This is a genomic window from Skermania sp. ID1734 (assembly GCF_007489285.1).
Taxonomy (GTDB): domain Bacteria; phylum Actinomycetota; class Actinomycetes; order Mycobacteriales; family Mycobacteriaceae; genus ID1734.
The window spans coordinates 1-57,671 of the sequence record NZ_VLIY01000021.1; the positions used below are offsets into that span (position 1 = coordinate 1).

Below are 57,671 nucleotides of genomic sequence, written 5' to 3' on the forward strand. Positions count from 1 at the left end.
AAGCAGCTTGATCCGCTTGTGTGCCTCCCGCAGTTGCGCGGCTACGTCGTCAGCGGGCGGTGACGCACCTGGCCGGCTACGGTCGTCCTCCCGCTCGGCGATCTTGAGCCAGCGATGCAGGCAAGCCTCCGAGATCCCGAAATCCTTCGCGATCTGGCGCAACGGAGCCTCACCCTTGCGGGCCACGGCGATGACATCGGCACGGAACTCGGCAGGAAACGGTTTCGGCACGAGAATGATCCTTCCAGCAAGGACGAATCCTCACAGGTCAGGAGTCAACCAAACCGGGGGCAGTCCCGGTCGAGAGTTTCGTTGGAAGTTTGTGTGGTCATGAGGTCTCCCTTTTCACCGTCGTCCTGACCATCCGTCGACATCAATGGTTGTGACGGTCGACACCGTCGCGGTGTATCAAGGTGAGACATCGGCGCAGGAGGCGGCCGAACCGCACGGAACGGTTCAAAACGCCTGGTCAGCACGGGTTAAGGAGGCATCCGCAGAGCGACTCACACGTCGTCGGACATCACGTATCGCGCTCCGAGCGTCTCAAACTGAGCCACTGCGATACTTTCCAAATCTGTGCAGGACACGGCCGTGTCGACACACGGCACTTGAGGCAGCCGTCACCGGGCGTTACCTCATTCGTACTCGTCATGATCACCCCAGAGCTAGATCTAGAGGGTCACGCTCCTTGGCGGTAGCGCCGCACACCTACGCGATCCTCTGAAACAAACAGCCCGACGTTGCTTCGCTGCACTCGCACGCGACGACAAAGGCAGAGACCGATCCATCCGAGAGGGAATTGCTTCAAGTCGAGCACCGAAAATTGTGGGTAATTGCTGCTGCCGCAACTATTTTAACGCCGCAGCAGGTCAACGATGTTCTGTTACAACTGAATCCGTAAAGGTTTAGGGCGCAAGTCCCGTCGGACGCCCCTACTCACCTGCGCCCGCTCGCGGTGTCGACGAGACCGTCGATCACGACCTCGCCCGGCACGGGGCTGCACGAGTAATGCCGCCGTCGCCTGAGTCAGGATGATCCGGATTCGTTTGCTTCGATGTAGCTGCGATACACCGAGATAAGTGCGCGCTTCTGTGTCGGGGTCAATCTTTTGTCAGCATTCAGAGCATTCTCGGTGGCGTTGCCGTCGTCTGCGGCAGAGTCGGCCGCCGGTCCGGTCTCTTCGAGGAGCCCAGCTTGTTCGAGCATTGCTTCAGCCGAAAGGTTGAGCGCGGAGGCGATCGATTTGAGAACTCGTACGGACGGTTGGTGCATGCCGCGTTCGATCTGGCTGAGGTACGGATTTGAGACCGCGGTCATAGCAGAGAGCTGGCGCAGCGACAGATTAGCCATCTGCCGCTGCGCCCTGATGAATTCTCCCAAGAGTTTGGCGTGTTGATCTGGTTCGTTCAGCATGTCGTCCCCTAAATACTCGAGGCGGCGGATGCCTTCGAACCTACTTGCTCAGGCAGGATCGGCCGGTTTGACAGCTGCGGCAACGTTGACGGAGAAGTCGCGCTGGAGTGTCAGCAGTTCGATGGCGACGTCGTACCCTTTGATCCAGACAGCCTGGATGTCGGCCAGCGCCGGCACGCCCGGGATGAGTTCATTGCCGGACTGGACGGAATTGGTCGCTTCCGCAAGGGAAGTCGCCAGATCGAGGGTGACTTTCTGTCCCTGCCTCACCGCGGATACAAGTTGATCGCCAGCTTTGGTGACCGCGTCTGTCAGCGGGGTAGGGGTGGTCGTCGTCGTGGCGGTGGCGGCCATGATGGGCTCCTTAGGATAGCGGTTGAAACTTGCACGCTAAGTATGGCGAGCGTGCGCTTGGTATTTCAAGCAGTACTGAAGTGAGCCACGTCACTCTTGTCTCGCGGACATGTCCGTTCCACAGCGCCCAGTTTTCGGAGCACACCGCCAGGTGTTGGTTCGGCTAGTCAACGCAACGACAATTGATTGCCGTGCAGCGCTCCAGCTGAACTGCGCGAAAGTCGTTCGAGTCTGCTCGACCAATGACCTGGGGACGATGACCACCCGTTCGGGTGGACCGGAGCCGACGTCTGCGCCATATCGTCCTAGCCGTTACCAACGACCGCTCGGACACAGCAGCGGTAGACGCTCAGCCAGCTACCGGAAAGGATCACCATGAAGGCGTTGAAGCTCGTTGCGCCCGGGAAGATCGAACTGCGGGACGTTCCAGTTCCAAAGATCTCGGATAACGAAGTCCTGGTTCGGATCGCAGCTGCCGGACTGTGCCACTCCGACTTACACATCCTTCACCAGGACGACAGCTGGCCGTTCTTCGGAACGACCATGGGTCATGAAACCGCCGGTTTCGTTGAAAGTGCTGGTGCCGGTGTGAACGGGATCAAGCCCGGAGATGCCGTGCTGGTTCGGGCGGTCTGGTCGTGCGGAACATGCCGGTCTTGTCGCAACGGCCGGGGCAATGCCTGCTCGATCAATGGCAGCCGCACCCAGTTTCCGCTGACGCCGGGGCTCGCGGTCGACGGCGGAATGGCCGAATTCATCAAGGTCGACGCTCGTCACTTGAACGGGATCGGCGCACTCGATCCGGTCGCGGCGGCCCCGTTGGCAGATGCCGGGCTGACCCCGATGCACGTGATCAACACCGTCCGGGCGAGGTTGGCCGACGACGCGACGGTAGTGGTGATCGGGATCGGCGGACTCGGCCACGTCGCACTACAAATCCTTGCCGCGGTGTCGAATTCACAAATTATCGCGATCGACGCGGACGCTACCCGGGTAAATCACGCTACGTCGTACGGAGCCGATCTCGCGCTGCTCGCGGGTGAGGATGCGGCCACTCGAATTCTCGCCGAGACAGACGGGTTCGGTGCCGACATCGTCATCGACTTCGTCGGAGTGCAGCCGACCATCGACCTCGCACGCCAGATCGTGGCGCCGGAGGGAGCAATCCGGATCGTCGGCCTGGGTGGCGGGTCCTTCCCGTTCAACGCCAGCCTCGAAGGCGAGGTGCTGCCGTGGGGAGTCAACGTGCAACGTCCCTACGGCGGAACCGAAGTCGATCAAACCGAGGTCCTCCAACTTGCCGACGACGGTAAGGTCGCGGTGCAGACGGATACCTACCCGCTGGCCGACGCGCAACGTGCATTTGACGACCTCGCCAACGGCAAGTTGAAGGGTCGCGCAGTTCTGATACCGGGCTGAGACGTCCGCCGCGAGGAATCTCAGAGTTCGTCACTCGTTCGTGTCGGGACGTTCTGGTCGAAGCCTGCGACGACGCGCGCTGCGCGACGTCGATCCCACGGACCTTCTTATCAACCAGTCAGTCAATTCGTAGGAGATTCTCAATGAAGATGTCAAGCCGCGAGAGCGGTAGGTGAGTGGTCGTGGGGCGTGTAGGTCGCGCCGTCGCGCAGCATCGCCCACAGGACGTTGACTCGTCGCCTCGCCAGGGCCAGCACGGCTTGGGTGTGGGCTTTGCCCTCGGCTCGTTTTCTGTCGTAGTAGATGCGAGAAGTGGGGTCGAGGCGTACAGCGATCATCGCTGCCAGGTAGCAGGCGCGCAGCAGGCCACGCCTGTCGTAACGACGGGGCCGCTTGAGATTTCCGCTGATCCTTCCCGAATCGCGCGGTACGGGTGCGAGCCCGGCGACCCCGGCGAGGCGGTCGGCACTGGTAAAAGACTTCATGTCACCACCAGTGGCGGCGATGAACTCGGCCGCGAGCATGATTCCGAAGCCGGGCATGCTCAGGATGATCTCGGCGTGGCGATGGCGACGAAATCGTTCCTCGATCAGCGCTTCGGTCTCACCGATCTCGCTGTCGAGGGCCATCACCTCCTTGGCCAGGCGCGCGACCATGGCAGCGGCGATCTGCTGACCGGGCACGGTCGCGTGCTGAGCTTTGGCGGCAGTGATAGCGGTGGCAGCGATGCGGGATGCGTTGCGGGCCTTGTGGTTACGCAGCCAGGTCTCCAGGCGTGCGGCTCCGAGGCGGCGCAGTGCGTCCGGAGTTTGGTAGCCGGTGAGCAAGATCAGCGCGGCTTTGCTGTTGCTGTAGTCGAAGGCGCGTTCCAGTGCCGGGAAGTATTCCAGCAGCTGGGCGCGCAGACGGTTGATCACACGGGTGCGGTCGGCCACGAGATCGGTGCGGCGCGCGGTGAGGATGCGCAGGTCGACGGCGATGTCATCACCTACCCGCAACGGTTGCAGGTCGCGGCGCATGCGGGCTTGGTCGGCGATGATCGCAGCGTCTTTGGCGTCGGTTTTTCCGTCACCGCGGTAGCTGCCCGAGGCGTGGTAAACGGTGCGTCCGGGGATGTAGAGCAGTCGCTGATCGCGGGCGAGCAGCAGTGTGATCAGCAAAGCAGCGCCACCATGGTTGAGGTCGATCGCCCAAGTGACGGGTCCGCCGTCAGCGAGAGCGGTCACCGCGCTGATCAATTCGAGCAGCACGGTTTCATCGTTGGCGATTCGCTGCGACAGCAGGCGCTGCCCGTCAGTGTCGATGACCACGCAATGATGGTCGGCTTTGCCGGCGTCAACGCCGGCCCACAGTTGTCGTGCCATCAACGCCGCCTCCGTGCTCGTCTGGCTACTTCCGTTAGACGACCACGCCGACGTGTCCTTACACAGCGATCCAATCGCGTCTCTCAATTAGCGGTCGAGTCGTCTCGGAACGACGGGCGGCCAATCTCCTACGGCCATGAACACCAGCAAAAGCATGAAAGCCATACCCGTCGTCCCTAGGTGAATCGAACCCTACGGCCGACGGCCCGACCACCCTACGAAAGAAAGTAAGGAAAAGCCTTGATCATTGGGGTCTTCAAAGAAGCGCGCCCCGGTGAGACTCGGGTCGCGGCTACACCCGATACCGTCCAGCAACTCCGCAAGCTCGGCTACGACGTCATAGTGGAGCCGGGAGCCGGAGAATTGGCATCCTTCTCCGACGCTGCATACGCCGCTGCGGGAGCTGCGATCGGTGACCCCTCACGCGCGCACATCCTGTTCGGCGTCAATCCACCCTCGTCCGACCAGCTCGACGGCGTGAATGCGGGCGCAACGTTGGTGAGCCAAATGGCACCCGCGTTAAATGCGGCGCTCATCGAAGACCTCGCGCGCCGAAGCACCACGGCGCTGGCGATGGATGCGGTGCCGCGGATCTCTCGGGCGCAGTCGTTGGATGTGTTGTCGTCGATGGCCAATATCGCGGGCTATCGCGCGGTGGTGGAGGCGGCGCACGCGTTCGGCCGGTTCTTCACCGGTCAGGTGACCGCGGCAGGGAAGGTTCCGCCGGCGAAGGTGTTGGTCGTGGGTGCCGGTGTCGCCGGACTGGCGGCGATCGGTGCGGCGGGGTCGCTGGGCGCGATCGTGCGGGCGACCGACCCGCGGCCCGAGGTGGCTGATCAGGTCGAATCACTGGGTGGCGAGTACCTTTCCATCGCCGACTCCGACGCGGAGGTGTCGTCCACCGGCTACGCCAAGGAGATGGGCGCCGATTACAAGGCTCGCGAAGCGGCTTTGTACGCCGACCAGTGCGCCGACGTCGACATCATCATCACCACCGCCTTGATCCCGGGCCGCCCCGCTCCCCGCATCATCAACGCCGGCATGGTGGCCTCGATGAAACCCGGCAGTGTGATAGTCGACATGGCCGCCGCCAACGGCGGCAACGTCGAAGGCACCGTCGCGGGACAGGTTGTGGTGACCGACAAGGGCGTCACCATCATCGGTTACACCGATCTCTCTGGACGCCTTCCCGGGCAGGCTTCGCAGCTGTATGGCACCAATCTCGTCAACCTGCTCAAGCTCGTCACCCCGGGCGAGGACGGCGAGTTCGTCCTCGACTGGGACGACGTGGTGCAGCGCTCTATGACCGTCGTCCGCGACGGCGAGATCACCTGGCCACCACCACCCGTGGCAGTATCGGCGGCACCCGCGGTCAAGGCCCCGGAACCCGTTGTCAAGCCCGTGAAGGAACCGCTCTCGGCCGGACGACGGCTCGGGATAGTGTTCGCAGCCGCGGCTGTGCTATTCGGGTTGATCGCGATCTCCCCCGCCGCATTGCAGGTGCACTTGACGGTGTTCACGTTGGCGATAGTGATCGGCTACTACGTCATCGGGCACGTCCACCACGCTCTGCACACCCCACTCATGAGTGTGACGAACGCGATCTCCGGGATCGTCGTCGTCGGCGCACTGCTACAGATCGGGCACCACAATGTCGCGATCACTGCCGTGTCCGCGCTGGCGATCCTGCTGGCCAGCATCAACGTCTTCGGTGGCTTCGCGGTGACCCGCCGCATGCTGGCCATGTTCTCCCGAAGCTGACGATCCGGAAAGAGACCACTTCTATGTTCTCGGTGGAGACCACCGCGACGTCGGCCTACGTCGTCGCGGCCCTGCTGTTCATCCTTGCCCTCGCCGGTCTGTCCAAGCACGAGACCGCCAAGACCGGCAACTCGTTCGGGATCGCCGGTATGGCCATCGCGCTGCTCGCCACGGTCGCAAAGGCCATCGACGGAGACATCGAACACCTCGGACTCGGGCTACTCCTGATCGCGAGCCTGATCGGTGCCGCGATCGGCCTGTGGCGTGCCCGTGTGGTCGAGATGACCGGCATGCCCGAACTGATAGCACTGCTGCACTCGTTCGTCGGTTTGGCCGCGGTGCTGGTCGGCTGGAACGGGTATTTGCACATCGAACGTCACCCCGACGGTGTCGACGCCCAACTGTTGGGTGCCCACCGACTCCTCGGCATTCATTCGGCCGAAGTCGTGATCGGCGTGTTCATCGGTGCGGTCACCTTCACCGGCTCGATCGTCGCCAACCTGAAACTCTCCGCGCGCATCACATCGACCCCGCTGATGCTGCCCGGCAAGAACTTCCTAAATCTCGGCGCGCTCGTCGGGTTCTCCGCCCTCACCGTGTGGTTCGTCATCTCACCGTCGATCTGGCTGCTCGCCATCGTCACCGCGCTCGCCCTGCTGCTCGGCTGGCACCTGGTCGCCTCGATCGGTGGCGGCGACATGCCCGTCGTCGTCTCGATGCTCAACAGCTACTCCGGATGGGCCGCCGCCGCCTCCGGGTTCCTGCTGTCCAACGACCTGCTGATCATCACCGGCGCACTCGTCGGATCCTCCGGTGCGTACCTGTCCTACATCATGTGCAAGGCCATGAACCGGTCGTTCATCTCCGTCATCGCCGGCGGCTTCGGCATCGAGGCCGGACCGGCCGACGACAAAGACTACGGCGTTCACCGCGAAATCACCGCCGCCGCCGTCGCCGAACTCCTCACCTCCGCCGACTCCGTCATCATCACCCCCGGCTACGGCATGGCCGTCGCCCAAGCCCAGTACGGAGTCGCCGACCTAACCCGCACGCTCCGCGAACGCGGCATCGACGTCCGCTTCGGCATCCACCCCGTCGCTGGCCGGCTCCCCGGCCACATGAACGTCCTGCTCGCCGAAGCGAAGGTCCCTTACGACATCGTGTTGGAAATGGACGAGATCAACGACGACTTCGCCGACACGTCGGTGGTACTGGTGATCGGCGCCAACGACACCGTCAACCCGGCCGCCGCCGAAGACCCCGGTAGTCCCATCGCCGGTATGCCCGTCCTCACCGTCTGGGAAGCCGACAACGTCATCGTTTTCAAACGCTCCATGGCATCCGGCTACGCCGGCGTCCAGAACCCTTTGTTCTTCCGCACGAACAGCGCCATGCTCTTCGGCGACGCAAAAGAGCGTGTCGACGACATCCTCCGCGCCCTCTGAACGCAAATCGTTTGGGCGCTGGCCGTTCAGCTGTAGTAGCGGAAGACAAGATCGGCAACGCAGCACGGTTTCGGTTCGTTTTCAACCTCGTAAGTGAGGTGGTAGACCGCTTCCGCACCGCCGGCCAACTCGGTGACGGCCGCGAGTTCGGCATGAACACGTACACGCGCGCCAACCTTCAGGGGCGCGGGAAACCGAACCTTGTTCAGCCCGTAGTTGAGGACGACCTCGAATCCGGAGACCGTGCAGATCGACCACAGCAGGCCGGTCGACATGCCCAACGTCAGGAACCCATGTTGGACCGTCGTCCCGAAGGGCCCGTTTCGGGCACGCGCCGGGTCGACGTGAATCCACTGCTCGTCGCCGGTCAGCCGCGCGAACGTGTTCACGTCGTCCTGCGCAACGTCGATCCACTCACTGACACCGAGCACGGTGCCTTCCCGTTCGCGCAATCCGTCGAGACCCTCGAGAACAACCGAAGTCATTGCAGCCTCACATATTCGCCCGGGCCCTCGCCGAGCACTCGGTGTTCAGCGCCACCGACCGGCGGCGGGTCGACCATCTGACCACCCCGCTCGGCGGACCACACTGCCCAGTCGTCCCACCACGAGCCTGGGTGTTTCTCAGCGCCCGCGCGCCACTCCTCGGGGGCGGCCGGGGTCTCGTCGGACGTCATGTACCACGCCTTGGGGTTGGGCGGGTTCACGACGCCGGCGATATGGCCACCGCTGGAGAGTACGAACCGAACCGGACCACCGACGTAATCCGTTGTGGCATAAGAGGATTTCCATGGAACTATATGGTCGTTCACGGCGGCGACGATGTAGAGCGGCTGCGATAGGTCGCCCAGGTGCAGGCGCCGGCCAGCCAACTCCAATTCGCCAGCGACGAATCGGTTCTCGACATAGCACGCTCGAAGGTAGAAGGCGTGCATCCGTGCGGGCATCCGGGTCGAGTCGGCGTTCCAGGCCAGCAGATCGAACGCCGGTGGCGACTGCCCCATCAACCAGTTGGACACGACATAGTTGAAGATCAGATCGTTGGGCCGGAGCATGTCGAAGGTGCCCGACATTTCGGTGCCGTCGAGATAACCCTTGCGGGCCATCTTCTTCTCCAGTATGGCCACTGTCGACGGATCCGTGAACGTCCCCAGCGGACCCGGTTCAGCGAAGTCGACCATCGCGTTCAACAGGGTGATCGCTCCGATCCGGTCGTCTCCTGCGCTGGCGAGGTACGCCGCCGTCATCATGGTCATCGCGCCACCGAGGCAGAGCCCGACGACGTGAACCTTCGCCGAGCCGGTGATGTCGCACACGACATCTAGCGCGGTGCCGAGTCCCTGGATCAGATAGTCGTCCATCGTGGTGTCGGCCATCGTCCGGTCGGGGTTGCGATAGCTGATCGCGAAAACGGTGTGCCCGTGCTGGACCGCCCATTCGATGAAGCTCCGGCCCGGCGCGAGATCCATGATGTAGTACTTGTTGATCCAGGGCGGGCTACACAGGATCGGGATCTGATGCACCTGCTCGGTCTGCGGCAGGTACTGCAGGACTTCGATGAGATCGTTGCGGTGGACGACCCGGCTCGGGGTTGCCGCGAGGTTCCGGCCGACCTCGAACGGTGTCCGATCCACCTGCTGTGGACGGCCGTTGTTGTGGAGGACGTCGTCGGCGAAGTTCCAGAGACCGGACACGACGCTACGGCCACCGGTTTCAAAGGCCCGTTTGAGCGCGGCGGGATTGGTCAGCAGAAAGTTCGTCGGCGCCAGCGCGTCCGCCAGGAACTCGAGCGCTACGTGCGCCTTGCGCGCTGCGACCGGGTCGAGTTGGGCCGCCTCGGCCGATCCCAGCGCGTACTGACGTAACGCCAGATAGGCCTGCCTGATCGCGTAGTAGGCAGGGTTGTCCTCCCAGGTAGGGTCGGTGAACCGCCTGTCCTTGGGATCGATCGCCATCGGCCCGGGCGTGGACAGGCCGAGTGAGCGGTTGACCGTCACCAACGCTGTACCGATCAGCTCGCTGCCGACTCGATAGGTGAGTTCGGTGCCCTTGAACGGATGGCGCGCCACACCGAGGACTGCCGAAGCAACTGCGCGTCCGAACAACGCGGTATCCGGATCGTCGATGAAGCCGACGGCCTCGGCAGCCTGGACAGCTTTTTCGAACATCGTCTCAGCCCTGAATCCGTACGACTGCGTGACCCCATTCGGCATCGCGCAGTTCCTTCTTGCGGACCTTGCCTGTAGACGTTTTTGGTAACTCGTCGAGGAACTCGACGGACCGTGGCGCCTTGTACGACGCGATCTGGGCCTTCGTGTGCGTGGTGAGCTCGTCGGGAGTTGTCGTCGTGCCGGGCACGAGGACAACGAACGCCTTCGGGCGCTCGCCCCACTTGTCATCGGGCACGCCGATGACGGCGACCTCGCGGACGGCAGGATGGCTCGCCAGCGCCTGCTCGACTTCGACCGTCGAGATGTTCTCGCCGCCGGAGATGATGATGTCCTTTGCCCGATCCAGTAGTTGGACATATCCGTCGGGATGCATCACCCCCAGGTCGCCAGAGTGGAACCACCCGCCCGCGAACGCTTCGGCGGTGCGCTCGGGATCGTTGAAATACCCCTTCATCACCATGTTTCCGCGCATAACGATCTCGCCCATCTCGACGCCGTCGGGTTGCACGTCGATCAGGGAACCGTCGGCTGCGCGCTCGGTGCGGACGACCCGCATCCTGTCCGCAGTGAGCATGCCGACGCCCTGGCGAGCGAGCTTGCGGGAGAGCTCGTCACCGGGGAGTGTGTCCCAATCCGTGCCGGGTTCGCAGACCGAGTACGGCCCGTAAGTCTCGGTGAGCCCGTACACGTGGTTCAGCGTGAATCCGAGTCCGCGCACCGCGGCGATGACCGTAGGACTCGGCGGTGCGCCGGCGGTGGTGGCGGTCAGCGAGCGCTTCAGCGGGTGGGCCCTGGCGGACGTGGCCAACGTCACGAGAACCGTTGGGGCACCGTTGAGATGGTCGATCCCCTCGTTGTCGATCAGCTCCCACATCACGTCGTCGCGTACAGCACGCAGGCAGACGTGGGTTCCGGCCACGGCGGTGACCGCCCATGTGGTGCACCATCCGTTGCAGTGGAACATCGGCAGCGTCCATAGGTATCTGGTCTCGATGTCGAAACCTTCGTGGTGGATCGCCCCCAGAGAGGCCAGGTAAGCGCCGCGGTGGGTGTACATCACCCCCTTCGGGCGGCCCGTGGTCCCGGAGGTGTAGTTGATCGAGATCACGGCATCTTCATCGTCGACCGACCACGGAATCGGGGCATCCGATCCGCGAGCCACGAGTTCGGCGTACGGCAGGGCGATCCCCGCGTAATCGCCGTCGACGCCAGGGGTTTCGACGAATTCGCGGATCGTCGCGAACGTAGCCGCGCGAACGGGTTCGAGAAGTGCTGCGTCGCCTACGAGCAATACCGCCCCTGAGTGGTCGCAGATGTAGGTCACCTCCTCGACCGACAACCGAGTATTGATGGCGACGAGCACCCCACCCGCCAGGGGAACGGCGAAGTGCGCAACCAACATCTCGAACGAATTCGAAGTCAGATAGGCGATCCGATCCCCCACCTCGACACCCGAAGCGCCCAGCGCGTGCGCGAGTCGGGTCACGTGGGCGGCCAACTCCGCGTAGGTGATACGCCGGTCACCGTCGACGACCGCGGTCTTATCAGGGTGCACCTCCGCCGCGCGTTCCAGGAAACGCAGCGGTGTCAGCGATGTGTTCAGACCGGGCACCGGCTTCTCCTTTCTCCTCGTGGATTCCGCGGGGTCATTCCCACAACCGAGGCGTCCAGCCGAGGCGGTAGAGCTTTCGAAGGTGCGCGCCGACGGCCTCGAGCGCGGCCCTTCCCTGGTCCATCACGCCGGCGAGATTGGCTGCGAAGGCGTGGATCTGGCCGTCGTAGCGGTGGATCTCTACGTCGACGCCGGCGTCGCGCAGCCGTTCGCCGTACGCTTCGCCCTCGTCGCGCAGCGGATCGAACTCAGCGGTGATGATGTAGGCGGACGGCAGTCCCGATACGTCTGCGGCCAGCAGCGGCGACGCCCGCCAGTCGGTGGGATCGGCCTGGTAGTGCTCCTGGAACCAGGCGATCAGTTCAGTGGTGAGGAAGTAGCCTTGGCCGTTCTCCCGCGACGAGACCGTGTCGCGAGTGAAATCTGTTGCGGGGTAGAGCAATACCTGACCGATAAGGGCAGGGCCGCCGTTGTCCCGCGCGTTCAGGGCGACGACCGCGGCGAGATTACCCCCCGCGCTGTCGCCCGCGACGGCGATGCGTTCGGGATCGATGTTCAATTCGGCCGCGTGATCGGCGACCCACTGGGTCGCCGCGATGGCGTCATCCACCGCTGCCGGGAACGGGTGCTCGGGCCCCATCCGGTAATCGACGGACACCACCACCGCGTGTGCCCGGTTGGCCAACAGGGTGCACGGCCCGTGCACGACCTCGCGGTCGCCGATGACCCAGCCGCCGCCGTGGAAGTAGATCAGGACGCCGAACGCGCCGCTGCCCTTCGGTGTGTAGATGCGGACCGGGATCTCGCCGTGCGGTCCTTCGGCGGTCCGATCCGCGATGTCGACGACCTCTTCGGCCGGCAGTCCGCACTGCGCGACGACCGCGAGATATGTGGCCCGCGCGTCGGCTACGGGCATCTCGTTCAACGGGGGAACACCGGCGTCGGCGATGCTCTGCAGCCAGCCCGCGGCCTGCGGATCCAGTTGGCCTGTCGTTGTCAGTGTCATGGTCTTCCTCGATTCCTTCGGAAATTGAATTTGGTTTATGCGAACGAGAATGGGGCGTAGTCGGCGACGGCCTCGTCGCACAACCGGCGGTATTCAGGGAAGCCGCCGCACCACGACAGCAGGCCGCTCGGCTTGCCGTTCACATTCGTGCCGGTCCACCACGAGGCGGTGCCAGGAATCAGCGTCGCGTTGGCGATCGTGTTGTGCATCTCCATGAACCCCTCCTCCGCGGACGGGCTGGCATCGACGTAGGTGTATCCGTTGTCGCGCATATGGGCGAGGAAGTCGCTGATCCACTTGCCCTGCTGCTCGATGAGCGTCGGCCCGTTGGTCAGGATCGCCGGGTTCTGCGGACCGCAGTAGTGCAAGAACATGTTCGGGAAACCTGGAACCGTCATGCCCAGGAAGGTGCTTGGACCGTCAGCCCACCGCTGGGCCAGACTGACACCGTCGATGCCGCGGATGTTCATGTCGAACAGGGCACCGGTGTAGGCGTCGAAGCCGGTGGCGAACAAGATGATGTCGACGTCGTGCTGGGTGCCGTCGGCCATCCGAATGCCAGTCTCGTTCACCTCGGCGATCGGGTTCTCCTTCATGTCGACGATGCTCACGTTGTCCCGGTTGAACGCTGCGTAGTAACCGTGCTCGATGGGCGGGCGCTTGCTGACGAAGGGGGAAGTCGCGGTCAGTCGCGCCGCCCGCTCGGGGTCGCGGACGACCGCCGCGATCTTCTCGCGAAGAAAGTCCACGACGACGTCGTTGGTCGCCTTGTCGAGCGCGACGTCGCTGAAGGTGGAGAAGGCGAGCGTGAGGCCACCCTTGCGCCAGATGCGCTCGAGGACAAGGCGCTTCTCGTCGTCGGTCATGGCCGCGCCCTCCCCCGCCATGTCCGGGTAGGGGAAGCCGCCGAAGTTGTTGCGGGCCTGCTCGAAGATCTCGAGGTGGCTGGAGTGAATCACCTTCCAGTCGTCTTCGTCGAGTTCGTGATTGCGGCCTGGCAGGCAATGGTAGGGATTGCGGGAGAATTCCTGGACATGCGCGGCGGTGCGCGCCACGACTGGAATTATCTGCACGGCGGTCGCACCGTTGCCGATGACCGCGACGCGCTTGCCGCTGTAGTCCACCTCGTCTTCGGGCATCCGCGAGGTGTGGAACCATTGGCCACCGAAGGTTTCGAGGCCAGCGATATCCGGCATGTTCGGCTTGCTCAGCACGCCGACAGCGGGGATGAAGTAGCGGGCGGATACGGTTTCCCCGCCGTCGGTGGTGATGGTCCAGCGGTTCGTCGTCGCGTCGAACTCTGCGCCGACCACCTTGGTCGAGAAGGTTATGTATTTGCGCAGGTCCTCGCGGTCGGCCACCCAACCCAGGTAGCCGCGGATCTCCGGCTGCGACGGGTAGCGCTCACTCCAGGTCCACTCGTACAGCAGGTCGGAGTTGAAGTAGTCGGAGAAGCTGTACACCGTGCTGTCAGAGTCCGACCTAGCCCCCGGGTATCGATTCCAGTACCAGGTTCCGCCGACATCGGATCCCGCCTCGAATGCGCGGGCCGACAGGCCCAACTCGCGCAGCTGCCGCAAGGTGTACAAACCGGAAAAGCCGGCACCGACGACGACGGCGTCGACCTCGTGCGAATTCGTCATTGAAAATCTCCCTACTCGAAAGGTGTGCCGTGGTGTGGGTCACAACGTATGTCGGGGATGCAGGCCCACCCCCACCCGAACGGGTGGCTTCTCGACATGGAGGCGGGTAGTAGAACTGTTGCTATGAGGTGCCCATGACATCGCCACCGGACCCGCACCTGAGGCGGCGCACTCCGCCACCGCCCATGCCGCAGACACGATTCCGGCCACCGGTGGCGTCCAAGACCCTCGTCCCGCGGACACGCCTGCTCGCGGACCTCCGCGCCGGCGGACGAGCGCGGCTGACCGTGATCCACGCCCCCGCCGGCTACGGCAAGAGCACGCTGGCCGCTCAGTGGTGCGAGGCGCTCGCCCAAGAGGACGCGGCGATCGCGTGGCTGTCGGTGGACACCGACGACAACGCGGTCGTGTGGTTCCTCATGCATCTGATCGAGGCGATCCGCCGGGTCCAACCCGCACTCGCCGCGGAGCTGGGGCAGGTCCTCGAGGACCACGGTGGCGATGCCGAGCGATACGTGCTCACCACGCTGATCAATGACATCGACGAGCACGGCCGCCGGTTCGCCCTCATCATCGACGATTGGCATCGCGTGACCTCGCCGGAAACAATTGCTGCGCTGGGCTTTCTGATAGAGAACAGCTCGCACAACTTGCAGATCGTCGTGACCAGCCGGACGCAAGCCGGTTTACCGTTGAGCGCCTTGCGCATCCGCGGCGACCTGATCGAGATCGATGCCGCCGCACTACGTTTCGACACGAGCGAATCCCGGTCCCTGCTCGTCGACCTGGGCGGTCTGTCCCTCGAATCCGATTCCGTCGCAGAACTCACCGACACCACCGACGGGTGGGTCGCAGCCTTGCAACTCGCCGCGCTGTCACTGCGCGGTCGCCGCGATCCCGCCGAATTCGTCAGGACGATGTCGGGGCGCCACCATACGATTGCTGAGTTCCTCGCCGAGAACGTTCTCGACACGCTGGAACCGGACATCCTCGACTTCCTGCTCGCCACCTGCGTGCCCGAACGCCTCAACGGCGATCTCGCGGCCAGTCTCGCCGGAAACCGGCGCGGCCAACTGATGCTCGAACGGGTCGAAGAACGCGACCTATTTCTGCTGCGGCTCGACGAGGACGGAGAGTGGTTCCGCTACCACCATCTCTTCGCCGACTACCTCCGCCGACGCCTCGAGCGAGATGATCCCGATCGGATACAGCGGCTCAACACCGTTGCCGCACAATGGTTCGCCCGCCACGGGATGATCAAGGAAGCGGTTGTCCATTACTGCGCAGCTGGGGACGTCGAGCACGCTGTCGACCTGGTGGAGCGGGAGGCCATGGTGCTCGTCGAGCACAGCCGGATGGTCGACCTTCTCGGCCTCGTCGGACTGCTCCCCGTCGAATCGGTGGGCGATCAACCGACCCTGCTGACAGCGATCGCGTGGGCGAACTGCCTGCTGCAACGGCCAAATCCCGCGCAACACAGTCTCGATCGCTTACGGGAATTCCTGGCGCGGACTCCGGTCGACGCGGCGATCAACGCAGATACACAGTGCGAAGCAGACGTGGTCCAGGCATGCATCGACGTATACGGTGACCGTCTCGACCGCGCGTCCGCGCTCGTCGGTCCCGCTCTGGAACAGGCTGAGGATGGGCAGCCGTTCGTCGTCGCCGTCGCGGCCAATATCGACTCCTTCGTCGATATCCAGAACTCCCGCTTCGCAGCCGCGCTCACTCGGCAGCGGTGGGCGCGCCCGTACCAATACCGTAGTCGAGGCCCGTTCGTCGGTGTCTACGGGCAATGCTTCTCGGGCATTGCGGCGTTCGCCGCGCTGGATCTCGATGCCGCCGAGCGATACTTCAACACGGCGGTCGACCTCGCTCGGGATCTGGCCGGCCCGCATTCGCACGCAGCTCAGCTGGCCGGCGCTCTGCTCGGCGACCTGCGCTACGAGCGCAATGACCTGGACGGAGCCGCAATGTTGCTGGAGGAAAGCCAGGAACTCGGTGCTGAGAGCGGCGTCGTCGAATTCATGCAGGCAAGTTATGGCACGCTCGCCCGGATCAGGGCGCTGGCAGGCGATCGAGTGGGAGCCCTCGACCTGCTGAGCGAGGGCGCTGCGGTAGCCGACCGGCTGCACCTGCCGCGGCTCGCATCGCGGATAGGCGCCGAGCGGGTGCGGATTCTGCTGCAAGCGGGTCAGATCCGAGACGCCCGCCGTGCTGCGGATGCACTGCCGAGCGGTGCGGGTGGGCGCGGCGGGGTGGCGGCGACGATCATGCATACCCGCAAGTCGTCGGAGGCCATGGTGCTATCTGCCGAGGGAGACCATGCGGCCGCGATCGGCCACCTCACCCGTTTGGTCGACGAGTTGACCAGGCTCGGACAGTTACGGGCGGCCGTGACGGCTCGAGCGCAGCTGGCGGTGGCCTACCAGGAGGCCGGCCGGCCCCACCAGGCGATGCGTGCGCTGGGCGTGGCATTGTGTGCCGCGTCGCGGGCCCGGCTGCGGCGCAGCGTGCTCGACGCCGGTCCCGGATTGCTCCCGGTGCTCGGCAACATCAGCGACGCGACCCGCGCTGGACGATGGCCCGTGGACGCCGAGCAAGTGCCGCCGGACTATCTGGCCGAGCTGATCGCCGCGGGTGCCGCCGAGTCCTCTGGCGCGACCGCTCGCACGCTAAGCCCCGAATTGCGCGAGCTGTCCGCACGCGAGATCGACGTCCTGCGACTACTGGCGGCCGGACTGACCAATCAGGACATCGCCGAGCGGCTGTCACTGACCGTCAACACCGTCAAGTGGTATCTGAAGAAAATCTACGCGACGCTCGGGGTCACCAATCGAACCGAATCCGTCGCGGCCGCCCACGCCGGCGGTCTGCTGAATTGAGTTACTCGCCTTACCCATCATGTCCGGCTCGTCCTCGCCTGCGCCGCCGAATGGCCCAAGCTATCGGCAGATAGGCGCTAGTCGTACTTGTAGAAGCCCCGACCCACTTTTCGACCCAGCCGACCGGACTCCACCATTCGGCGCAGCAGCGCGGGCGGAGCGAGATGTGGTTCGGCGAACTCGGCGTACAGCGATTCGGCCGCGGCGAGGGTGATGTCGAGGCCGATGGTGTCGACGAGCGTCAGCGGACCCATCGGGTAGCCGCAACCGCCCTTCATCGCCGCGTCGATGTCCTCGGCCGTGGCGTATCCGGAGTCGAGCATCTTGATCGCTTGGCACAGATACGGAATGAGCAACGCGTTGACGATGAAGCCCGAGCGGTCACCGGCCTGCACGGTGGTCTTACCGAGTGTGTTCTTCGCGTAATCCGTCACGGCCGCAGCGGTTTCCGGCGACGTCACGAGCGTCGAGATGATCTCGACCAAGGGCATCAACGGAACTGGGTTGAAGAAATGCATTCCGAGCACCTGCTCGGGACGCTTGGTGGCGGTCGCAACCTTGATGACCGGGATCGACGAGGTGTTCGTGGCAAGAATGCCCGACGGCTTCACGATGGTGTCGAGCTTGCCGAAGATCTCGAACTTCAACGACTCGATTTCGGGGGCGGCTTCGACGACGAGATCGCGATCGGCGAACTCGTCGATGTCGAGAGTGACGCGGACGCGGGCGATCGCGGCGTCGGCGTCGTCCTGGCTGATCTTGCCCTTGGCGACCCCACGTGAGATCGACGTCGTCACCCGTTTCGTCGCGGCGTCGGCGAACTCCTGCTTCGTCTCGAGGACCAGGACATCGCTCCCAGCCTTGGCGCATACCTCCGCGATTCCGGCACCCATGGTGCCGCCACCAACTACTCCGACCAGCTTCACCCGTCATCTCCTCGAGTCCGACCGCTGGCCCATCCGGGTCCCAGCGAGTTCCGCTGAACCTTACCGCGCCGCCTTCGCACGCCCACCGTGTCGAGTCTGCGTTAAGTCGCCAGCGCAGCCTGAGGGGACGCACAGCCGCCAGCGTGACAGTCAGTTCACTCGCCGGCGAACTCGTCATGGCCCGCTGCATCCAGACCAGCACGCCATCGTCAGGGCGCGGACCACCAGGCGTAGACGTAGATGACCATCGCGGTCACCAGGCCGACGATCGCCCACAACACGACGGTCACATCGATCCAGGCTCCGGGTTCAGGGGCGCCGGGTAGCACGGTGCGCAACGGGATGATCGCAAACAGCAGCGCGGCGAACCATGTGGTCATCGGTGGGTAGAAGATGCGGCGGGAGCGAGCGGTCTGGACGGCCACGAACAACCCCAACACCGGCAGCACAGCGATCATCGCAGTCAACAGAATTGCGAAAATGAGGGCGCCGAAGGACCTTTCGACGACCAAGCCCGGTGCAGCCAACGCCGGCGTTGGACGCTGAACGTCACCGGTGTGCACGTCCCAGCCGTGCAGCTCATCGAACACTTCTACCCCGACACGTAGGGGCGGCCCTGGGTTGGCACCCATAGGACGCACGGCCGCGATCAGGGCTCCGCTGGCATAGTGGTCGAACGGCCATACGAGATGGTCGCCGGAGACGGGCAGCGTCGTTTCCGCCGACTGGGTGGGTAGATGCCCCTGATGCAGTAGTACCGGACCGGCATCCAACGCGGGATAGAACAAAATCTCGATGTCACCAGTCAGTCGACCGGTCATTGGATCGGTGAAGGAGCGGGCGCCGCTCAGCCATATCCTGGCAGTGATCTTGTTGTTGACCTCATCGATGCGTTCAAGATCGACATGGGCTCGAGCGCTGCTGCCGGCAACTGAATCCTGGTAGATGATTCCAGTTCCCGGCATCGACCAGTACGCCAGAATCGTAGCGACATAGGTCAATGCGATCACGGTTACCACGAGCACCAGCACAGACACTGGCGCCCAGCTGTGCGACCGACGACCGCCAGCAGCGCCGGCCACCTCGGCCGCACCGGTCGTCACCGGTTGCTCGGGGGTCATGTCCGAGGCACCCCGCGACAGTCCGTCGCGCTTTGCACGCACAACTTTAACGCGAAACTCGTTGTCTACCGAGGTGAATCAGCGAAATGCCGGCCGCACGCAACGGGGTCCCTACCCGCCGGAATGCGTCGAAATCTCGTTTACTCTCGGATGGTCATGCGGGTGACTCTGTCTTCGGTGGTGGCGAAGGTGAAGGTACTGGGACCGTTGAATCCATTGCCACCGACGGTTGCACCGACGATCGTTTCGCCGCCTACAACCTCGACCCGGTCGACCTGCAGGCTGACTTGTTTGCCGACGTATTCCCGATCGCTCCACCCGCGAATCTCTGTGCGTCCGGTGAATTCCCGTCCCCAGTCGTCAACGACGCCGTCGTCGGTGAAGGCATCGAGAAACGCGTCGACATCGCCGCGGTTGGTTGCGTCGATGACGGCCTGAACCGGCGCAGGCAACAGCTGTGTCATTGTTCGTACTCCATTGCGAGTCAGCGGGTGGTGTAACCACCGTTGGCGAAAATGGTTTGTCCGGTAATCCACCAGCCGTCACCAACGAGGAATTCGACCACGGGCGCGATGTCGTCGATCTTGGTCAGCTGATTACCCATGGCTTGCGACTTGTGGAACTCGACGCGTTCGGGTGTTTCTTCTGGATAGAAGAAGGGCGTGTCCATGGGGCCGGGGGCCACGTTGTTCACGGAGATTCCGCGTGAGGCAAATTCTTTTGCGGCCGCGCGAGTGAAGTGTTCGACCGGGCTTTTCGCGCCGGCATACGTTGAGTAACCGTCCGTAAAGGCCGCCAACAACGACGTCAGGATAGTGACGATTTTGCCGTTGTCGTTCAAGTGTTTGCCGGCCTCCTTCAAGAAGAAGTACGCCGCCTTTGCGTTGATGTCGAACATCGCGTCGTAATCGGCCTCGGTGGTCTCTATGACCGGTTTGCGCAAGACTTTGCCGACCGTGTTGACGGCGAGGTCCACTCCCCCGAACGCGTCGACGGCAGCGTCGAACAGCCTCTCGACATTGCCTGGCACGGTCAGGTCGGCCTGGATTTTGATCGCCTTCACCCCAGCCGCCTCCACCGCCTCGACGGTTTCGTCGGCTGCCTCCTCGGTCGCGTCACTGTTGTAGTGCACCGCCACATTCGCCCCGCGCTCGGCCAGCCTCCTGCTGATCAGCCCGCCGAGGTTCTTGGCTCCCGCCGCCACGACCGCTGACTTTCCCTCGAACTTCCGTGTCACTTCGCCTCTCCCGGATTGTGTCGCTATTACTGCCACCTCCGACGCTAGGCGGCTTTCCGACAATTGGGAAACAGCATTATCCGATCAAGCTACAAAGAATGTTTGTAGGTGCCGGACGTAAGATGGGCTTGTGCCTCGTACCCGACCAGCCTCCGCCTCGCGCCCGCTCGACCTGCACCGGCTCGGTCAATTCCTCAGCGTTGCTGAGCATTCCGGGTTCAGCAACGCAGCTGCGCAACTGCACATCAGTCAGCAAGCGCTGAGCACGTCGGTACGCCAGCTGGAACGCCACCTTGGGGTCACGCTTTTCGATCGATCCGCACGCCACGTCACCCTCACCGCCGCCGGAGAAGTCCTCGCGCAAGGCGCGCGCACGCTGCTCGCGGCCGCACAGGCGCTGGAACGGCAGACCCGCGACGCGGCAGCCCACCACCCGCGCCCATTCGTCATCGGACACACGCCCGCGATCACGGCCGAGGAAGTCTTCGATCTAATCGAACCAGCCTGCCGGGCCCGTCCCGACGTGTCTTTCACTGCCCAGCAACTTTTTCCCGACGCGTTGAGCACCGCGCTGTACGAGGGCACCATCGATCTGGCGCTGCGGCGCGGTGTCGTCACCCCGCCAGACCTATCGGCGGCCGTAATCGCCTATCACCCACTGCGACTGGCCGTTAGCGTGCGCCACCGCCTGGCACACCGAAAACGCATCGACATCGGTGAGCTGCGCGACGAGAAGATGGTGGTGTGGGCGCCGCCTGGGTCGTCCTTCTACACGGACTTCATCGTGAGCACGTGTCGCCGAAGAGGATTCGAACCGGACATAGTCGTCAACCGTGTCCAGGGGACTCCGCCGGTCACCGCCGTCGTGGACAGCGACAACATTGCCTTCGTCACCGCCCCGCCCGGCGCGACGCTCGGTGGACGCGTCAACGTCATCGAACTCAAAGATCCCCCGCTAGTGCCCATTCAAGCACTGTGGTTGCCGCACAATGTATCTGCTGTCCGCAACCTGATCACTCGCGGACGGGCGCGGAGTGGAAGAAGCTGACCCTGTCGATGACAGTTGACGGCAGGCGATCTGACCGGCCGATATGAACCGCGAGCGTATTGCCCCTACCGCACAACTGGTTCGGCGGGCACGTGTACGTCACCGTTTGGCGTAGTACTCCAATCGGTGCTTCCTCGACGACGTCCCGGCATTCCTGAACCTGTACAACTGTCGGGCGGGTGGGCATGTGGTTCATCAATTGTGGGCCGGCGGAGTGTGCAGATATCTGGACAGTTTTTGCATTCGCAGCCCCCATAACGTCGTGACATGTCATTCAATACAAAGACCGGCTTCGATTCCATCGAGCCTCTCCCGACCGTGATGGCCACCCGGACGCGCAAACCTGCGCGGTGGCTGATTGCCGTGGCAGCCGCCGTTCTCCCCGGTTTGATGGCGGCCGAGCCCGCGGCGGCCGACACCGCCCACTATCGCATTTATGTGCACGGGTATCTCAGCGATGGCATTGCGGGCTACAACGCTTCCGACACGGGCAATCCCACCGCGATCGCCGGGCGCGCTTCTTCCGGGTTGCCTAACTGGCCCGAAGCCGCGTCGCGCGACGGACGTTTCCTTTATGTCGCGCCGACCGTCAACCCCAGATTGATTCCCTACGCCATCGGAGCCGATGGTGCGTTGAGCCCCGCAGGTACCCCTCTCCCCTTGCCCGACATACCGATCGACATCACCTTCGCCCCGAACGGCCGCGACGCCTATGTGATCGTTGGGTTGATGAACGGGGCAGTTGTGCCGGTTCGATTCGGCGGCAATGGAGTTCCGGTCCACAACGGTCCCGTGACACCGCTCGGCACTGTCGGTGACGGCATTGCCAGCGCCGCGGTGTCACCAGACGGCCGCAACCTGTACGTGGCGAGCGTGCCCGACCGACAGTTGCTGGTATTCGACATCCACGCTGACGGCACACTTTCGGCGGCGAAACAGCGAGTCGCCGGCGGCATCAATCCGCTGTTCCCCACGCTGACCCCGGACGGGCGCCATCTGTTCTTCACCAACGAACTCAGTGGCACCGTGCAGGCTTTCAACCGTTCCGCAGACGGCACACTGACCGAAGTCGCCGGATCACCGTTCAAGGCGGGCATTATGCCGCACGTTGCGAGCATCACCCCGGATGGCCGCTATCTGTACGTGCCGAACACTGGCTCAACATTCATCAGCGCCTACGCCATCGAACCGAACGGCGCTCTGCTGTCGCTTCCGAACGTCGAATTCGCTCCCGACAAGATGGGCGTGTTCACCGAATCGTCGGTGATGTCGCCGAGCGGGAGAGCGCTGTGGGTACTCGGTACGGACCCGCTTCGCGCTGGAGAGGAGTTGTTGCGCCGCTTCGCCATTGGCCGTGATGGCACGCTCATGCGTGACGAGTCCACATCCATCTACACCGGCACGACCGTCGCGGATGGGCGGACGATGACGCTGGTGCCGCAACCCGGCTGATTCGCGCACCAATGGCCGCGGTCCGAGAAAGCGAGGGCCACCGGTGGTTTCGGTGGCCCTCGCTTCCGAACGTGTCGAGCGATCAGCCCAGGTGCTTGCGGTAGAACGGCACCAGGCTTTCCAGTGCGACACCGGTCGGGCCGGGCTTGTCGTACAGGTCGTAGTGGGATGCGCCCTCGACCACAACGAGTTGCTTGTCCCTGGAAGCGGCGCGGCCGTACAGTTCCATGCTCAGCCGCTGCGAGGCGAACGCACCGACCTTGTCGCCGATGACGATGCACAGCGGCTGGGTCAAAAATACCTCGACACGGTCGAAGGCGTCCCAATCAACCAGCGCAGCTTGGCGAGCGAAGTTGAAGCTCGTCTTACCGCCGGGCGCCTGGCCGCGATCGGTCTTGTAGTAATCCGTGGCCTCGACGATGTCGATGTCGGTGACACCCGCCTGCTTCGCCGCCTCGACCGAGGGAGGCAGCAGATCGTTGATCACCTCGGCCTGCCCGCGAGCCTCCGCGGTGCGCTGAGCGGCGATGGCCTCGAGCATGCCCATCGGGTCGTACTCCGAGAAGCCTTCGCGCATCAGCCGACCGACGTTGCTCCCGACGACGGTGCCCAGCGCTTTGATCCGGCGGTCGATCTTGGTGGCCGCCACCCCGTAGCCCGCGCCGCCGCAGATCGCGAGGACGCCGATATTGTCCGCGTCCACATAGGGCAGGGTGACGAGATGGTCGATTACGAAGCTGAAGTCGCTGGTCCGGAAGCCGGGATCCTCGACCGACCGTGGATGACCGCCGCTGTCGCCCTGGAAGCTCGCGTCGAAGGCCGCCACCACGAAACCCGCCTCGGCCAGCGCCGAACCGTAGACATTGCCCGAGGTCTGCGCTTTGCAACTGCCCGTCGGGTGGCCGGAAACGATCGTGGGATACGCCTTCGATTCGTCGAAGTCCGGTGGGAAATAAATGTCCGTTGCGATATCCCAGGCCCAGCCCTTGACCGCCACAGTTGAGATGTTGTCTGCCATGATCTTTCGTCCCCGTCGTTGGCTATTGTTTGTCTGTAAGGCCCATGCCACTCTTGAAGGTTTCATTTGGCCTTTGATCGCGGCGGCGTTGCCGACCGGATGAAATCCAGACTGTCCCCTTTCGACTGATCACAACAGGGGCGAGAATTGGCCTGGGACAGCACTGTCCCAGGCTCAGACTCAACTTTCTGCAGGGGCGGGCAGCAAACCCAACTGGGTCAGGAAGCTGACGTTGTCCCAGTAGCCTCGGTGCTCGACAACCTTGCCGCTGCGCATGGTGAAGATGTCGATCAACGGAAAAGTCACCGGGCGGCCGGACGGTGGCACTTCACCCTGTGGGGTGGCCAGTGGACCGGTCTGGGTGCCGGAGAAGGTTACTTCGGCGACCGCGGTATCGCCGTCCAGCCATATGTTTCGCCGGGTCAGCTTCATGTCCGGGAAGGCTGTGATGAAGGCCTGGATCAGGCCACGAAGGGCGTCGATGCCCGCCAGCGGGCCGGAGGGAAATTCGGACGCGACATCGTCGGCGAACGGGCTGGCAGCCAGCTCGAGATCGCCGGATTCCAGGCCGGTGTAGTGAGTATGGACGAGGTCGAGTAACTCGCTCATGATGCGAACCTTTCGGGTTGGGTGTTGTTCGAATCGAAGTCGGGCCGCCTGCAAGCAAGTTAAAGCCGATGGCCGGCGAAAACTGTCCAGTTTCTTGGACACTTTCGCGCCCCAGATCCGGCTTAACGTCATTCGCATCACTGACTGAAACGACAGACCAAGGAGGTTGCTTTGAGTGCTCGGAATTCACCTGCGACCGGAAAGATCCAGTCGATCTGGCACGAATTGCGGATATGGGCGCCGAGGGTCGGACTGATCCTCGGAATTGCCGCGGGTGGTGTGGTCATTGGCCCGGCAGGCGCGGCGCCAGTGAACGAACAGATCGCGCCGAGTTATCTGCTCGTCGGTGGCACGGGCTCATCGAATATTTCGGTGCTGCGCGACTCGGGCGGCATGCTGACGAGCGTGGGCCCGACGGTGCCCACCGGCACCGGTACGCTCGCAATCGCCGTCACACCGAACGGATGCTACGCCTATGTAGCGCACACGATTTCGGGAACTCTGCAGGGCTTTCACCTTGGCGGCGATGGAACGCTGCAGCCGATCCAAGGCGCGCGACTCGCCCCGGGCCGTCCGATAGTCGGTGCGGTCGTGAGCCCGAATGGCAAGTGGCTCTTCGCTACTGTCGGGTCGATCACCAACGAGGTGCAAACCTATGCCATCGCGCCTTCAGGTGCACTGAGCTTCGTTGGGTCAGTGCCCATTCCCGGCGCCACGAGCGGACTGTCGATTCCGACGGTTTCACCGGACGGCCGATTCCTGTTTGCCCCAAGCTTTATCGGTGCGACGATGGATTCGTTCGCGATCGGTTCCGACGGGCGGTTGAGCCCGGCCGGACCGCAAGTCCCCACCGGCGATCGGCCCGCACTTCCGTCGGTGACGCCGAACGGAAAGTTCCTCTACATCACCAACGAGGGCAGCAACGACATCTCCGCCTACCGAATCGACGCCGGCGGCGCGCTAACTCCGATCGGGCGCTTTCCCACCATGGGCACTCCGCACGGCATGGCGATCACACCCGACGGACGGTATATGTATTTCCCGCAGTCCACGGGTCTGGGCGTCGGCGGATACACAATCCTCGACAACGGCACACTCGCTCCCCTGCCCGGCGCCAACATGCCCAGCCCATTCGGTCACATGCCCGGACGGGTAGTGCTGAGTCCGGACGCGCAGTGGCTCTATGCCATCGACACGTTGGCAACCTCCGGCACGGCCCAGATCTTCAGCTATCGGGTGATGCCGGGCGGCGCGCTCGCACCCTCCGGTCTGGCTCCGGTCGATACCGGCGTGACGTTTTCCGACGGTGCCACCGGCGTCTTCGTCAGGCCACGGTAAGCACCACTCTCGACCCGACAGCCCGAAGGGTCTTCTCGCGGCGATTCCATGTGCAGCGGTATACGGCGCATGAAACTGGCGATCGACGTTTTCACCTATTTCATTTTCCGATCATCGCGGGCATCATTGTCGCGGCTCTGGGAGTGGAGACGGCCATGTCGCACCTAGGCAGCCATCAGGTCGTCGACCCCTGGGGTCCGTCGGCGGCTGGGCCCTTGGTGGCGGCATCGCGCTGTTTCTTGCCGGCACCATGGCCACGGCGGCGCGCGCGTGCGGAGTTTGGTTGATACCCCGATTGGTAGCGATTGTTGTGCTGCTGGCGATCTCGCCGTTGCTCTCGTCCACCGGCCCACTGGTCGGCGTCGGGGTCGTGGCCGGCGTACTTCTCGTGCTCGCATTCGTCGAGCAGACTCAGATCAACCCGCGGTCACCATCGTGACAGCGTCGGATACAGCGGCGCGCCTGGTTCTGAATTGGTTTGCCGGATGGTCGTTGTCGGCATATCCGAACGAGACCGCGCACACCACGAGGCGGTCCTCCGGCAGTTTCAGGAACTCCCGAACCTGGTTGGAGTACATGGCAATTGCGGCTTGCGGCACGGTGGCCACGCCGAGCGATTGCGCAGCGAGGAGAAGATTGGCCACGTAACCGCCGCAGTCCACCGCTCCGTAAACGCCCTGTTCGCGATCGGTGGTAATTACGGCCACATGCGGAGCGCCGAAGAACTCGAAATTCTTCAGCGACTGTTCCAAGCGAGCGGCTCGATCCTCTCGCTGTATGCCCAGGCTGTTGTACAGCGCGTAGCCGGTTTCGCGTCGACGCTGTTGGTACACGCCTCGATATTCGCGCGGCATCTCGAAGTCCGAACTCTGCTCGCCGCCACGCGCGTGCTCGAGCAACATATCGCTGAAACGTTTGATCGCCGGAGCGCTGATGACATGTGCATGCCAAGGCTGCGTGTTGCACCACGACGCGGTGCGCTGAGCGGTGTCGAACATTTCGCTGATTACACTGCCCGGCACCTCGTCCGGTAGGTATGCCCGGCAACTCCACCGCTGTTCCAGCATGTCTTTGAACTCCATTGGCCCTCCAGCCAGTCCCACTCCACCTTTTACGGCCTTCTCACCCGCTCCAGGAATTTGCCGAGGTGCGCGGTGAATACAGCGTTGTCGTCGCCGGTGACCATGTGCCCGGCGTCGACCTCGACCAGCTCTGCTGTCGGAATGAGCTGCAGCAGTTCACGTGCACTCTCGGCGCTTACCAGGTCGGACTCTCGTCCGCGAACCAGCATGGTGGGCACGGTGATGCACGCCGCCGCCCGATTGAGCCGATCGACCGGCGAATTGCGGTCAGGATCCGCACCGAACTGGAGAAACTTTGGGTCCCAATGCCAATACCAACGGCCGTCGGTGCGCTGACGCAGGTTCTTTCGAAGCCCCTGCAGGTTTCGTGGACCACGCCGATTCGGTTGAAAGGCATCGATCGCGGCGGCGGCCTCGTCGGGCGATGCGAAGCCTTGTGGCGCGCCACCAAGGAAGGCCTGCACTCGTTTTTGCCCGTCCCGATTGACTCGCGGGGCGATATCGACCAGCACCAGGCCAGCGCAGACTCCTCGGCGCTCTCCCTCGGCAACCAGCGCGACGCGACCGCCCAGCGACGCACCGACAAGCACCGGTCGATCGTCGAGCGTGTCGATGAGCGCATAGAGGTCGGCCACAAAATGGTCGAGTGCATAGTCACCGCTCGGTGACCACTCGCTCTCACCGTGTCCACGGGCGTCCACAGTGATGCTCAACCAACCCTCGTCGGCAAGCTGCTTCGCGGTGCGCGCCCAGGAATGTCTGGTTTGGCCGCCGCCGTGGAGCAGCACTACCGTTCCGCGCCGGTGGGACGCGGGCAACCAGCGATCAGCGACCAGCCGCAGCCCCTGTGCACCAGCAAGTTCGAGCCGGGTCACGGCCGCGCCTGGTGCAGCGTCTCGGAAGGCAGGATCCCGAAACGTTCCCGATACTGGTGCGCGAACCTACTGGGATGGAAGAAGTTCCATCGCGCGGCCACATCTGTGACCGCGCTGGCTGCGCCCGAGGATAACTCCAGATGCACGCGATCCAGACGGACATTGCGCAGATACGCAACCGGTGACACGCCGACCACGTCACGGAATCCCGTTTGCAGGGCGCGGGCGCTGACACCGGCCATCTCGACGAGGTCGGCGATGGTTACTTCCTCGTCGGCGTGCTCGTCGATGTATTGCACGATCTCCCGGATCTTCGAGCGCCGGCTATGCGCCGGGGTCCGGTTGAGCAGCGCGGTGAGCTGACTGGGCACTGTCATGAGCACCTGGGTCATGACGGCCGATTCCAGTTCCGAGCGCGCAGCAGGGATTGTGGAGATCCCGCCGTCCCGGGTGAGTTCGGCGTAGAGAAAGCCGGCCATGGCCACGAGTGCCTGGCCGCGACCGTTGCGCAGGTCGAACGTCAGGTCGAAGCGAAGCTCGTCCACCGGCTGACCGACCAGCCTGGCCGCATGTGCCTCTAGTTGATCCTTCGCCAGCTTGAGGTGGTACTGCCACGCATCGGCACTCCACTGGACGAGCACCGGAGCGTTGGGGCCGAAGGCCACCCCAGCGCTGCCTCCTTCGAAACTGCGCCGAACCCCGTTTTGCTCCACTGTGCTCTGCCCGGCCGCCAACAGGTTGATGTGGTAGCAGCGCCGCATCGGCGGTCCGATGAGGGTCGCCTCCGCGCCGTAGGACATGCGTCCGGCGGTGAGCCGAGGCGAGCTGGCGACGTCGAGCCGAAAGTCCAGCTTCTCGGCATTGCGAACGGTGAGGTCGTGGCGGGCGAACGCCGTCGAGACAGTTTCATGTGCCGCGTCCAGGTCGGACGTGCGTACGTTGAGCAGTCTCGGACCGGTCTCATGCGGCATCACAACTCCTCCTACCACGGAAATATATCATATTTGATCTGAGACCGCTATCTTGCTTCGCCGCGCGGCTTCGCAAAGTGGCTGCTTCTGCTTCGCTCGGAGGATGGTGATCTAGCTCTCACTCAGCCTAAATTTTATATACGAACCTTCAACGAGCTGCATACGGGAGATACGTCGCATGTCCGAACCTGAAAACTCCGGCGATTCGCTGGTTCTCGAGCGCACCCCGGTCGAGGGCAGCTGTCCGCGCTGCGGCGCGGAAGAGCTACGCCGCTACCCCGTCATCGCAGAGACCGGCTGGCTCGAAGTGGTCAAGTGCCAGAACTGCCTGCTTTCCACTGAGCGCACACCGTGGAACCGGCTCGGGCCGATCCAGCTGCTCGTGGACATGATCTAGAGAGGTAAGAAATATGTTTGCAGTCGATGTCGGCGGCACCTTTACCGACGTCGTCGCGTGGCGCGACGGCACGATCCACACAGCGAAAGTCTCCACCGACTACCGAGATGTTTCGGGGTCCGTGCTGCAGGGCGCGGAAACCCTGGGCGTCGAAGGCTCCCGAGTGTTCAACCACGCCAGCACTCACGGCCTGAATGCGGTCATCACCCGCCGACTGCCCAAGGTCGGTTTCCTCACCACCGAGGGTCACCGCGACATCCTCGACATGGGGCGAGTGTGGAGACCGGCGGACGCCATGCTGAACCCACACTGGCGACGCAGCTTCGGTGACGCCTCCCGGCCGCTCGTGCCGCGCTACCTGCGCCGCGGCATCCGCGAGCGGATCACCGCCGACGGTAGCGTGCTGTTCGAACTGGACGAAGCCCAGGCTCGCGCCGAACTCGAGGTTCTGCGCAAGTGCGGGGTCACCGGCATCGCCATCTGCTTACTCAACGCCTACATCAACGACGCGCACGAGGTGCGCTTGCGTGAGCTCGCCCGCGAAATCCTCGGCGATATCCCTTGCTCGATCTCGAGCGAGGTATCGCCACTAGCCAAGGAATACGCGCGCGCGTCGACCACGCTGGTCGACACATTGATGAAGATCATCTACTCCGACTACACCGCGCGGCTCGAGAAGGGCCTGACCGATCTGCGGTTCGACGGTCAGCTCAACTTCGCCGACTGCGCCGCCACACTCGTCCCATCCAATCGTGCGATGGAGCACCCCTTCCGCATCGTCTTTTCCGGACCGGCCGCGGGCACCATCGCGTGTGCCCACTTCGGGGCGTTGCTGGGTGAGCAGGATCTGCTCTGCGCCGACGTCGGCGGCACGTCGATCGACATCAGTGTGGTGACGGCAGGCGAGCCCTTCGTGAATACGACGTTCGAACTCGAGCACGACCTCGTCGTGAACGCCTTGGCCAACGACATCTCCAGCATCGGCGCCGGCGGCGGCAGCATCGTCTCAATCGGGCTGGCCGGCGAAATCCAGGTCGGACCGGACAGCGCGGGCTCCGATCCGGGCCCGGCCTGCTACGGCCGGGGCGGAACGCAGCCCACAACCACCGATACCTGCCTACTGATCGGGATCATCAACCCCGACGAGTTCGCCGGCGGTGAGCTGCATCTCGACCCGGAGCTGTCAAAGCAGGCGTTCGAGAACCTCGAGTCCGAATTCTCACTGGCGCAGCGAGTTCGGTACGCCTACGAAATGGCGGTCAACAACATGGCCGAGGGCGTCTTCAACGTCGCGATCCGCAACGGCGTGGACCCGCGAGACTACAGCCTCGTGGCCTACGGAGCCGCCGGCCCGATGCTGCTGCCAGCGGTACTCGACACGGTGCACTGCAAGCAGGTGATCGTGCCGCCGAATCCGGGACTGTTCTCCGCGCTGGGACTGCTCTCGGCAGACCAGGTCTTCACCGTGAACCGCAGTGCCTACATGATTCTGACGCCGGCGGCGGCGCCGAAGATCGATGCCCTCTACGCAGACATGGAAGCGCAGTTGCGGGAGCGGATCGACACCGGCAGCGGCATCACCTTGCAGCGCAGCATGGACGCGCACCTGGCCGGACAAAGCTGGGACACGCCGTTCGTGCCCATTCCCGACGGCACGATCGACGAAGCCGCGTTGGAAACCATCATCCAGAATTTCCACGACACCTATGAAGCCCGTTCCGGCAACCGATTCGACGTCATGCCGGTCGAGGGTGTCACGTTCCGCGTGCGTGCCGTTCTCGACACCGAGAAGGTGACCTACCCAGAACTTCCCGAACGTGGCGACGAACCCCTCGAACCGGCCCGGACCACGGTACTGCGCTACCTCGGCGACATCGAATCCGATGGTGTGGGAGAGCAAGTGGCGAACGTGTACGACCGCTCCGCGCTGCGCGCGGGCGACGTGTTGGATGGTCCGGCAATCGTCAACGAAGGACTGTCCACGACCCACATCGGCGCCGGGCAGAGCGCCACCGTCGGCCGCTACGGCGAGATGATTATTCGGAAGAAGTGACGCAATGACTACTGAAACCACTCGCCTGCGCGAGATCTCCGACGACGAGTTCACCGATCGGTACCACTGTGACCGGTTCACCGCATCGGTCATCGTCAATCGACTGCACTACGCGGTCGAACACATGTCGGCCGGATTCATGCGCGAGGCGTTCTCGCCGATCATCCGGGACTGGTACGACTTCGCCTGCACGGTGAGCGGACCGCCAGAGCAGGGCTACCCGATGGCCGTGGTGAGCAACAGCCTGGTCGTTTTCCTCGGCACGATGGGTGACGCGGTTCGCAATGCAGTCGAGGAATACGGCGCGGAGAATCTACGTCCTGGCGACATCCTCATCTGTAACGACCCCTATCGCGGTGGCCGCCATGTCAACGATGTGGCCTTCACCCGGCCCGTATTCGTCGACGGCAAGATCGTCTCGTTCGTGAACATGTGTGCGCACCAGCTCGACATGGGCGGCACGGTGCCGGGCGGGTTCTCCGCCACGAAGGCCAACGTCTACGAGAACGGCCTGGTCATTCCGCCGATGCTGTTGTGGTCTGCCGACAAGCCGGTTCGATCGGCGTTCAGCTTGATCTTCGACAACACCCGTTGGGGCGGAATGCTATTGCCCGACTTCAAGAGCATCTACCAGCAGCTCAAGCTCGGTGAGCAGCTCGTTCTCGACAACATCAACCGCTACGGTCTCGACGCCTATCTGGGCACCCTGACCTATGCCTGCGACACCTCCGCCGAGCGGATGCGGGACGCGATCGCGCTCGTTCCCGACGGCGACTACGAGGGGTCGGCGCTGATCGACGCCGACGGACTCGACGACACCATCGACTACACGGTGCGGGTGAAGCTGCGCAAGCGCGGCAACGACATCGAGGTGGATCTCTCCGGCACCTCACCGCAGGCTCGAACGTGCATCAACTGTGGCGTGCTCGACGCAAAAACGTCCGTCGGTGTCGCGCTGACCATGCTGCTGGACCCGGAGACACCGTTCACGTCAGGGACATGGCGCAATATCGACTTGGCCGCTCCCCCAGGCACGTTGGTGTCGTCGCTGCCGCCAGATGGCGGAATCATGATGTTCTGGGAAGCGTCCGGGGCGGTCGTGTCGGCGATCTTCGACGCGCTCAACCCCGTGCTTGGCGAAAAAGGCGTGGCCGGTGACTACGGTTCGACCAACACGCACAACGCTTCAGGAGTGCGGGCCGACGGCACGCCATGGACCAGCGCCACGCAATGCGGCGGCGAGCACGGGCCTTGGGGCGCAACAAAAGCCGGTGATGGAGACAGCTACACAGTGTTGTTCTTCCTCAACAATCTCGACCCGGCCACCGAAACCATCGAGCACGATTCACCGGTGGTCATGTTGCGCAAGGAACACGCCATCGACACCGGCGGACCCGGAACCTTCCGCGGTGGAGCCGCCAACCTCAAGGACACCTTGTGGCTGACCGATGCCAACCAGTACCTCTCGCCGTTCCGGACGAAGGTGCCCAGTGGCGTCGGCGCGGACGGCGGCAACGCCGGACCCAACGGGGCGATGTGGATCTTCCCGCCGACAGACACCGAACGGAACGGGCTGATCGCCACGACGCCCTGCGTCTATCGCGACAGCATCCCGGTTGCGGGGGTTCTCGACCCCGAGACCAAGGCGCTGGACCCCGAGCACGGCAGCTACCACTACTTCGCCAGCGAGGCGGTGTGGAAGACGAAGGCGGGCTCTGTGCTTCGTTGCCTGACCAATGGCGGTGGGGGCTGGGGTGATCCGTTCGCCCGCGACCCGCAGCGCGTACTCGCCGACGTGCGCGACGAATACGTCAGCATCGACGGTGCTGCTCGCGACTACGGCGTAGTGGTCGTGGGTGATCCACACAACGACCCCGAAGGCCTGACGATAGATCGCCAAGCCACCGAAAAGCTGCGCGCCGGTCGGTGATCGAGCTTCGCCAAACTGAAAGGACCATCCTCCGTGATTCCCGAATTCAAAGACCGCAACCTCTTCTTCGCCTTCTCCACATTCACCGGGGAACGTGCCGTATTCGACAAGTGGTACGACGAAGAGCACATCCCGCAGGTAACCGACGCTACCGGGATGGTGGGGGCGCAACGCTTCGTCGTAGCAGACACCAAGCCGCTCAACGGAACTGAGCCGATCGACTACGGCCACCTGGCCATGTACGAGCTCGAGGGCAGCCCAGCGGCCTTCCGCGAGGAGGTCAAGGAGATGCTCATGTCCGGTGAAATGGTGTTGCCGGACTTTATGGTTCAGCCGTTCAAGGCGCTGTTCCTGGAGCCGCTGAGCCCTCCGCAGTATGGCGACGCGGCCAAAGAGCTGGAGAATCTCGATGACCGGCATCTCTGGTTGGTCTTCAGCCGTCCGCCGGCCGACCGTGCGACTTTCGAGAAGTGGTACGACGAAGAACACATTCCGGATGTCTTGTCCGCGCCCGGTCTGGTTCGGGCGCAACGGTTCGGGATGTCGCCGGTTAAGCCACTTCCCGGGGTCGTGGTGCCCGAGTGCGAGCATCTGGCGGTGTACGAGATCGCCGGCGATCCGGGACCGCTTCGTGAGCATGTCAAGCAGCAACTCATCTCGGGCGAGATGGTGCTGCCCGACTTCATGAATCAGAGCTTTCCCGCGATGTTCCTGCGGCCGGTGAGCCCGTTCTGGTTAGCAGCGGGGGCACTGCAGAAATGAACCTCAACTGGGTCGTGGACGCCGTGTCGAGCCAGGTTCCGCTGACTGAGCCCGACCGGATCGCGCTCAGTTTCGATGGCACCGTACGCACCACTTACGGCGAACTCGAGGAAGGCACCCGCCGCTACGCGCGAGCGCTACGAGACCTGGGTCTGAACAAAGGCGATCGCCTCGGTCTACTGCTGTACAACGACGCTGAATACCCGGCACTGCTCATGGCGGCCGCGCGTCTCGGCGTGATCGTGGTCCGCCTGAACTTCCGGCTGACGGCGGCGGAAGTGGAATTCATCCTCTCCGATTCCGGTGCATCGGTGGTGATTGTGCACAGCAGCCTGCTCGATCGAGTTGCGCCCGTGCGGGAAAAGTCGGGCGTCGCAAGCGTTGTGGTGGTCGCCGATTCCGACGATCCGATTCCTGACTGGGCGCAGGCTTTCGAGGAGCTGAAGGGCAAGGATGCGTTGACCCGGGCGGAGTTACCGGTGGTGGCGCCGTCCGACCCACTGTGTCTGATCTATACCTCGGGCACGACCGGTCTGCCCAAGGGCGCGATCTGGTCGCACGCCAATACCGTCAATATTGCCGCCATGCAGGCCCTGCGCTGGCAGTTCGGCAAAGACACCGTCGCGCTGGTACCCGGACCGATCTATCACGCCGGCGGATTCGAGGCGGTATTCCTGCCGGCCTTGCTCATGCAAGGCCGTGCCGTATACCTGCAATCGGGCGGCTTCTCTACCGACCGGTTCCTCGAGGTCCTGCAGGCCGAACAGGTCACCGACTGTCTGCTGTTCCCGTTCATCCTCACCGACCTACTCCATCGCGACGACCTCGAGCACATATTGCCAAAGTCATTGCGCCGGTTCATCCTCGGCGGTGACATGCTGATGCCGTCGACAGCCCAGGAGGTCAAGCGCCGGCTACCCCACATCAAGCTCTGTCAGGTGTTCGGCCTGACCGAGGGCGGTGCCATCGCCACCACGCTCGAAGACGACGACTTTTTGACCCAACCCAAGTCCATCGGCCGTCCGTTGCCCCTGGGCGAGGCACGCGTCATCCGAGAGGACGACACTCTCGCCGATGTCGATGAAGTCGGCGAGATCGAGGTCCGAAACGCCGGCGTGTGCGCCGGATATTGGAACAGACCTGAGGCCAACGCTGCCACGTTTTATGACGGCTGGTGCCGCACAGGCGATCTGGGCTATGTGAACGCCGATGGCTTCTTGCACTTGTCCGGCCGCGCCAAGGACATGATTCGCAGCGGCGGGGAGAACATCTACCCCGCAGAGATAGAGAAGGTGCTTTCGGCGCACCCAGCGGTGCAGGCGACGGCGGTCGTCGGCGTCCCCGACACCCGCTTCACCGAGGTGGGCTGCGCCGTTGTGGTGGCCGAACCCGGACCCACACCCGACCCCGCTGAGCTGCGCGCGTTTTGTCGTGAGCAACTCGCCGGGTACAAGGTGCCCAAGTATTTCGTATTCGTGGACGAACTGCCCATGAACGCCTCCGGCAAAGTTCTCAAATACCAACTGCGCCATACCTACGCCGATATCGAAGCTCGATCGACAGGAGAGAAGTCACCAGCATGAGTACGCTCGATCGTGGACACAAGCCTGAGTTCGTGCTGATCAGCGGCGCGGCCGGCGGTGTGGGTTCGGCGACCGCTCGCCGCTTTGCCGCCGACGGAGCAAAGGTCGCAGTCACCGACATCAACGCCGAACGGCTCAAGGAACTCGCGGATGAGATCGGTGGGCTGGCATTGCCCGCCGACGGCACCCAGCGAGAGGCCGTGCGCGATGTGGTCGCTCAGGCCGTCACCGAATTCGGCGGGCTGGATACCGTCATCGCGGGGCAGGGCGCCGCGGTCTCCGGAAACGCCAGCGCCAAGGGGGATCCCGCTTGGTTCAAGGCGTTCGACGTGAACCTGCACGGTGGCTTCTATCTGGTGAGCGAGGCCCTCCCCCACCTCGCAGCGCGACGCGGTTCCATCGTGATGATTTCCTCGTCGGCTGGGACGCACTCGGGACCGCCGGGAACGGTCGGCTACACCGCGGCCAAGGCGGGCGTGATCGGCCTTGTGCGCTGGCTGGCCAGGGATTTCGGACCGCGCGGTGTCCGGGTCAACGCCGTGGTGCCGGGCTGGGTTCGCACCCCGCTGGGTGAGGGCGCAATGAGTTACCTCGCGCAACGCGAAAACATCACCGTCGATGAGGCGTACGCGCTGGCAACGAGCCACGTACCCTTGCGTCGGGCCGCCGAGCCGGAGGAGATCGCTGCTGTGTGCGCCTTCCTGGCGTCGCCGGATGCCTCTATTGTCACGGGGCATGCACTCGTTGCCGACGGTGGCGGCGCTGCGGTGGATACCGCGACCATAGTCTTCGATTGACCCGCCTTGCCACCTAGTCGATTTCGACAGATTCAGCCTTGAACCACGTCGAAAACGGCTAGGTGGCAATCTCTCTCATTCTGCACGCTCTGACAGCGCAGCAACTTCAGCACATGCGCTCGGCGCCCACTTGCGGCGTCAAAGTGCTGATCTCACCTTGAGCTGCCCACAACTGGGCGCTCACCACAATATCGTCGCGCTCCTGCCGGACGCATCGTCCGAATGTCGTATCGGAATCCGACCGAAGACAGATGTCCCTCGTCTGTGTCGTGGGCCACAGTGTCACACACCACATGTTCATCAGCAGACAAGGAGCGCACATGACAACGGCAACGGCAACGGCCGCACCTGCGGCGGGGCCACGCCTGTCGCTGCGTGACCGGTTCGGGCGCGCCGAGCAAGCCTACTTCGTCCTCGGCATCACAGTGGTGCTTTGCATCGCCGGTGCGCTCACCACGCAGAACTTCCTGACATCGGGCAATTTTGCGAGCCTGCTTCGTCTTTCGGCCGCATTCGGCATCCTGGCAATCGGCGAGGCAATCGTCATCCTCGGCAAGGGCATCGACCTTTCCGTCGCCGGTATCGGCCTCGGCTGCGCCCAAGCCACCCTTGCCTTCATCAGCAGCGGGATGCCCGAGTGGCAGGCGATCACCCTACTCACGCTCCTGGCGTTGGGAATTGGCGTAGTCAACGGAGTATTGATCGCATATTTCGAGGTACCGGCACTGTTCGCGACGCTCGCGACCGGGATGCTTGCGATCGGCGGTATCGACATTTTGTTCCTCGACCAGAACGTCTACACGGTGCCGGGCTCGTCGATCATTGCCGCGCTGAGCCACGGCTCCGTTTTCGGCATTCCGCGTCCCGTGATCATCGCCGCGGTCGTCTTCGTCCTCGCGTGGCTGTTCATCTCCTACACGTCGCCCGGCAAGCTGATCCGTGCGATGGGCGACAACTTCGACACCGCACGCTCGAGCGGCGCTCCCGTCCGGCCGTTGCAGGTGCTCACTTACGTCATCGCGGCACTGTTGGCGGTGCTGGCCGGCTTTGTCACCGCCTCGATTCAGGGCAGCGTTCAAACCACGGTGACGTCGTTCGACCCGATTCTTTTCACGGCGTTGACGGTCGCGGTAATCGGCGGTGTTTCACTCTCGGGCGGCCGCGGCTCGATTCTCGGTGTGCTGGCCGGTTCCTTGTTCGTCGGCGTACTGAACAACTTGCTTGTGCTGCACGGCCTTTCGAGCGCTGTTCAGGACTTGATCCGTGGCGCGGTGCTGATCGCTGCGATTGCGTTCGACGCCTGGCTGCATCCGCGCAACGAGGAGACAGCGAAGTCCGGCGAATTGTAGACACCTCCCTCAAACCCTCGACGACCGTAAAACTCCAGGAGCACATCATGAAACGCAAAGTCATCGCCCTCGCAACCGCAGTGGCTGCGGCGACCGCCATCGCCGGTTGCTCGGTCAACAGCGGCGCAAGCGCCGATCAGGCCGGCAACGGCAAGGCAGCCTTCGGGCCCAACGTCGAACTGCTGCCCGCGCAGCAAAAAGTGCACGACATCATGAAGGGCAAGCGCGTCGCGTTTGTTCCCATCCTCTACAAGGGCTACACCCTGACCGAGAACTGGGGCTCGACGATGCAACGCTCCTTCGACAGTCTCGGCGCCGATTTCAAGGTGTACGACTCGAACTTCAGCAGCGACCGGATGATCAGCATCATCAACGACCTGATCGCCCGCAAGGCCGCCGACGTGCTGGTGTTGCAGAACCAGGATCTCGGGTTGTTGGACAACGCAATCCAGCAGGCGCAAAAGGCGGGCATCTACACCGTCGTGCTGAACATGATGTCAGGACGGCTCGGTGACGCGTTCGTCGGCGTCGATGTCGTCGACGCAGCGCAGAAGATCACCAAACGGGCGATGGACGACTGCAACGCCCGCGGCGGCCCCAAACAGTTCGCGATCATCGACGGTCCCGGAAACGACCCCGCTTCGGTGCAGTGGGACAAGGGCATCCACGACGTCCTCGATCCGGCCGGTTACAAGGTCGTATCGGTGGCCCACTCGCAGTGGCAGAACTCGCTGGCTCAACAGGCCGCAGAGCAGATCCTGCAGCAGCAGAAGGGCAACGTCTGCGGATTTCTGGTGGCCTACGACCTCAACTCGGTCACCGTCGGTGAAACCGTCCAGAACGCCGTATCTTCCGGCCAGATCCCGCCGAATTCCGTCGGCGTGTACACATTCGACGCCGATCGGCAATGGTGCGACGCACTCCGCAAGGGCACGGTGACCGCGTCCGTGGCCTATGACGTGCAAGGTATCGGCGCGGCAGCGGCGGTGACCACCCAGCAGCTGCTCGAGAGCGGTAACGCGCCGGGCAGCACCCACTCGGTTGCCTTTGTCTCGGACGTCCTCGTCGACAAGAACAACATCGACAACACCACGATCGCTTGCTACCAGGGCCAGTAATCATGACTACTCACACACTCGGTGATAGCTCGCCGCCCTTGCGGCCGCCAAGGCTGCGCCTCGGTCCGTTGTCTCGAGGTATCGACGCCTTCGCCCTCACCGGTGGACGCTGGACCGACCGCATTGCCCGCTTTCGCACCGTCTCCGAACTGTTCGAAAAGCGGTGGATGGAAGGTGCGGTGCCGCTGGCGCTGGCGGTGACGCTGCTCGTTGTCGTACTGGCCACTACGCCGGTCGGCTTCGACAACGCCCCCCTCATTCTCGATGAGACCTCGGAATACGGACTGCTCGCCGTGGGTCTGACGGTGGTGCTCGTCGGCGGTGGCATCGATCTGTCGGTCGGTTCGATCGTGGGCGTGAGCTCGATCTTCGTGATGGTCGCCAACCGCGTCTGGGCCTGGCCGATGGCCATCGTCGTGCCGGCGGCGATCGTCGTCGGCGCCTGCTTCGGAGCCATCAACGGTTTTTTGATCGCACGCATGCGGATGCGCCCGTTCATCACCACGCTGGTCACGCTCGTGGCGTTCGGTGGAGCAGCGGCGGCACTGCAAAGTGTTTACAGCGCTCAGATCGGTCTGTCTCGCCCGGACATCGTCTGGGACTTCCTCAGCATGGGCCAGATCGCTGGCATCCCGACCGAGTGGTTCATCTTCCTGGTGGTGCTCATCGTGGCGCATCTGGCGCTCACGCGGTCGCGATGGGGCTGGTGGATCACGGCGGTCGGGTCGGACCGGCGCTCGGCCCGGCGCAACGGAATTCCGGTCAGCGCAGTTACCTTCTGGATTTACGTCATTTCTGGAGCGCTGTCGGGCACGGCTGGATTGCTCACTGCAGCAAGGCTCGGCCGCACCGACCCGAACGTGGGGCAGGGCTGGGAAATCATCGTCCTCACCGCCGTCGTGCTCGGTGGGGTCAGCCTCAAGGGTGGGCGCGGATCGGTGATCCGAGCGACTGTCGGGGTCCTCGTGGTCGCGGTGATTCAGCAGGCCACCGTCGCCCTCGGCGTGCAGGGGTCCTACTACACCGTGATCCTGGCTGCGGCGCTACTGGTCTTCACTCTCCTTGATCTGAAGTGGGGCAAGTATCGTCAGCGCGCCGTCGAGAAACTCAAGATCGATCCGGCGCGGGTGCAACTCGGGCCGCTGCTCGACGTCGCCGCCCCCGGCAGCGTGTGGGCGCTGAATCGGGACTTGACCGATGCGCCGCCGGTGGGGCTCGGCCAGATACGCGGTGCCGAGGACTGCGCGGTCGATGCCGAGGGCAACGTGTACTGCGGTGACCAGCGCGGCTGGGTGTGGCGGTTCCGCCCCGGCCACGCAGAAGGCGAGATCTTCTCCCGCACAGGGGGCTTCCCGTGCGGTCACGTGTGGGACAGCGAGGGCAAGCTCGTTGTGGCCGTCGGCGGCATGGGCGTTTATCGCATCGACGCCGATGGCGAAGCGGAGCTCATCGCCAACAAGGTTCGCCGAAGCCCGTTTTCGTTGCTCGACGACTCCGGCCTCCGCGCGATCGACGACCTCGACGTTGCTCCCGATGGCTCGATCTATGCCTCGGACTTCTCCACCCGCAACAACACGGCGGACTACCTGATCGAACTCGTCGAGTTCCGGTCGAACGGCCGGGTCATCCGGATCGATCCGGACGGCAGTACCGAGGTGGTCGTGTCCAATTACACCTTCCCGAACGGTATTTGCACCGCCCACGACGGTAAGTCGATTCTGATTGCCAGTACCGGCCTGTGCCGGGTGGACCGGCTGTGGATCGATGGGCCCAAGAAGGGGCAGCTCGAGCCGGTGCTCGAGAACCTGCCCGGCTACCCGGACAACATCAACAGGTCCTCGGACGGTAACTACTGGTTGCCGCTGTGCGCCATGCGAACTCAGATGTCCGATCTGCTCGGCAAGTATCCGGCGGTCCGCCGTCGGATGACTCGCGAAGTGTCGCTGGACAATTGGTTGGTTCCGCAGCTGAATGTCTCCTGCGTGATCAAGTTCAACGACCGCGGCGAGGTGTTGAAGGTGCTGTGGGACGAAACGCTGGCGAACTACCCCATGGTTACCGCCGTCAAAGAAAGCGCCGGCCACCTTTACCTGTGCGGGGTCAGCAACAATCGCATCGGCCGGTTGAAGCTGGATCCGAGCGAAATCGGCCCGATCGACCCGGCTCAGGTCCCCGGCACGCGACGACCAGCGCGAGCACTTGCGGAGGTGGATCGATGAATCGCACGCTGACCGCCGTCAAGGAGTTCCTGATCCCGTCGCTGGGTCGGCACCGGACCGTCCCGCCGATGGAGGCGGGCATGCGGCCCAACTCGCGCCTGGACGCGGCGGAACTGCTGCTTCCCGCCGGCGAATACGAGCCCGAAGACGTAGCCTTGACCGACTCCGGGGCGCTGGTGTTCTCCAGTGGCAAGTCGGTCTTCGAGGTCGTCGACAGCCGGGTGCGCGAGCTCGCGTCGCTGCGTGGACTGGTCGGCCCACTACTGGCCAACGGCGCTGGCGTTCTCGCTGCGGTCGAAGGGGTCGGAATCGTTTCCGTGGGCGCGTCGGGTGCCACCAATCCGGTGTGTGACGACCCGCTCGTGTCCTCGTGCGTGACAGACATGACCCGCGCGCCGGACGGAGCGCTGCTGGTGACCGTGGGTTCCCACCGGCATGGCCGCGACGAGTGGGCATGCGCGCTGGTCGCCGACGACAGGTCAGGACGAATCGTCCGCGTCGACGGGTCGCAGGTAAGCGTCGTCGCCGATGCGTTGGCCTGGCCGTCTAGCATCGAAATGTGTTCGGACACCGAGGTTTTGCTTTCGCTCAGTCTCGCGCACCGCATCGAACGACGTTCGCTGGCCGCTCTCGGCAAGTCGGCGGGTGCCATGGTGGCGAACCTGCCGGCGTATCCGGGCAGGCTGGCGGCCGACGACGACGGCTGGTGGGTGGCGGCACCCTACGTGCGCAACCGGTTTACCGAGTTGCTCCTCGACGAACCGGAACTGTGCGCCGATATGACCGAAACCATTGCGCGCGACGAGTGGTTCGTACCGAGATTGCGCTGCGTCAATCCGTACACCGACACCATGCAGATGGGACAGCTTCGGGTGCTCGGCGTCGTCAAGCCATGGGCACCGGCCCGGTCGTACGGCTTGGCATTTCGGCTTGATCACAACGGTCGCATCACCACCAGCGTGCACTCCCGCGTCGACGGCGATCGCCACGGCGTCACGGGCGTTGCCGCGCACAATGGCAAATTGATAGTGGCAGCGCAGGGCTTCGGCAATCTGCTCGCGCTGCAGGACGGGAAGGGCAGTGACGACCATGACTGAGCAGGATGTGCAGGACGTCCAACCGGTTATCGAACTCGCTGGAATCAGCAAACGCTACGGCGGCACCTACGCGCTGCGTGAGGTGAACTTCGATGTGCGCCCCGGCGAAATTCACGCGCTGCTTGGTGAAAACGGCGCGGGCAAGTCAACGCTAGTCAAAATCGTCTCTGGAGCCATCGCGCATGACAACGGAACACTCACGATCGACGGTAGGGTGCAGAGATTCGCCACGCCCAAGGATTCGGCAGACGCGGGCATCGCGATGGTCTACCAGGAAGGCTCGCTCGTCGAATCGATGACCGTGGCGCAGAACCTGTTTCTCGGCCAGGAGAAGGTCTTCAACAATCTGGCCCACCTCAATGTGGTGGCCCGGGAATTACTGGAGTCGCACAATTTTCACATTCGACCGGAGGCGACCGCGGGCGCGCTCGGTATCGGACAGAAGCAGATGGTCGAGATTGCCCGTGCGGTACACCGGGATGCGAAGGTGGTCATCCTCGACGAACCGACCGCCTCGGTCACGCCCGAGGAACGGCTGCAACTGTTCCTGTCGATGCGCCGGCTCAAGCGCAAGGGTATCGGCGTCATCTTTATCACGCACATGCTCGATGAAGCCTTCGACGAGGCCGACCGCATCACCGTGCTGCGCGACGGCGAGGTGCAAGGCACACTGGCCAAGCCGGAGTTCGACCGCGAGACAGTGGTGCAGATGATGGTTGGTCGAAACGTCGAAATGGGTCGGGTCACGCCCAACCGCGAACCTGATCCCACCCCCGTGCTGCAGGTCGAGGACGTGACACTGCTACCTGTCGTCCGCAACATGTCGTTCTCGGCGTACCCCGGCGAGATCGTCGGCATCTACGGACTCGTCGGCGCCGGCCGAAGCGAAGCGGCAATGATCATCAGCGGAATCATGAAGCGGCGCAGACTGCGTGGCGGCAAAATCCGACTGAACGGGCGAGAGGTGCGGTTCCGCACGCCCCGGCATGCGCGCCGAGCCGGCATCGTGTACATCACCGAGGATCGCAAGGCGTCGGGGTTCTTCGGGCACCTGTCGATCGCCGACAACATCTACCTCGGGCACCTGTGCGGCAGTCCTCGCCTGCCGATGCTTATTCGGCCCGGCGAGCGAAAGTCGGTGGCGCAGCGCTTCGTCGAGCGCTTCCAGGTGCGCACACTGGAACCGAATCGGGCAACGTTGGAGGAACTCAGCGGCGGCAACCAGCAGAAAGTGGTGTTGGCCAAGGGACTTACCCGCAAGCCGCTCGTCGCGATTATCGATGAGCCGACGCGCGGGGTTGACCTGGGCACCATTCCCGAGATCCACGCGATGATTCGAGCGCTTGCCGACGACGGGGTCGCGGTGGTGGTGATTTCTTCTTACATGCCGGAAATCCGCGCACTGGCGGACAGAATACTGGTGGCCAAACACGGAACCATCGCCGCCGAGTTCGACCCGGTGGAAGCCGACGAGACGAAACTTATGTTCGCCGCGGTGCATTGAACGTGCAAGACTTCGACGAGACCGAACAGATGGCCGCGATACGGATTAGGTAAGCGGCCATTTGCTCGGTCTCGCCGTCGGTTAGCTCACGGCCGAAGCCGGTCCATGATCGACCTGACATCCTCGACGTCCTCGAGCGCAAATACTGCTTCTACCACGGCGTCGGCATCCGCGTCGTGGAGCACGCCGTCGACGTTGCGCCGGAACTTTGCAGTCAGTTCGTCGTTGGTCATGTAGCTCGATGGGTCCGGTGACGGGCTGCCCTTGGGGTAGTGCCGCTCCCCCGCGAAAGTCGTTCCGCGAGCCACCACTTCGATCCGCGACTGTCGCGCTGCCGGGTTCGACGTCAGTGCCGCAGCGTAATCGGGGTGGGGCTGATAGGTCACCTTCTTCATCAGGTTCATGACCGACGGGCTCGATACGAACTCGGGGTCTTGCCACTGCCTGCCGGGCGGGCGCCGATGCGCGCCGACGGCGAGCCCGTGGGCCATGCTGAACTGTGCGTCGCGCGGGTCTTCGACCGTCTCGTTGAGCCACACCGGTTGCAGCACGAAGCTTTCACCCCAGGCCCTGATGGAGTCGATCTCGTCGGGCTTGATGTCGTTGTCTTCGACTATGTCGGTCAGTGCGTCGAGCAGAGCATGCAGCACGCGGCAGTGCGGGTAGGGCTTGAAGGACTGGAACGGCGTGAATGTCCATTCGGTGCCCAGGTTCGCGGTGATCGGCTCCGGCACCCACCGGCCTGTGCCGATGAATCGCGGAAAGCCGAACTCGCGGTCGTCGAGGATCTGGCGGTCGCCGCGATGGCCGAACTCCGCCAGATGCGCTGCGGTCATTGCCACCAGCGCCTGCCCGCCAGCAAGCTGGTACTTGATAGTGGTGGACGGCGCATGCATCATCCAAGCCCGTTGGTAGTTCACCGGCGCGGTGCAACCAGCGATTCCGAGCGCATCGCTCACCGTTTCACGCGAGAACGAGTTCACCAACCCGATCGCCGCGGTTGCCCCGAAAATGGTGCTGCTGTAACCGATTACCGGCGGTATCGTGACGACGCCGTCTTTCATGTCGCGGAGGTAATCAGTGGCTTTGCCGATTCGATACGAGATTTCGTGCGCTACCGCGATCGCGGTGAGCAGGCGCGCACCGCTGCGGCCGCCCACCTCGGCCGCAGCCAGCGCACCGGGCAGGACGTAGGGCGTGACGTGGCCGGGCGGCAAGACAGGGTCCTGATCGAGCGCATTGATCAGTTCTGCATTGGCGAACGCCGCACCGAGTTCCGATGTGCACTCTTTGGTTCCGATGATGGAAGCGTGGCCGTTGTCTCCGCCGAGAACCCGTCCATACCGCACGGCGATCTCCGCGCCCCGATCACCCAACGAGGCGACGGCGCACCCGAGCGAGTCCAACAGAATTCGCTTCGATTCTTCGATCACCTCCGCAGGCAGAGACGCGGTCTCGACGTCCACCGCAAACTCGGCGAGCTGTTCGATGATTGTTGGCATGTATTCCCTTTCAGGAGTCGTAGATGATAACGCCGCGCAGGTTCTTACCGGCCTTCATGTCCTCGAAGCCCTTGTTGACATCCTCGAGTCGGTAGCGGGTGGTGATCAGTTCATCGAGTTTCAATGACCCCCGTTGGTACATCTCGAGCTGCGCCGGTATGTCGGCAGTGGGCGAACTTGCGCCGAACAGTGAACCCTGTAAGCGCTTCTGGTACAGCGTCAATTCGTGCAGGTTGATATCGCCGTCCTTGACGAACGTGTCGCCGATGCCGACGGCGACACACGTGCCCGCCTTGCGAACAGCCCCCAACCCCCGGCCGACGTCATGCCCGGTCAGTATTCCCACAGTCACGATCGAGGAATCCGCGCCCTGACCGTTGGTCATCGACCGCGCAACCTCGGTGGCCTCCTCGATCGTTGCGAGGGCATGCGTCGCGCCGAGCTTCAAGGCTGAATCGCGTTTGAATTCCACGGGATCCACCGCGATCACCGCGTCCGCGCCGGCGTGTGCCGCGCCCTGCACCGCGTTGATGCCGATACCGCCGATACCCATGACAATGACTACCTGCCCAGGCCGAACCTGAGCCGAGTTCACCGCGGCACCCCAGCCCGTGCCGACGCCGCAACCGGTCAAACAGGCGACGTCCAGGGGGATCGACGGATCGATCTTGATGGCCGACGCGGTGGACACCACGATGCGTTCGCAGAACGTTCCCAGCGCTGCAAGCTGCCCGACGGGTTTGCCCGCCAAGGACAACCGGAACGATCCAGGATCGTCGAAACGGCAACCAGTAGCGAGAAATGCGCCGAGATCACACAGATTCTGCAGTCCGCGCGCACACCAGGTGCACCGTCCGCACACGGGCAGGAACGAGAACACCACGTGGTCGCCCTCGGCAAAGCCTGCGGTGGCCGGCCCGACCGCTTCCACGACGCCGGCACCCTCGTGACCGCCGGCGATCGGCAGAATCGCCGGGGTTTGGTCCCCGGTCGCGAAGTGGTCGTCGGAGTGACACAGACCCGCAGCCACCATCTTGACGCGAATTTCACCTTGCCGCGGGTCGTCGAGGTCGAGTTCGACCACCTCGTACCGACCCGGCGACGTGCGCAACACTGCACCGCGAGTCTTCATTTTCGGCTCCTACCGGTCACCCTAACGAATTCGCCAGTGCCGGCGGCAAGCCATAGGACTTCAACTCCACGTACGCCTCGAAGCCCTCGATACCGGCCTCGCGACCGATACCGCTTGCCTTGAAACCGCCAATTGGAGAATGGAATCCGACGACATGGCCGTTCAGCTCCACAGTTCCGGTGCGAATGCGCCGCGCTACGGCAAGGGCGCGTTCGTCATCCGCAGTGAACACCGACCCGTTGAGTCCGAACTCCGAGTTGTTGGCGATCGCCACGGCCTCGTCATCGTCGCCGAAGCTCAGCACCGAAAGGACCGGTCCGAAGATCTCTTCCTGAGCAATTCGCATATTCGGTTGCACCTCGCTGAAGATCGTCGGCTCGACAAACCATCCCCGGTCCAGCCCGGCCGGACGACCACCACCGATCACCACCTTGGCGCCCTCACCGCGGCCGATCTCGATGTAGCGCTCCACCATGTCGCGCTGGCGGGCAGCAACGAGGGGTCCGACCTCCGTGGCATCGTCCGCAGGGTCACCAACCGGCATGGACTCGACCATCGCGGTCAGGCGGTCGAGCAATTCGGCCTCTCGCGAGCGGGCAACCACGACCCGCGTCTTGTTACTGCAGGCTTGGCCGGTGTTGCGCAAAGACAACTTTCGAATCTGCGCGACGGCCAGATCCAAATCCGCATCCTCGAGAATCACCGCCGCGGATTTGCCGCCGAGCTCGAGCGTCACCCGGCGTAGGTCCTGCCCGCACAGCGCCGCGACGCGGCGCCCGGCCGCAGTGGAACCGGTGAACGAAACCTTGTCGACATCACGATGGGTGACCAGGTATTCGCTGACCTCCCGATCGGCGGGTAGCACGCTCAGCACGCCCGGTGGCAGTCCAGCCGATTCCAGCATTTCGGCGAACAGATAGGAATCGAGCGGAGCCTCAGGCGAGGTCTTGAGGATCGCCGTGCAGCCGCTGAGAAGAGCGGGCGCAAGCTTGAGCATGGTCACGAGCATCGGTGCGTTCCACGGTACGACCGCGGCCACGACGCCGACCGGTTCCCTTGTCACCAGACCGGTTCCCGTGCTGGACCGTCGAATGGTGCTCCATTCGACCTGCGGGGCGAGGTCGATGAAGCTGTCCAGCAAGGCTTTCGCGCCCGCGGACTGCATGGTGCGGGACAATGAGATCGGACAGCCCATTTCGTCGGAGACGATGCGGGCCAACAGTTCCTGTTGCTCGCCCAACTTTGCGCTGACTCGGTTGAGCACGTCGATCCGTTCCGTCAGCGACAGTTGGGGCCACGGTCCGTTATCGAATGCGTTCCGGGCCGCCGCAACCGCCCGATCGACGTCAGCCTTTGTCGCCGCCGGCACCTCTGCCACGATCTGTTCGGTGAACGGCGAGATCACGCGGATCTTGTCATCGGATGCTGGCTTCTCCCACCGACCGTCGATGAACAGCCTTGTGTAATTGCCCTGCCAGACCATGTCGCTTCCCTTCGTTGCGCACGCTGAATGGCGAGTCATGTGACGTCACTAACAACTGTCGACCACCCGGCGGCCGGTGTAATCGGCCATAGGTCGGATTCGGTGTACGACTTTCGGACGACTTGGCGGCGGCGGTACGAGAAGGTTGCGAAAATTGCTGATAGCGAATAGTATATGATGTACTAAATCAGCGTCCCTGGAGCGATTGTGGCAACCGGAACGACCGATTCGAGTCACCGCGATGTGGCACTCGACGACGACCTCGGCAGGCGCATCCGCGACTTGACGGCGGACGCCACGTCCATTCTCGGGCGCACACTTCCGGTCCGCGACCTAACCCGCGCCATCCCGGCCAAACAGATGCTGCGCCACCTGTGGGATGCCACCGTCGCGGAGTTGTTGCAGGGCGTGGACAACCGCGCGGTCCCCGACCGCCTTGCGGATCTGACGGTGCTACTGGCGCGCATCCGCGAGGCCGAAGCTGCCATCGACAACGCACGCGTCGATGAGGGCGTCATGATGCTTCGGAGGGTCCGCCGTGCTCTCGCTCGACTCCAAGAAACTGCCACCGTCGACGACCTGCTCACGAGTGCAGCAGAAGCTGCATGCACTCTCGGGTTTGACCGCGCGCTGCTGTCCACCATCAAAGACTCAACCTGGAACTTGCACACCATGTACATCACGGGTGATCCGGTGTTGGCCCGGGAGATGGAGGCGGCCGGTCGGGAAAACCCGCGCAAACTGGACGGCACCCTCGTCGAAAGCGACATCGTGACCAAGGCGCGACCTGGTCTCGTGTACGACGTCCAGCACAACCCACGGGTCAACCGGGATCTGACCAAACTCAGCGGTTCGACCTCATACGGCGTCGCCCCGCTGACCATCCGCGGAAACGTCGTCGGCCTCGTACACGGCGACTGCTATCGACCACACAGAGAAGTCGATGCCACCGATCGCGCGGTGCTGAACCTCTTCGCCGAGGGACTCAGCCACACGCTGGCCCGGGTGACTGTGGTCGAGGGCCTCGCCAACTTGCGCGCGGGCATCGACAACATCGGCTCCGCAATCAATATCACTGCGCGCCAACCTGTTGCACCGCAACCGCTCCAGCACCCGCTGCTGTCCACCCGCGAAGTCGAGGTCATCGAACTACTCGCGGCGGGCGAGTCCAATCGGCTGATAGCGCGCAAGCTGTCGATATCCGAAGGCACCGTCAAGACGCACATCACCCATATCTTGCGCAAACTGGGCGCCGCAAACCGTGCCGAAGCGGTGGCCTACTGGCTTCGCGACGCAAAGACGCGGACGTAGCCTCGGCGCTGCGCGAGGGAAGGACAATCGGGCCTCTTGATATCATCGGATATCAGGAGGCGAAACCGGTGACAGACATTCTGATCCGAGACGTACCAGACGATGTTCTACGTCGCATCGACGCAGACGCCGCGCGGGCGGGATTGAGTCGGAACGAGTATCTCCGGCGTGAGGTCGAACGGCTCGCTCGCCGTAGTGCAAACCCTGTCACCGTCGCTGATTTCCGACGGTTCACCGACCTCACCGGCGACCTGACCGACGATGCCGTGATGCGGCGGGCGTGGTCGTGACGGACGGATGGGTCGTAGACAAATCAGCGCTAGCTCGGTTTGGGCGGTCACCGGACGGTGAAATGTGGGCGGCCCGTACTAGCCGCGGACTGGTGCGAATCACCGTTATAACGCTGCTCGAGGTGGGCTATTCGGCCCGCTCCGCCACCGACTGGCACGCGAGCATTGCCTTGCCGCCCGTTGCCTCGATGCCTGTCGAGAATCTCACTCCCCGCATGGAAGCTCGTGCCGTTGAAATCCAAGGGCTGCTTGCCCAAAGGGGGCACCATCGTGCTCCGTCGATTCCCGACCTACTCGTCGCCGCGGTGGCCGAAGCCTCGGGCTTAACGGTGCTGCACGTGGATAAAGCTTTTGATCTCATCGCTGAAATCACTGGTCAGCCAGTCGAGAGGTTGCGGATATAACCGGTTGGGTTCCCGGGATAAGTGGCCGCCAGAAGGAGCTAGAACTCAATGACGGCCTTGCCGCCGATCTGCTTGTCGAACTCCCGGTATGCCGCCTCCGCGTCATCCAATTTCCAGTGATCGGTGAAGATCTTGTCGACCTCGACACCGTGGCGCGCGATGAAACGAGCACAATCAGTCTGTCCCACAATGGAGAACGTGTACGAGCCGAGGATTGTCAGCTGCTTGCGGATGACCTCCGGGCTGACGTTCAGTGTCACGTCGCGGCCTTCGCCGACGAAACCGACCCGGCCCCACAGCGCGCTCGACCGAACCGTAGCTGAGCGGGCCGAGGGTGCGCCCGAGCAATCGAGTGCCCGGGACACACCCTTCCCGCCTGTCAGTTCCCGCACGGCCTCGATCGGATCCGTTGCGGTGGAGTCGATCACCGACGCGGCACCGAACTCTGTTGCTCGCGCGACCCGTTCCGGCTCGATGTCCACCGCGATCACTTCAGCGCCCATCGCCGCGGCCAGTTGCACAGCGGATTGCCCGACCGGCCCCAGCCCGAAAACCGCGATAGTGTCGCGCGCGTTGAGTTCCAATCGGACCAGCGCCCCGAACGCTGTCCCGGTTCCACACGAAATCGCCGCCCCTGCAGCAAAACTCAGCTCGTCGGGTAGTGGTACCAGAGTGCGGGCCGGCACCTTCAGGTAATCTGCGTGGCCGCCGTGTGCGGTCGCGCCGAAGATCCGCGCGCCCTTCTCACATGATTGCATCCATCCGGTGCGGCACGGGTCGCAGAAGCCGCAGCCGTCGTAGTGGTAGACCATCACTCGATCCCCGATGCGATACGGACCGTTGGCAACATTGCTGCCCAGCGCGGCCACGACCCCGCACGGCTCGTGCCCGGCGATGATGCCGGCGCTGTCGCCCTGCAGGCCGTACACGGCCAGCGCGTCAGCGGCCGATGCCCGGTAAAACCGCAGATCGCTACCGCACATGCCCGATGCCTTGATCTCGACGACCGCGTCGTCAGGTCCAGGTACCGGGTCATCGAACTCGGCGATGTCGAGTTTGCTGTTACCGCTGAAGACAACGCCTCGCATCACACGCTCCTTCTACGTAGGTCGAAACAACTGTCGCCCAGTGCACATTGCGGCAACATCTGCCGCGAGTCGGATTCCGGTACGACTTTCGGCGGACTGCAGCCCTAAACCCGCAGCAACGCTGCAAAATCGGCAGCAGGGCGATCGAGATCGCCCCCGCGAATCGCCCACAGCAGCGTTTCGCTGCGCTCCGCGCCCAACGTGGAGACGGTCACGTCCCGGAACTTCGCGTCCAGGTCCTGCTGCGACATCGGATTTTCCGCTGTGCCGATCGGGTTGTCGACGAAGACCCTGTCGCAGCTGCCGTCGATGTAGTCGACGGTGATGTCCCCGACCCAACGGCCCGGGTAGGCATCGTCGAGTTCCGGTTTGACCTCGATTTTCACCTTGTGCGCCAGTACAGCCACGTCACTGCCCTCGCTGACGTCGAGGTGGCCGGCCAGGTACGCGTGATGGGTGGAGAAGCCGTTGCCCTTGCCGAGCATCGACAGCGCGAACTGGAACGGCAAGCTGTACTGCAAGTGCTCGATGATCCTGGGCGCATATGCATTCGCATTCTTGTTGCCGACAATGACGTTGCCGCCGGTCTGGATGCCCAGCACTACCGAACGAACCTCGCCGGCCCGTGCCGAAAGTTGCCGTGCGCCATCGATGTAGGCGTGGCTGATGCCGCAGCAGCAGTAGGGCTTCAACCATACTCGGGTGATCTCGAAGGTCTGGTCGAGACCGAAGGTACGGGCCAGGTCGTCGGTGACCGGTCGACCCGCATAGGTGCGATAGAAGCCTTTGCCGCCGCTGAGGAACGTTGTCGGCCCGGTGATCCCGGCAGCGGCCATCTCCGCGGCCCGAATTCCGTTGCGAGTTCCGATGCCCGCGTGCACCCGCTTGATCGAGCCTCCCGAGGAGGTGTACTCGGTGGTGCCGGAGGCGTGACTCAATGCGATGGCGAGGGCGTGGACTGTCGTGGAGAGGTCGAAGCCCCGCATCTTGGCCACCACGGCGGCGGCGCCGAAGTTCGACAATAATCCGTGCGGGTGGAAGCCACGCTCGAGCAGTTCCGGGGCCGCGAGCTTGCCAATGCGGGTGTACACCTCGTATCCGGCGACAATCCCGGTGATGACCTCGCGCATGCTGGTACCGAGTTCCTCGCCGACGGCAAGCGCGGCGGAGACGACGCAGCTGCCCGGGTGGGAGGAACTGGACCGGTGGGCATCGTCGTACTCGAAGCCGTGCCCGTAGGTGGCATTGACGAACGCGGCGTCGGCGGCGCTCATCTCCTCGCCGCTCGCTGCGACATGCGATCGTCCCGGCGCGTGCGCGGTCCGGGTCAGCTGCAGGACCGCCTGACTCCACGGCAGCGCGGCGCTGCCGACCTGAAGGGCGAGTTGGTCTTGCATCAGTCGTCGGGCGCCGACAAGAGCGTCGGACGGAATGGTGTCGAACGTCAGGTCGGTGACGAGGCGGGCAACCGCCTCTTCGACCGGCGGGATGTTTCCCATCGCGGCTTACCTTCCAAGAGTTGGGAGCACATTTGCCCTCACGTGGGCACAGTTGACTACACAAACCATTGATCATATATTATATACATCACTAATTGAAGGTGGACAACATGCAGCACAAGCCACTGGATGGCATTCGGATTCTGGAGATCGGGGGCTATATCTCGCTCCCGTTCGGGACCTCGCTGTTGTGCGCACTCGGCGCTGAGGTGGTCAAGGTGGAAAAGCCTGTGACGGGCGAGGACTTCCGCCGCCATCAAAACGACAGAAGCCCGTACTTCCGGCAGTACAACACTGGCAAGCACAGTCTTTCGGTGGACCTCAAGACACCCGAGGGCGTGGCACTGGTCAAGGCGTTGGTGCCGCACTTCGATGTGGTTCTGGAAAATATGCGACCGGGAAAGCTTGCCGCGCTCGGCCTGGGACCCGAAGACTGCCGGGAACTGCGTCCCGACATCGTGTATGGATCGGTCACCGGGTTCGGATCCAGCGGTCCCCTGGCGAACCGCCCGGCATACGACACCATCGGTCATGCGTTCGGCGGTCTGTACTCGCTGTTCAGCGATGGTGAACACCCGCAACTGGCCGGCGGTCTCAGCGCCGATCTGGTGACCGGGCTCAGCACCGCCACGGGCGTTCTCGCGGCGCTCGTGGGGCGGCTGAAGACGGGACAGCCGCAGCGGATGGAAACCTCGATCATGGAGGCCGTGAGCACCCTGACGATCGACGGGATCACCCAGTCCTTCGAACTCGGCCGCGACCCGAGCCGCACGAGCCGTCACCCGCAGGCTCAAAACTTTTGTGTGCCAACGTCTACCGGTGAATATCTGGCCATCCATCTGTCGTCGTCGCAGAAGTTCTGGAAGTCGCTGTGCGCGGCCATGGACCGGATGGATCTCACCGAAGACCCGCGGTTCGCCGAGTACCGTCCCCGTGAGGCGAACTACTTCGAGCTGGTGCCGATCGTGGAGGCCGAGTTTGCCACCAAATCCAAGGAGCACTGGGAGCGCGCGCTCACCGAATACGACGTTCCGTATGCCCCGGTGCTGTCGATGACCGGCTACCTCGATCACCCGCAGGTGCAGCATCTGCACCTTGTCGAGCGGGCCGACGACGGTCTGGCGTTGATCCGGCCCCCCTGGATGTTCGACGGTGAGCGCCCCGACCGGGGCGGGCGGGCACCGAAGGTGGGTGCTGACACTCGCACCATCGCGCGTGAAGTGCTCTCGGAGGAGAAGATAGCTGCTTTGCTGGCATCCGGTGTGCTGTACGCGGACGAGTCCTGAATCCCTCATGCCCGCGGAATGTCCAAATATTTGGACACTTTCACCCCGCAGCCTCGGCCTAACGTCAGGAAGGAACGTCGCGCCACGGTGCGCAGCCACCATCGATACCTCCAGAGAACCAAGGAAACGACATGGGATTACTTGACGGCAAGGTCGTCTTCATCACCGGAGCAGCCCGCGGACAAGGGCGCGCACACGCGGTCACGGCCGCCAAGGAAGGCGCCGACGTCATCATCAGCGACATCTGCGCCCCCATCGACGGACTGCGGTACGAACTGGCGAGCAAGGACGATCTTGCCAAGACGCAGCAATTGGTCGAAAAGGAAGGCCGGCGCGCGGTCAGTGCCATTGCCGATGTCCGCGAGCAGGATTCGCTGGACGCAGCGGTGCAACTCGGCCTCGATACTTTCGGCCGACTCGACGCGGTAATCGCGAACGCGGGACTGTGGGATCTCGGTCCCAAGGCATGGGAGACCAGCGAACAAATGTGGACAACCGTCACCGACGTGGTGATGGGCGGGACTTTCCGGACGATCAAGGCCACCGCGCCGCATCTGGTCGAACAGCGCAACGGTGCAATCGTCTGCATTGCGTCGGTGGGTGGCCTCGAGGCGACCGCCGGTTACACCGCGTACATCTCCGCCAAGCACGGCGTCATCGGCCTTATGCAGAACACCGCACTCGAGATCGCGGAATACAACGTCCGGTGCAATGCGGTGTGCCCCGGAGCGGTCGACGCAAAGATCTGGGATAACCCGATGGGCTACGGACTGTTCGTTCCCCCGGGCGAGACCGCCGACCGTCAGGTCGCGATGAACGTGATCTACGGATACGCACCGCTGGCCGGGCGTGCTGCACTCCCACCGGACGCCACCAGCAAGGCAGCCTGCTTCTTGCTCTCGGACTACGCCGAGCACATTACGGGCGTCGCGCTGCCGGTCGACGCCGGCCACCTCCTGTTGCCCGGCGTGAACTTTGCCCCGCAGACGGAAGGTCCAGAAGCCGACCGGTACCGTCCGCCGGCGGTATCCCCCGACGATCTGTAACACCGGTCCCGAAGTGAGCCCCGATCACCTGATCGGGGCTCACTTCGTAGGGGGCACTAGTGAAAACCGGTGCCGACGGTGAGCTCTTTCCATTTCTCGACTTGCCCGCGCAACTCGTCGTCGACGGCAAGAAACCAGTCGAAGGCATCTTGGCCTAGCAGCAGCAGCGCTGGCGAGTCGTCAGCTTCTACCGCCGTCACGATCGCATCCGCTCCCCTGGCCGGGTCACCGATCTGGGTGCCGTCCATGGTGTCGTTGGCTTTGCGTCGCTTGCCCGCGGTCTCGGCGTAATCATCGATCACAGTTACTGATTCGACCAGCGAGCGACCCGCGAAGTCGGTCCGGAACGCACCCGGTTGAACGACCATGACCTTGATGCCCAAGGGCGCCACCTCGCCGCGCAACGAGCCGGACAGGCCCTCGATCGCCGCCTTGGCAGCCGCGTAATATCCCGAACCAACCGGGGTGATCCGTGCCCCGATGGAGGAGATGTTCACTATCGCGCCCGCGCGTCTGGCACGCATCCCCGGAAGCACTGCTTTGATCATGGCGATCGGTCCGAAAAGGTTGGTGGCGAACAACTTTTGGACGTCGGCGTCCTCGCCCTCCTCCACGGCCGCGCGGTAGCCGTAGCCGGCGTTGTTCACCAGCACGTCGATCGATCCGAACCGCCGTTCGGCTTGCTGCAGGACCGCAGCGATCTGCGCTGGTTCGGTGACATCAAGTGAGCAGGCCAGCGCTGTGTCGGGATAATTTTCGACAATGTCGGCCAATCGGCTTGCGTCCCTGGCGGTTACGACCGCATTGTGGCCGCGGCCGAGAGCCGATTGAGCGAGCGCACGCCCGAGTCCGGTCGAGCATCCGGTGATCAACCACGTTGGCATACGTCACTTCCTGTCATGAATCTGCGGAATGGGGTGCGGAATCTTTTGGCCCACCGGAATGCCTTCCAGCGCTTGCGTGTCGCCTTCGATGATTTCACTGAGGTAACCGTCGGGGTCGCTCGTCATACCGATCTTCAAGGCACCGAGGTCCAACGGCTCGATCGCCGACTCGAATCCGGCGGCCGCAACCGTAGCGAGCGCTTCGGCGAGATCGTCGACGTTGAATACCAACGGTGTCCACCCCGCGGTGATCGACGGCACCGGCATGATGTCGCTCTGAATAAGAACCAACGGCCGAGCACCGTCACGATTCTCGAGGATGACCTCGGTGACGTCCGGGTTGGTGAATTCGACGCGAGCGGCTTCCTTGAGCCCGAAGATGCGGTAGTAGGTGAGCGAGCGCTCGAGGTCGCTGACAACGAGCTTGAAATTGAGCAGCGTGGCGTCCATCTGGGTGACCTCCGTGGTGGTGTCGAATGCTGTTGCGTTTACCTGCGATCCGACACTAGAAGCGATTGCGGACCCGAACTGTCCAAGTAGTTGGACACCATCACTCGATCCGCAGGGCGCGCATCCGGTTGTAGAGCGTCGAACGGCTCACGCCCAGGGCGCAGGCGGCGCGCAGCTTGTTTCCACCCGCGGCCCCGATGGCCGCGATGATGACCTCTCGCTCGGCTTGCTGAAAAGGTGACGCGGGTGCCGGACCGGCACGGTGAGACGCCGGCAGATCCGATGGGACAATGTCACCGGCGGAGCGGGTCGCAGCAACCGCCTGCACGACGCGCCGCAGCTCGGCCAGGTTGCCAGGCCAGGGTTGACCGGCCAACACACGCAACGTGTCGGCGGTGAGCCGGACCCGACTCGAGTCTGTCACCTCGGCCAGCATCCGCTGCGCCAGATGCGGAATTTCCTGCCTCCGCCGCCGTAGTGGCACCAGTTCCACCCGGGTGTCGCACACGGCGGCGAGCGACGGGTCCACGTGGTCGCCCGGCGTAACGGTCAGCGCAACTCTTCGTCGCGCAGTGCGCAGACACTTGGCAAGCAATGCCGTCAGCTGTTCAGACAACACTTGCAGGTCCTCGATGATCACGGCAGGACCGTCAGCTTCCAAGAGACTCGCCATGACATTTGCCCACGCTTGCTCGCCCTGCCGCACTACCTCGGTCGCCTCAAGCACGAGCGAGCCAGACCCGGCCAACCGCTTAGCCTCGGTGGTGCGGCCGGTACCGGGCTCACCGACAACGAGCAGCGGCCATCGGAGGGTCAGGTCAGCACCCGTTGCATCGCCGTTGTCCTTCGATGCGCTGATGTCGACGAGTGTTCCGTCGACGCCCTCCACTGGGACGCAGCGAAGCCGAACGACGCGACCGGAGTTCAGGGTCAGTTGATGCAGTGTCTCCCCGAACGGGCGCGCATCTTCGGCGCACGCGCGAACCGCCGCATGGTCGGCGGGTTCGAGCAGGTCCAGCGCGGCCGGGGTGGCGAGCACCAATCCTTCACCAACGACGACCACGGCGCGCCCGCGGCGACTTGCGGCTCCTTGAAATGCATCGAGCAAACGACGTTGCGCGCGTGGGGAATCGAGCTGCAGTCGGTCCTCGATGTCACTGACGACGCGCCGGACCAGCGGTGGAAACAGCCGGTGTTCCCCGGCCGAAGGGCCGCCAATGATGAGCACTCCTTCCAGTCTGCGCGTGACCGGATGAGTGATGGGGTGTCCGTAGCAGGTGAACTCATGAAATGCGGCCAGGTAGTGCTCGCGACCGCGCACCAGAATTCCTCGCCGGGTCTCCACGGGGGTGCCCACAGCGTTGGTGCCTATTCGATCTTCACCGACTCCGACGCCGGCCCGGATGCCGGCGTGGCCCAGCGCGCGGTGAAATGACTCGTCCGGGGACTGGATATCGATGATGCGCGCGTCACGGTCGGCGAGCACGAGACCCAGTCGGGTGCCGTCGAGTTCGGCCGTTGCGCGCAGGAGCACCGGACCCGCAGCGCGCGCGAGGGCGCTGTCGGGGGCGAACGGCACCTGCTCCAACCGAGGCATCGCCTCCGTGGATAGGCCATACAACTGTGAGCGCGCCCAGGACAGGCGAATGTCGGGGCGACGCCGTTCGAGCTCCGGCTGCAGTGATCTCATGGGCACGCCACAACCACCTCTTCTCGGCAGGCTCGTCGCCCTGGTATG

General features: G+C 63.7%; 50 protein-coding genes. 24 read left to right on the top strand and 26 right to left on the bottom strand.

Annotated elements, in window-relative coordinates; all coding sequences use genetic code 11:
• The 3 genes from FOS14_RS21290 to FOS14_RS21300 form a co-directional block, all read right to left on the bottom strand.
• A partial coding sequence (locus tag FOS14_RS21290) for a transposase (protein WP_143772870.1) occupies window positions 1-231 on the bottom strand: 231 nt, incomplete at its 3' end.
• A 795-nt stretch (window positions 232-1,026) separates the two neighbouring features.
• Window positions 1,027-1,413, bottom strand: a complete 387-nt coding sequence (locus FOS14_RS21295; RefSeq protein WP_143772871.1) for a helix-turn-helix domain-containing protein — start codon at window positions 1,411-1,413, stop codon at window positions 1,027-1,029.
• A 48-nt stretch (window positions 1,414-1,461) separates the two neighbouring features.
• Window positions 1,462-1,767 carry a hypothetical protein gene (locus FOS14_RS21300; protein WP_143772872.1) on the bottom strand — a complete coding sequence of 102 codons (306 nt, stop codon included), beginning with the start codon at window positions 1,765-1,767 and terminating at the stop codon, window positions 1,462-1,464.
• Between the two features lie 375 nt (window positions 1,768-2,142).
• Between FOS14_RS21300 and FOS14_RS21305 the strand changes: the two genes are divergently transcribed.
• Window positions 2,143-3,186 (top strand): NAD(P)-dependent alcohol dehydrogenase, encoded by a 1,044-nt coding sequence (locus FOS14_RS21305; protein WP_143772873.1) that lies wholly within the window; start codon window positions 2,143-2,145, stop codon window positions 3,184-3,186.
• Between the two features lie 152 nt (window positions 3,187-3,338).
• Here the strand turns inward: FOS14_RS21305 and FOS14_RS21310 are convergent, their stop codons facing one another.
• Window positions 3,339-4,550 carry an IS110 family transposase gene (locus tag FOS14_RS21310; protein WP_143772874.1) on the bottom strand — a complete coding sequence of 404 codons (1,212 nt, stop codon included), beginning with the start codon at window positions 4,548-4,550 and terminating at the stop codon, window positions 3,339-3,341.
• Between the two features lie 240 nt (window positions 4,551-4,790).
• On the opposite strand from FOS14_RS21310, the gene FOS14_RS21315 reads away from it, so the two are divergent.
• Both FOS14_RS21315 and pntB read left to right on the top strand, forming a co-directional pair.
• Window positions 4,791-6,311: a Re/Si-specific NAD(P)(+) transhydrogenase subunit alpha gene (locus tag FOS14_RS21315; RefSeq protein WP_143772875.1), complete on the top strand. Its 1,521-nt coding sequence runs from the start codon at window positions 4,791-4,793 to the stop codon at window positions 6,309-6,311.
• Between the two features lie 23 nt (window positions 6,312-6,334).
• The gene (gene pntB, locus FOS14_RS21320; protein ID WP_143772876.1) at window positions 6,335-7,756 is read left to right on the top strand and encodes a Re/Si-specific NAD(P)(+) transhydrogenase subunit beta; all 1,422 of its coding nucleotides are present in this window, start codon (window positions 6,335-6,337) and stop codon (window positions 7,754-7,756) included.
• A gap of 26 nt (window positions 7,757-7,782) precedes the next feature.
• On the opposite strand, the gene FOS14_RS21325 is transcribed toward pntB, so the two are convergent.
• The 5 genes from FOS14_RS21325 to FOS14_RS21345 are packed head-to-tail and all read right to left on the bottom strand — an operon-like array spanning window position 7,783 to window position 14,187.
• Window positions 7,783-8,241 (bottom strand): MaoC family dehydratase, encoded by a 459-nt coding sequence (locus tag FOS14_RS21325; protein WP_143772877.1) that lies wholly within the window; start codon window positions 8,239-8,241, stop codon window positions 7,783-7,785.
• A complete protein-coding gene (locus FOS14_RS21330; protein ID WP_143772878.1) occupies window positions 8,238-9,923 on the bottom strand; it encodes an alpha/beta hydrolase in 1,686 nt (561 codons plus the stop codon). Before FOS14_RS21330 ends, FOS14_RS21325 begins: the two co-directional genes overlap by 4 nt.
• Before the next feature lie 4 nt (window positions 9,924-9,927).
• Complete coding sequence (locus FOS14_RS21335; protein WP_185981877.1) at window positions 9,928-11,538, bottom strand: AMP-binding protein; 1,611 nt, start codon at window positions 11,536-11,538, stop codon at window positions 9,928-9,930.
• Between the two features lie 34 nt (window positions 11,539-11,572).
• Window positions 11,573-12,544 (bottom strand): alpha/beta hydrolase, encoded by a 972-nt coding sequence (locus tag FOS14_RS21340; protein WP_185981878.1) that lies wholly within the window; start codon window positions 12,542-12,544, stop codon window positions 11,573-11,575.
• A 35-nt stretch (window positions 12,545-12,579) separates the two neighbouring features.
• Window positions 12,580-14,187, bottom strand: coding sequence for an NAD(P)/FAD-dependent oxidoreductase (locus FOS14_RS21345; RefSeq protein ID WP_143772879.1), 1,608 nt, complete (start codon window positions 14,185-14,187; stop codon window positions 12,580-12,582).
• A 134-nt stretch (window positions 14,188-14,321) separates the two neighbouring features.
• Here FOS14_RS21345 and FOS14_RS21350 point away from each other — a divergent pair, with 134 nt between their 5' ends.
• On the top strand, window positions 14,322-17,072 hold the full coding sequence (locus FOS14_RS21350) for a LuxR C-terminal-related transcriptional regulator (RefSeq protein WP_143772880.1): 2,751 nt from the start codon (window positions 14,322-14,324) through the stop codon (window positions 17,070-17,072).
• 77 nt (window positions 17,073-17,149) lie between these two features.
• Here FOS14_RS21350 and FOS14_RS21355 read toward each other — a convergent pair whose 3' ends face one another.
• From FOS14_RS21355 to FOS14_RS21370, 4 genes are all read right to left on the bottom strand, one after another.
• Entirely contained in the window at window positions 17,150-17,998 is an 849-nt protein-coding gene (locus FOS14_RS21355) for a 3-hydroxybutyryl-CoA dehydrogenase (RefSeq protein WP_143772881.1), read from the bottom strand.
• Between the two features lie 209 nt (window positions 17,999-18,207).
• Window positions 18,208-19,119, bottom strand: coding sequence for a DUF4436 family protein (locus FOS14_RS21360; RefSeq protein WP_143772882.1), 912 nt, complete (start codon window positions 19,117-19,119; stop codon window positions 18,208-18,210).
• 140 nt (window positions 19,120-19,259) lie between these two features.
• On the bottom strand, window positions 19,260-19,583 hold the full coding sequence (locus FOS14_RS21365) for a nuclear transport factor 2 family protein (RefSeq protein WP_143772883.1): 324 nt from the start codon (window positions 19,581-19,583) through the stop codon (window positions 19,260-19,262).
• A 20-nt stretch (window positions 19,584-19,603) separates the two neighbouring features.
• Window positions 19,604-20,356, bottom strand: coding sequence for an SDR family oxidoreductase (locus tag FOS14_RS21370; RefSeq protein WP_143772884.1), 753 nt, complete (start codon window positions 20,354-20,356; stop codon window positions 19,604-19,606).
• A gap of 130 nt (window positions 20,357-20,486) precedes the next feature.
• Here FOS14_RS21370 and FOS14_RS21375 point away from each other — a divergent pair, with 130 nt between their 5' ends.
• Entirely contained in the window at window positions 20,487-21,404 is a 918-nt protein-coding gene (locus FOS14_RS21375) for a LysR substrate-binding domain-containing protein (protein ID WP_143772885.1), read from the top strand.
• A gap of 267 nt (window positions 21,405-21,671) precedes the next feature.
• Window positions 21,672-22,856, top strand: a complete 1,185-nt coding sequence (locus tag FOS14_RS21380; protein WP_143772886.1) for a beta-propeller fold lactonase family protein — start codon at window positions 21,672-21,674, stop codon at window positions 22,854-22,856.
• A gap of 82 nt (window positions 22,857-22,938) precedes the next feature.
• Here the strand turns inward: FOS14_RS21380 and FOS14_RS21385 are convergent, their stop codons facing one another.
• Together FOS14_RS21385 and FOS14_RS21390 are read right to left on the bottom strand one after the other, a co-directional pair.
• Window positions 22,939-23,874, bottom strand: a complete 936-nt coding sequence (locus tag FOS14_RS21385) for an alpha/beta hydrolase (RefSeq protein WP_143772887.1) — start codon at window positions 23,872-23,874, stop codon at window positions 22,939-22,941.
• 180 nt (window positions 23,875-24,054) lie between these two features.
• Entirely contained in the window at window positions 24,055-24,483 is a 429-nt protein-coding gene (locus tag FOS14_RS21390; protein WP_185981879.1) for an ester cyclase, read from the bottom strand.
• A gap of 171 nt (window positions 24,484-24,654) precedes the next feature.
• Here FOS14_RS21390 and FOS14_RS21395 point away from each other — a divergent pair, with 171 nt between their 5' ends.
• Complete coding sequence (locus FOS14_RS21395; RefSeq protein WP_143772889.1) at window positions 24,655-25,821, top strand: beta-propeller fold lactonase family protein; 1,167 nt, start codon at window positions 24,655-24,657, stop codon at window positions 25,819-25,821.
• 295 nt (window positions 25,822-26,116) lie between these two features.
• Window positions 26,117-26,260, top strand: a complete 144-nt coding sequence (locus tag FOS14_RS24850) for a hypothetical protein (RefSeq protein ID WP_185981880.1) — start codon at window positions 26,117-26,119, stop codon at window positions 26,258-26,260.
• Here the strand turns inward: FOS14_RS24850 and FOS14_RS21400 are convergent.
• From FOS14_RS21400 to FOS14_RS21410, 3 genes are read right to left on the bottom strand one after another with little or no spacing between them, the layout of a single operon-like run.
• Window positions 26,238-26,903 (bottom strand): nitroreductase, encoded by a 666-nt coding sequence (locus FOS14_RS21400; protein ID WP_143772890.1) that lies wholly within the window; start codon window positions 26,901-26,903, stop codon window positions 26,238-26,240. The two genes, FOS14_RS24850 and FOS14_RS21400, sit on opposite strands and share 23 nt — an antisense overlap.
• Before the next feature lie 29 nt (window positions 26,904-26,932).
• Window positions 26,933-27,778 carry an alpha/beta fold hydrolase gene (locus tag FOS14_RS21405; RefSeq protein ID WP_143772891.1) on the bottom strand — a complete coding sequence of 282 codons (846 nt, stop codon included), beginning with the start codon at window positions 27,776-27,778 and terminating at the stop codon, window positions 26,933-26,935.
• Window positions 27,775-28,749 (bottom strand): AraC family transcriptional regulator, encoded by a 975-nt coding sequence (locus FOS14_RS21410; RefSeq protein ID WP_143772892.1) that lies wholly within the window; start codon window positions 28,747-28,749, stop codon window positions 27,775-27,777. The genes FOS14_RS21405 and FOS14_RS21410 overlap by 4 nt, the downstream gene beginning before the upstream one ends.
• Before the next feature lie 178 nt (window positions 28,750-28,927).
• Between FOS14_RS21410 and FOS14_RS21415 the strand changes: the two genes are divergently transcribed.
• The 11 genes from FOS14_RS21415 to FOS14_RS21465 all read left to right on the top strand — a co-directional run bounded on the left by FOS14_RS21415 (window position 28,928) and on the right by FOS14_RS21465 (window position 43,558).
• Window positions 28,928-29,146 (top strand): hypothetical protein, encoded by a 219-nt coding sequence (locus FOS14_RS21415; RefSeq protein ID WP_143772893.1) that lies wholly within the window; start codon window positions 28,928-28,930, stop codon window positions 29,144-29,146.
• A 13-nt stretch (window positions 29,147-29,159) separates the two neighbouring features.
• Complete coding sequence (locus FOS14_RS21420; protein WP_143772894.1) at window positions 29,160-31,199, top strand: hydantoinase/oxoprolinase family protein; 2,040 nt, start codon at window positions 29,160-29,162, stop codon at window positions 31,197-31,199.
• Window positions 31,200-31,203: 4 nt separating this feature from the next.
• Window positions 31,204-33,129: a hydantoinase B/oxoprolinase family protein gene (locus FOS14_RS21425; protein ID WP_143772895.1), complete on the top strand. Its 1,926-nt coding sequence runs from the start codon at window positions 31,204-31,206 to the stop codon at window positions 33,127-33,129.
• Window positions 33,130-33,162: 33 nt separating this feature from the next.
• A complete protein-coding gene (locus tag FOS14_RS21430) occupies window positions 33,163-33,891 on the top strand; it encodes a hypothetical protein (RefSeq protein ID WP_143772896.1) in 729 nt (242 codons plus the stop codon).
• Complete coding sequence (locus FOS14_RS21435) at window positions 33,888-35,474, top strand: class I adenylate-forming enzyme family protein (RefSeq protein ID WP_143772897.1); 1,587 nt, start codon at window positions 33,888-33,890, stop codon at window positions 35,472-35,474. The genes FOS14_RS21430 and FOS14_RS21435 overlap by 4 nt, the downstream gene beginning before the upstream one ends.
• Complete coding sequence (locus FOS14_RS21440) at window positions 35,471-36,271, top strand: SDR family NAD(P)-dependent oxidoreductase (protein ID WP_143772898.1); 801 nt, start codon at window positions 35,471-35,473, stop codon at window positions 36,269-36,271. Before FOS14_RS21435 ends, FOS14_RS21440 begins: the two co-directional genes overlap by 4 nt.
• A gap of 320 nt (window positions 36,272-36,591) precedes the next feature.
• Window positions 36,592-37,620 carry an ABC transporter permease gene (locus tag FOS14_RS21445; RefSeq protein WP_185981881.1) on the top strand — a complete coding sequence of 343 codons (1,029 nt, stop codon included), beginning with the start codon at window positions 36,592-36,594 and terminating at the stop codon, window positions 37,618-37,620.
• 47 nt (window positions 37,621-37,667) lie between these two features.
• Window positions 37,668-38,738 (top strand): sugar ABC transporter substrate-binding protein, encoded by a 1,071-nt coding sequence (locus FOS14_RS21450; RefSeq protein ID WP_143772900.1) that lies wholly within the window; start codon window positions 37,668-37,670, stop codon window positions 38,736-38,738.
• 2 nt (window positions 38,739-38,740) lie between these two features.
• Window positions 38,741-40,957, top strand: coding sequence for an SMP-30/gluconolactonase/LRE family protein (locus tag FOS14_RS21455; protein WP_143772901.1), 2,217 nt, complete (start codon window positions 38,741-38,743; stop codon window positions 40,955-40,957).
• On the top strand, window positions 40,954-42,054 hold the full coding sequence (locus FOS14_RS21460; RefSeq protein WP_143772902.1) for a hypothetical protein: 1,101 nt from the start codon (window positions 40,954-40,956) through the stop codon (window positions 42,052-42,054). Before FOS14_RS21455 ends, FOS14_RS21460 begins: the two co-directional genes overlap by 4 nt.
• Window positions 42,047-43,558, top strand: a complete 1,512-nt coding sequence (locus FOS14_RS21465; protein WP_143772929.1) for a sugar ABC transporter ATP-binding protein — start codon at window positions 42,047-42,049, stop codon at window positions 43,556-43,558. Before FOS14_RS21460 ends, FOS14_RS21465 begins: the two co-directional genes overlap by 8 nt.
• A gap of 86 nt (window positions 43,559-43,644) precedes the next feature.
• Here the strand turns inward: FOS14_RS21465 and FOS14_RS21470 are convergent, their stop codons facing one another.
• Genes FOS14_RS21470 through FOS14_RS21480 form a run of 3 tightly spaced genes read right to left on the bottom strand, consistent with a single transcriptional unit; the run spans window position 43,645 to window position 47,714 of the window.
• Window positions 43,645-45,060, bottom strand: a complete 1,416-nt coding sequence (locus FOS14_RS21470) for an MmgE/PrpD family protein (protein WP_143772903.1) — start codon at window positions 45,058-45,060, stop codon at window positions 43,645-43,647.
• Between the two features lie 10 nt (window positions 45,061-45,070).
• Window positions 45,071-46,192: an NDMA-dependent alcohol dehydrogenase gene (locus tag FOS14_RS21475; protein WP_143772904.1), complete on the bottom strand. Its 1,122-nt coding sequence runs from the start codon at window positions 46,190-46,192 to the stop codon at window positions 45,071-45,073.
• A gap of 16 nt (window positions 46,193-46,208) precedes the next feature.
• Complete coding sequence (locus FOS14_RS21480) at window positions 46,209-47,714, bottom strand: aldehyde dehydrogenase (RefSeq protein WP_255450511.1); 1,506 nt, start codon at window positions 47,712-47,714, stop codon at window positions 46,209-46,211.
• Window positions 47,715-47,882: 168 nt separating this feature from the next.
• Between FOS14_RS21480 and FOS14_RS21485 the strand changes: the two genes are divergently transcribed.
• From FOS14_RS21485 to FOS14_RS21495, 3 genes are all read left to right on the top strand, one after another.
• Window positions 47,883-48,986 carry a response regulator transcription factor gene (locus FOS14_RS21485; RefSeq protein ID WP_143772905.1) on the top strand — a complete coding sequence of 368 codons (1,104 nt, stop codon included), beginning with the start codon at window positions 47,883-47,885 and terminating at the stop codon, window positions 48,984-48,986.
• Between the two features lie 68 nt (window positions 48,987-49,054).
• Window positions 49,055-49,276, top strand: coding sequence for an antitoxin (locus FOS14_RS21490; protein ID WP_143772906.1), 222 nt, complete (start codon window positions 49,055-49,057; stop codon window positions 49,274-49,276).
• Complete coding sequence (locus FOS14_RS21495; protein WP_185981882.1) at window positions 49,267-49,680, top strand: PIN domain nuclease; 414 nt, start codon at window positions 49,267-49,269, stop codon at window positions 49,678-49,680. The genes FOS14_RS21490 and FOS14_RS21495 overlap by 10 nt, the downstream gene beginning before the upstream one ends.
• 38 nt (window positions 49,681-49,718) lie before the next feature.
• Here the strand turns inward: FOS14_RS21495 and FOS14_RS21500 are convergent, their stop codons facing one another.
• Window positions 49,719-50,768 (bottom strand): zinc-binding dehydrogenase, encoded by a 1,050-nt coding sequence (locus FOS14_RS21500; RefSeq protein ID WP_143772907.1) that lies wholly within the window; start codon window positions 50,766-50,768, stop codon window positions 49,719-49,721.
• 104 nt (window positions 50,769-50,872) lie between these two features.
• Window positions 50,873-52,267 carry an MmgE/PrpD family protein gene (locus FOS14_RS21505; RefSeq protein ID WP_143772908.1) on the bottom strand — a complete coding sequence of 465 codons (1,395 nt, stop codon included), beginning with the start codon at window positions 52,265-52,267 and terminating at the stop codon, window positions 50,873-50,875.
• A gap of 110 nt (window positions 52,268-52,377) precedes the next feature.
• Here FOS14_RS21505 and FOS14_RS21510 point away from each other — a divergent pair, with 110 nt between their 5' ends.
• Entirely contained in the window at window positions 52,378-53,553 is a 1,176-nt protein-coding gene (locus FOS14_RS21510) for a CaiB/BaiF CoA-transferase family protein (RefSeq protein WP_143772909.1), read from the top strand.
• Window positions 53,554-53,684: 131 nt separating this feature from the next.
• Window positions 53,685-54,599, top strand: coding sequence for a mycofactocin-coupled SDR family oxidoreductase (locus tag FOS14_RS21515; protein WP_143772910.1), 915 nt, complete (start codon window positions 53,685-53,687; stop codon window positions 54,597-54,599).
• A 56-nt stretch (window positions 54,600-54,655) separates the two neighbouring features.
• Here the strand turns inward: FOS14_RS21515 and FOS14_RS21520 are convergent, their stop codons facing one another.
• The 3 genes from FOS14_RS21520 to FOS14_RS21530 form a co-directional block, all read right to left on the bottom strand.
• Window positions 54,656-55,483, bottom strand: coding sequence for an oxidoreductase (locus tag FOS14_RS21520; RefSeq protein WP_143772911.1), 828 nt, complete (start codon window positions 55,481-55,483; stop codon window positions 54,656-54,658).
• A gap of 3 nt (window positions 55,484-55,486) precedes the next feature.
• On the bottom strand, window positions 55,487-55,933 hold the full coding sequence (locus FOS14_RS21525; protein ID WP_143772912.1) for a VOC family protein: 447 nt from the start codon (window positions 55,931-55,933) through the stop codon (window positions 55,487-55,489).
• 100 nt (window positions 55,934-56,033) lie between these two features.
• Window positions 56,034-57,623 (bottom strand): helix-turn-helix domain-containing protein, encoded by a 1,590-nt coding sequence (locus FOS14_RS21530; protein WP_143772932.1) that lies wholly within the window; start codon window positions 57,621-57,623, stop codon window positions 56,034-56,036.
• Window positions 57,624-57,671: the final 48 nt, after the last annotated feature.

What these genes read in the sequence shown, in the direction of transcription:
- FOS14_RS21295 (WP_143772871.1), bottom strand. Translation starts at nt 1,413, where the DNA reads ATGCTGAACGAACCAGATCAACACGCCAAACTCTTGGGAGAATTCATC.
- FOS14_RS21300 (WP_143772872.1), bottom strand. Translation starts at nt 1,767, where the DNA reads ATGGCCGCCACCGCCACGACGACGACCACCCCTACCCCGCTGACAGAC.
- FOS14_RS21305 (WP_143772873.1), top strand. Translation starts at nt 2,143, where the DNA reads ATGAAGGCGTTGAAGCTCGTTGCGCCCGGGAAGATCGAACTGCGGGAC.
- FOS14_RS21310 (WP_143772874.1), bottom strand. Translation starts at nt 4,550, where the DNA reads ATGGCACGACAACTGTGGGCCGGCGTTGACGCCGGCAAAGCCGACCAT.
- pntB (WP_143772876.1), top strand. Translation starts at nt 6,335, where the DNA reads ATGTTCTCGGTGGAGACCACCGCGACGTCGGCCTACGTCGTCGCGGCC.
- FOS14_RS21325 (WP_143772877.1), bottom strand. Translation starts at nt 8,241, where the DNA reads ATGACTTCGGTTGTTCTCGAGGGTCTCGACGGATTGCGCGAACGGGAA.
- FOS14_RS21330 (WP_143772878.1), bottom strand. Translation starts at nt 9,923, where the DNA reads ATGTTCGAAAAAGCTGTCCAGGCTGCCGAGGCCGTCGGCTTCATCGAC.
- FOS14_RS21340 (WP_185981878.1), bottom strand. Translation starts at nt 12,544, where the DNA reads ATGACACTGACAACGACAGGCCAACTGGATCCGCAGGCCGCGGGCTGG.
- FOS14_RS21345 (WP_143772879.1), bottom strand. Translation starts at nt 14,187, where the DNA reads ATGACGAATTCGCACGAGGTCGACGCCGTCGTCGTCGGTGCCGGCTTT.
- FOS14_RS21350 (WP_143772880.1), top strand. Translation starts at nt 14,322, where the DNA reads ATGACATCGCCACCGGACCCGCACCTGAGGCGGCGCACTCCGCCACCG.
- FOS14_RS21360 (WP_143772882.1), bottom strand. Translation starts at nt 19,119, where the DNA reads ATGACCCCCGAGCAACCGGTGACGACCGGTGCGGCCGAGGTGGCCGGC.
- FOS14_RS21365 (WP_143772883.1), bottom strand. Translation starts at nt 19,583, where the DNA reads ATGACACAGCTGTTGCCTGCGCCGGTTCAGGCCGTCATCGACGCAACC.
- FOS14_RS21380 (WP_143772886.1), top strand. Translation starts at nt 21,672, where the DNA reads ATGTCATTCAATACAAAGACCGGCTTCGATTCCATCGAGCCTCTCCCG.
- FOS14_RS21385 (WP_143772887.1), bottom strand. Translation starts at nt 23,874, where the DNA reads ATGGCAGACAACATCTCAACTGTGGCGGTCAAGGGCTGGGCCTGGGAT.
- FOS14_RS21390 (WP_185981879.1), bottom strand. Translation starts at nt 24,483, where the DNA reads ATGAGCGAGTTACTCGACCTCGTCCATACTCACTACACCGGCCTGGAA.
- FOS14_RS21400 (WP_143772890.1), bottom strand. Translation starts at nt 26,903, where the DNA reads ATGGAGTTCAAAGACATGCTGGAACAGCGGTGGAGTTGCCGGGCATAC.
- FOS14_RS21410 (WP_143772892.1), bottom strand. Translation starts at nt 28,749, where the DNA reads ATGCCGCATGAGACCGGTCCGAGACTGCTCAACGTACGCACGTCCGAC.
- FOS14_RS21415 (WP_143772893.1), top strand. Translation starts at nt 28,928, where the DNA reads ATGTCCGAACCTGAAAACTCCGGCGATTCGCTGGTTCTCGAGCGCACC.
- FOS14_RS21420 (WP_143772894.1), top strand. Translation starts at nt 29,160, where the DNA reads ATGTTTGCAGTCGATGTCGGCGGCACCTTTACCGACGTCGTCGCGTGG.
- FOS14_RS21425 (WP_143772895.1), top strand. Translation starts at nt 31,204, where the DNA reads ATGACTACTGAAACCACTCGCCTGCGCGAGATCTCCGACGACGAGTTC.
- FOS14_RS21435 (WP_143772897.1), top strand. Translation starts at nt 33,888, where the DNA reads ATGAACCTCAACTGGGTCGTGGACGCCGTGTCGAGCCAGGTTCCGCTG.
- FOS14_RS21440 (WP_143772898.1), top strand. Translation starts at nt 35,471, where the DNA reads ATGAGTACGCTCGATCGTGGACACAAGCCTGAGTTCGTGCTGATCAGC.
- FOS14_RS21445 (WP_185981881.1), top strand. Translation starts at nt 36,592, where the DNA reads ATGACAACGGCAACGGCAACGGCCGCACCTGCGGCGGGGCCACGCCTG.
- FOS14_RS21450 (WP_143772900.1), top strand. Translation starts at nt 37,668, where the DNA reads ATGAAACGCAAAGTCATCGCCCTCGCAACCGCAGTGGCTGCGGCGACC.
- FOS14_RS21455 (WP_143772901.1), top strand. Translation starts at nt 38,741, where the DNA reads ATGACTACTCACACACTCGGTGATAGCTCGCCGCCCTTGCGGCCGCCA.
- FOS14_RS21460 (WP_143772902.1), top strand. Translation starts at nt 40,954, where the DNA reads ATGAATCGCACGCTGACCGCCGTCAAGGAGTTCCTGATCCCGTCGCTG.
- FOS14_RS21465 (WP_143772929.1), top strand. Translation starts at nt 42,047, where the DNA reads ATGACTGAGCAGGATGTGCAGGACGTCCAACCGGTTATCGAACTCGCT.
- FOS14_RS21470 (WP_143772903.1), bottom strand. Translation starts at nt 45,060, where the DNA reads ATGCCAACAATCATCGAACAGCTCGCCGAGTTTGCGGTGGACGTCGAG.
- FOS14_RS21475 (WP_143772904.1), bottom strand. Translation starts at nt 46,192, where the DNA reads ATGAAGACTCGCGGTGCAGTGTTGCGCACGTCGCCGGGTCGGTACGAG.
- FOS14_RS21480 (WP_255450511.1), bottom strand. Translation starts at nt 47,714, where the DNA reads ATGACTCGCCATTCAGCGTGCGCAACGAAGGGAAGCGACATGGTCTGG.
- FOS14_RS21500 (WP_143772907.1), bottom strand. Translation starts at nt 50,768, where the DNA reads ATGCGAGGCGTTGTCTTCAGCGGTAACAGCAAACTCGACATCGCCGAG.
- FOS14_RS21505 (WP_143772908.1), bottom strand. Translation starts at nt 52,267, where the DNA reads ATGGGAAACATCCCGCCGGTCGAAGAGGCGGTTGCCCGCCTCGTCACC.
- FOS14_RS21510 (WP_143772909.1), top strand. Translation starts at nt 52,378, where the DNA reads ATGCAGCACAAGCCACTGGATGGCATTCGGATTCTGGAGATCGGGGGC.
- FOS14_RS21515 (WP_143772910.1), top strand. Translation starts at nt 53,685, where the DNA reads ATGGGATTACTTGACGGCAAGGTCGTCTTCATCACCGGAGCAGCCCGC.
- FOS14_RS21520 (WP_143772911.1), bottom strand. Translation starts at nt 55,483, where the DNA reads ATGCCAACGTGGTTGATCACCGGATGCTCGACCGGACTCGGGCGTGCG.
- FOS14_RS21525 (WP_143772912.1), bottom strand. Translation starts at nt 55,933, where the DNA reads ATGGACGCCACGCTGCTCAATTTCAAGCTCGTTGTCAGCGACCTCGAG.
- FOS14_RS21530 (WP_143772932.1), bottom strand. Translation starts at nt 57,623, where the DNA reads ATGAGATCACTGCAGCCGGAGCTCGAACGGCGTCGCCCCGACATTCGC.